Consider the following 56027-nt stretch of genomic DNA (forward strand, 5'->3'; position numbering starts at 1 on the left):
GTCGGAGCTGGCCTTGCCGAGCTGGGTGGCGCGGCTGTTCATGTCGAGGCTGGCGTTCTGGAACAGCAGATCGATCTGCAGGTCGGTCAGCGGCTGCCAGCCCGGGAAAAACTCGTAGGTGGCCTGTTGCAGCGGCACCGCCACCTGGAAGACGCCCTTGCCGTTGTCGTAGGGGAAGTCACGGAATTCGCCGTACCAGAGCAAGTCTGCACCCTTGGCCTTGCCCCCCTTGATGGCGCCGCTCAGGTAGCTCACCAGCCCCTCATCCATCACCGCCAGGGGGTAGTAGCGATCCGCATGGGCCGCGTTCTTGACGTCGATGCGCCCGGTCAGGGCGAGGAAGGGGTGCTCGAACAGCTCGAGGCGAAACCGGCTGGCGAGGCGCAAATCCGGGTTGTCCAGGGCAATGTCCTGGCCATAGAGCACCCAGCCTTGGGGCACCCGCCACCAGTCGAGGGCCGCACTCAGGCTGTCCACCGGGATGGGTTCCTTGAAGTGGCGGGCCGGATCCACCTTGCCTTTGCCCAGGGTCAGGCGGGCACGCCCCCCGTTCGGGGTCAGCCAGAAGTCACCGTCCAGCTTTTGCAGACCGGGCACATCGTGCCAGGCCCGGGTCCCGAAGCCGCGTAGTTGCCCCTGCAAAGAGAGCCCCTGCCAGTCCCCGTCGGCCTGCAGGACCAGCTCCTGCAACTGGCCCCTTGGCCGGGTGCGCTTGAGGGTCTCGGTCAGCTCGGGATAGAGGCCGGAGACCAGCTGGCTCAAGTTGGCAATCTGGTCGAGATCGATGGCGGGCACATAGCCCTGGATGCGCGAGCCGATGCGCTCGAGCTGCAGGCGGCTGTGCAGCCAGGTGGCGCCATCGAGCTTGAAGATGACGTCGTGGCTGGCGAGCTGCCACGCCTCGCCGTCCCGGCGCAGCTGGATCTTGCCCCCCTGCAGGTCGAGGCGGTGCGGCTCCCCCTTGATCTCGTCCTTCCAGATCAGGTGGTTGTTGCCAAAGGCCAGCAGGGAGTTGCCGAGCCTGCCCTTCTCGAACTCGCTCCAGAGCTGGAAGTCGAGCTGGCCGCTCACCGGCGGCGCGCCGGCGTGGATCCGGGCCAGCATGGGGCTGATGTCCAGCTCGCTGGCCCCCAGATAGAGCTGGCCCTTGAGGCGGTCGAGCCGCACCTCGGGGGCATCCACATCGATGATGAGGTCCAGGGTGCTCTCCCCCACCCCGTTGATGAGATAGGCCTTGCCGACCCCCTGATGCCGCTTGCCGCGGTTCTGCCAGCGCAACTGGGCGATGTCGAGGGCGCGCACCTCCCCCAGTGCCGTGGTGAGGCTCAGGCGAGTGTCGTGAATGTCGAAGGTGGAGAGCTGGGTCAGCAGGAAGCGCAGCAGGGCCTCCTGCTGGTTCGCGCTCTTCCCGCTGACGGGGGTGGCGGGCTGGGTCATGTCCAGCGCGATGTTGCCGTCGCTCAGGATCAACTGGCCAAACACCGGTCTGAGTTCGTTGAGGGAGCGCCAGAAGTCGAGGTGGGCCCACACCTTGCCAAGGCGCAGGGAGAAACGCCCCGAATCGGGGGCGATGGCCAGTCCTTCCAGCCCGATGGCCGGGCCGCGAGGAGTCCACTCCAGCCCGACGTGATCCACGCTCACCTCGAGCTGACTCTCCCCGAGCAGGGTCCCTATCACGGCCGCCCGGTGCTGGTTGAGCAAAGGGCCGCCCAGTCGTACCACGCTGACCAGAACGGCCAGCAGCACGAAGAAGACTCCGAGGGCCAACCAGCCCCGACTCAGCCAGCGATAGACCAATTACATCATCACCACATCGAACTGTTCCTGCCCACAGAGCGGCTCGGAGACCACCCTGACCTGCTTGCCGATGAAGACTTCCAGCTCCGCCAGACTGTGGGACTCCTCCCCCCGCAGGTAATCGGCCACCGAGGGGGCCGCATAGACGGTGAACTGATCCGCGTCGTAGGCGCGGTTGACCCGGATGATCTCCCGCAGGATCTCGAAGCAGACCGACTCCACCGTCTTGACCCGGCCGCGCCCCTTGCACTCGGGGCACTCGGCGCAGAGCACGTGCTCCAGGCTCTCCCGGGTGCGCTTGCGGGTCATCTCCACCAGCCCGAGCTGGGAGAAACCGTTGACGTTGGTCTTGGCCCTGTCTTTGGCCAGCGCCAGCTCCAGGCTGTGCAGCACCCGGCGACGGTGATCCTCGGACTGCATGTCGATGAAGTCGATGATGATGATGCCACCGAGGTTGCGCAGGCGCAGGTGACGGGCGATGGCGGCAGTGGCCTCGACGTTGGTGTTGAAGATGGTCTCTTCCAGATTGCGATGGCCGACGAAGGCCCCGGTGTTGATGTCCACCGTGGTCATGGCTTCGGTCTGGTCGATGATGAGGTAGCCGCCGGATTTGAGCTCCACCTTGCGCTCCAGGGCCCGCTGGATCTCGTTCTCCACGTCGTAGAGATCGAAGATCGGCGACTCGCCGGTGTAGTACTCCAGCTTGTTGGCAAGCTCGGGCACGTACTCCTCGGTGAAGCGCTTGAGCTGATCGAAGCTCTGGCGCGAGTCGACCCGGATCTTGTCGAGCTCGGCACCGACGAAGTCACGCACCACCCTAAACGCCAGGCTGGGATCCTCATAGAGGATCTTGCAGGGGGGATACTTCTGCTTGCGCTCGAGGATCTTGCGCCACAGGCGCTTCAAGAAGGCGGCGTCCTGTTCCAGCTCCTGCTCCCCCACCCCTTCGGCGGCGGTGCGGATGATGTAGCCGCCCAGTTCGTCCACATAGCCGGCCACGGTGCGCTTGAGGCGCTCGCGCTCCGCCTCGGATTCGATGCGCTGGGAGACCCCCACGTGGGCACTGCCCGGCATGAAGACCAGATAACGGGATGGCAGGGTGATGTCGGTGGTGAGGCGGGCCCCCTTGGTACCGAGCGGGTCTTTGACCACCTGTACCATGATGTCCTGCCCCTGGCGCACCAGTTCGGCGATGTTGCCGGCCTGGAACTGCTCCTTCTCCTTGATCGCCACGCACTCGGTATGGGGGACGATGTCGGAGGCGTGCAGGAAGGCGGCCTTGTCCATGCCGATGTCGACGAAGGCGGCCTGCATGCCGGGCAGCACGCGGCTGATCTTGCCCTTGTAGATGTTGCCCACGATGCCGCGCTTGGCCTGACGCTCCACATGCACTTCCTGCAGCAGACCGTTCTCGACCAGGGCGACCCGGGTTTCGGAGGGGGTGACGTTTACCAGCAGTTCTACCGACATAAGTTACCTTGCCTTTCTAGTTTTGAATTCTGGCACGACGAACAACGGGTAACTCAGCAGCGCACTGCTGACGAGAGGATTACCGGGTCTGCTCGAGGTGCTGCTTGATCAACAGGTCCGTCTCCAGCAGGGGCAGGCCGACCACGGCACTGTAGCTCCCCTCGAGGCGACTGACGAATTTGCCGGCAATGCCCTGGATAGCATAGGCGCCCGCCTTGTCGCACGGCTCGCCGGTGCGCCAGTAGGCTTCGATCTCGGCCTCGTCCAGCTTGCGAAACGCCACGTTGGTGGTGACCAGCCGCACATCGCACCGCTCCGGGGTGGCCAGGGCCACCGCCGTCATCACCTGGTGTACCCGCCCGGAGAGGGCTTCCAGCATGTCCTTGGCGTCCAGCAGGTCGGAGGGTTTCTCCAGCACCCGCTCCCCCAGCACCACTATGGTGTCGGCCCCCAGCACAGGCAGCGCCGTGGGCGCCGCGGCCACACCGGCCATGGCCTTGTCGCGGGCCAGCCGGCAGACGTAATCCTGGGGCTTCTCACCGTCGTTGCGCAGCTCCGGCACATCCAGCTTGAGGACCTCGAAACGGTAGCCCAGGCGGGTCAGAAGCTCGTGCCGGCGGGGGGAGCCCGAGGCGAGATAGAGTTGCAGTTCGTTGTGCTTGTTCATACTTCACTCAATGAGACGATGCGCAGTTACAATGCGTTGTTTTTATTCACATTCACTTGATATTGAAGCGACGCCGCACCTTGCGCAAGACCATAAAAATCCAGGGCCATATTAACATCGTCGTCAACGTCGACCAAAAGTAGGCGAAGTTGAGGCTGGCCCGGCTGAACAGATGCTCCGCCCAGAACACGGTGATCTTCCCCACCAGGGAGAGCAGACCGATGATCAGCGCCTGCTGCCAGAGGGAGAAGTTGCGGATCTTCTGGAACTGGAAGGCCGCCAGGTAGGTGGTGATGGCCATGGCCATGGCCCGCACGCCGAGGGTGCTGCCGAGCAGCACGTCCAGCAGCAGGCCCGCCACCCAGGCGGTGCCGACGTTGGTCCGGTGGGGCAGCGCCAGCGCCCAGTAGATGAGCACCATGGCGAGCCAGTCCGGACGGAAGGGTTCGAATTGAAAGGGAAGCGGCAGGATGGAGAGGCACAGGGCCAGCAGGATCGAACACCAGATCCAGATCCTGCCGCTGGCGGGTTGCAGCATCAGCGCGTCGCCCCCGCCGCCGAGGTTGCCGTGGCCGCCGAGGCGCTCGCCGCAGGCTCAAGGGCATCCTTGTCGTGTACTTCCGGTTTCTTGTCGGTCCACAGCAGCAGCAGGTAGCGCAGACGGTCCAGCGCCACCAGCGGCTTGGCCTCGATCTGGGCGAAGGGCTTGCCCTCCACGTAGTCGGAGCGGGTCACGGTCGCCACCGGATAACCTTCCGGGAAGCGGCCGCCCAGGCCCGAGGTGACCAGCAGATCGCCGACCTGGACGTCGGTGTTGCGGGGCAGGTTGCGCAGCTCCAGCTTGTCCAGCTCGCCGCTGCCGGAGGCGATGGCGCGCAAGTCGTTGCGCAGCACCCGCACCGGGATGCCGTGGCTGGAGTCGGTGATGAGCAGGACGCGACTGGTGGTGGAGCCCACGTGGAGCACCTGACCGACCACCCCCTGATCGTTGATCACCGGCTGGCCGTTGTAGACGCCATCCAGCGCCCCCTTGTTGATCAGCACCTGATGGCTGAAGGGGTCGGAATCCACCGACAGCAGCTCGGCCACCATCTTGCGGGACTCCTTGTGTACCGGCGACCCCAGCAGCTCGCGCAGCCGCTGGTTCTCGTGCTCCAGCTGATCCATCTTGAGCAGGCGCGAGCGCAGGGTGAACAGTTGCTGCTCCTGCTGCTTGGTCTGCTCGATGAGATCGGCGCGGGTCTGCACCTGGGTCGACATGGTGTCGAGCAGGGTGCCGGGGGCGTTGGCGATGTATTGCAGCGGGCTCACCAGGGAGCTCAGATAAACGCGGACATGGCTGAACACACCGAAGCGGGAATCCGCGACGATGGCAGCGACGGAGATGATGACGGCGAGAAACAACCGTAACTGAAGCGAAGGGCCTCTACCGAAGATGGGTTTCATGAGTCGTCAAAAAAGAGCCGGCGCTCGGCCGGCTTTGGGTCTTATTCGTAGTGGAACAGATCGCCACCGTGCATATCGATCAGCTCCAGCGCCTTGCCACCGCCACGGGCGACACAGGTGAGGGGATCTTCAGCCACGACGACCGGGATGCCGGTCTCTTCCATCAGCAGACGGTCGATGTCCTTGAGCAGGGCACCACCACCGGTCAGCACCATGCCGCGCTCGGAGATGTCGGACGCCAGCTCGGGCGGGGATTGCTCCAGGGCCACCATGACGGCGGAGACGATGCCGGAGAGCGGCTCTTGCAGCGCTTCCAGGATCTCGTTGGAGTTCAGGGTGAAGCTGCGGGGCACACCCTCGGCCAGGTTGCGACCGCGCACTTCGATCTCGCGCACCTCTTCGCCCGGATAGGCGGAGCCGATCTCGTGCTTGATGCGCTCGGCGGTGGCTTCCCCGATCAGGCTGCCGTAGTTGCGACGCACGTAGCTGATGATGGCTTCGTCGAACTTGTCGCCACCGATACGGACGGACTGGGAGTAGACCACGCCGTTCAGGGAGATGATGGCCACTTCGGTGGTACCGCCACCGATGTCCACCACCATGGAACCGGTCGCTTCGGAGACCGGCAAGCCGGCACCGATGGCGGCAGCCATGGGTTCATCGATCAGGTAAACCTCGCGGGCGCCGGCGCCCAGAGCGGATTCCTTGATGGCGCGACGTTCCACCTGGGTGGAGCCGCAGGGTACGCACACCAGCACGCGCGGGCTGGGGCGGAAATAGTTGTTGTCGTGAACCTGTTTGATGAAGTGCTGCAGCATCTTCTCGGTCACGTAGAAATCGGCGATCACGCCGTCTTTCATCGGGCGAATGGCGGAGATGTTACCCGGGGTACGACCCAGCATCTGCTTGGCGGCATGACCGACAGCAGCGACCGATTTGGCGTTCCCGCGCTCTTGGCGAATGGCGACAACTGAGGGTTCGTTAAGGACGATCCCTTGATCTTTTACATAGATCAGGGTGTTGGCAGTTCCCAAGTCGATCGACAGATCGTTGGAAAAGACGCCTCTGAGCTTTTTGAACATGGCTACGGGAAATCCTAAGAATTTGGAGGTGCAGAAAACCGGCTAACTTTACCAATGCCCACCCCAATGGGCAAGCGCTCAAACTGTCGCCAATCAATCAGGCGCGACAAAAATGCGAGTCATCACTCACCCGCTCAGGCCGACAAACACTACGAAACAAGGAGATAAGACGCCACTGTACAGCAATGCGTCTATCTCCCCGTGTCAGCCCGGGTGTCAGGGCATCACTTCGCGGCGATAAATAATTCTGTCATTACCCCGATCCCGACCAAAAATCGCCTCCCCCAGCAGGTGATCCGCCGTGGCCGGATCCGCCAACCAGACGGGTTGGGATGGCTGTTTGTCCAGCAGGATCTCGTAGGGAATGCGCACACTCTGGTTCGGCGCGGCGAAATGGAACCGGGTCTCCCCACCATTGATGCGAACATCGCTGCCGCCAGGGGCAACCGGCCCCAGGCCGAGACGGATCCGGGGGCCATCCTTGAGGCCCAGATCTCCGGTCGCGGCGTCGTAATGCTGCTCGCCATCGGTAAAGCGAATGCCATCGTTCGCGAGGGATATCCGGGTACAGAGATCGTCCTGATTCACCCGCCACTGGCCCCCTTCGAAATATTGCACCTGAAGCGGCAGCGCCAGCGGGGCGCTGGCCGCCCCCTGACGAGTGCTGGCCAGCAGGCGGCCGTAATAGGCGATCATGGTGTCGTTCTTCCCTTGCAAAATAGAGAGCTGCCTGGCGGTGCAGTTCACCCCGCTCTGGCAGTTGCCGCTGACGGCCGGATTCATGTTCCGACCGCTGAGGAAGCTGGTCTCAGGAGTCTCACCGTCCGTCACTCTGAGCCCTAGTCGCAGGAGCGGCAAGGGCTCTTCCGGTGCGGTCAGGCTAGGGGTCAGTTCGCGCAGCCGCATAAAGCGGGTTTGACCTGACTGCTTGCCTGTTCCTTCGGTCCAGCTGGCGGCCAGAGGTGCCAACCGATTGGATCTGTCCACCCCGTCCTGATTGTTGGCGGCCACCAGGGTGAGGGCCCCTCTGGCAAAGGCATCACGGTAGTTCCTCGTGACACTCCCTTCCTTGTTGCGCGCCTCCACCACCGTCTGTATCCCGAATGGCTGGCTCATATAGCTGAAACCGCCGCAGGCCGGGGTGACGGTACCGCTCGTCATGTTGAAGTCCCAGGGTACGAAGCGCCCCAACGGTACGCTGGTGGCGGGAGGGATGGTGTAACCGAAATAGCCCGTTGATACTGTGCTTCCCTCTGGCAACGTAGCCGCTGGTGGCGTCGCCTTGATCCTGAAGACCCCGACCTCGTTGAGGCTGAGGGCGGGTGTATTGAGGCTGGCACTGGCTGCAACGTGGCTGTACCTGGTCGGGGTGACCTGGGCGACCACACCACCCTGAGGAGCCACCAGCTCGCTGGTCAGGGCGATGTCGGACAACACGAAGTTGGGGGTGGTGCCATTGCCGGTGCAGATATCCCCATCGCTGTCGCTCTGCCACGCCATGGCCTGGATATTGAGCGAGAAGCTGTCTCCCGTCCTCTTGAACACAGGGCAGGTGATATCACCTGCCGCGCAGGCCCCCTGGGTGGGCGTGATGCAGAGCCCTACCGGGCGGCTCACGAACAGATCCGAGCCCGTCATCACCAGCCCTGCGGTATCACCGCTGCCATCGTGGCGGGCATTGAGCCGCATCTGGCCCGCATCCGGGTAGCTCACCGTCAGGGTAGTCTCCCCTTTGCTATCGAAGCTCAGGTTGCTGATGGTGGACGCCCCCTGCGACGTAGCGATGGCATTGCCGTTGACCGTCACCTTGCTGCCGAAGGTGTTGCTCGCCGGGCTCACATAGTCGCTCCAGAAACGAACAGGTTTGCTCACACCGGCAAAGCTCGGCACGCACTGCTGGCTGGCATCGTCTTTCTTGACTGCCTTCATCACCACCTGCTGCGGCCTGTTCGCCAGGGTATCCAGCACATCGAACACGAAGCCGCTGTCGGCGAAGCTCAAGGTACAGGCGGCGGCGCTCAGGGCACCACTGCCGGCGCGGCACAGGGTGGTGCTCAGGGGTTTGGTGGACGGCGTCGAGCCGCTCACTCCCACTGTGATGGCCGTCGCCAGATTGTTGCGTAGCTGCAAGGTGGTCGTGCCGCCGCTGAAATTGACGGTGGCGGTGTTGCCGTTGTAGCTCACCTGGCTGCCGGCTATCCAGCCGTTGCTGCCATTCTTGAGGGGGGTCAGGATGGCGCTCACCGGGTCCGTGAACAGTTGGCTGCAACTGGCGTTGGCGCAGGCCCGAATGGTCAGAGTCTCGGGGTTGCAGGTCAGGGCCTGACCGGAGTGATCGAACTCGAAGTGATCGATCTGGGTCCCCACCGGATTGGATTTGAGGGCGCAGATCCGGACGTTATCGAGCTCGTGGTAGTTCGTCACAGAACCGGTGGAGCCGGTGAGCGACAGCAGGAAGTTGGCGGGCACCGCCGCCTGCCCCGTCTGGTTCACCATATTGATGGGCCCCACCAGCATGGTGTAACCCGAGCCCGTGTTCCGCTCAACCGACGCAAGTGAACTGCCGGCAGTGCGCGAGTCAATGGTGATGCGGTAACGATGGGGGCGGTTGCCATTGGTTCCGCTGTCCACTGCCGGGCTCAGGTTGCTCGCCGTTCCCGCCAGATAGCGATAGCCCGAGGTCCCCGAACTGGCACCGGAGCCACGAATGGAAACGGCCTGAGGACGAGACCCGGGATTATAGGAGCCCCCCTCGTTGGCATAGTTGCCATATTCGTCGATACCGACCCCCATCCAGCCGCCGGCAAAACCGCTGATCCCGGTCTTGAAGCCATAACCCAGCGGGCCACCGAAGGCGCCGGGCTGGGGCGTGATCGTCGCATCGGAGAGCACCACCGCCATGCCGTCCGCCCCGCTCGAGCCGGAGGTCTTGTAGGCATACTGATCGAACTCGATAGTCACCAGATTGCTGGCCCCCGGGAAGAGGCGCTGGAAGGTCGCAGAGGTGGCCTGGTTGGTCGTATTCTGGGTCAGCCGCAGGCGACCGTTTTGCAAAGAGGGCAAGGTACTGCCATTGCGTTGAGCCACCACCCAGTCGCTGCCAAGGGTACTGGCGGAGAAGTCATCGCTGAAACAGGTCAGTGGGTCTTCACACATGCCCGGCCAGTCGCCGGTGAAGGGCTCGTGGATCACCTGGCTGTTGTTGGTCATGGAGACGTTCACCGCCGACACGGCGCCGGTCAGCACGGCCTGGCCACTCATGGCCAGATCCCCGGCGTTCACATAGAGAATGGCGTTGAGTTTGGTATTGCCGCTCATGGTGACCTTGCCGAAGTGATACATCATCAGGTCGTTGGCCTTGCCCCCCGCATTGACCTCCATCTGGTCGCTCAGGGCCAGATCGCTCTTGATGTACAACCTCGCGGCACTGCCGCTGTCAAAGATCAGCTTGTCGTTCTGACCGAGCTCCATCTTGTCTATCCAGTGGTTGCCGCCACGAAAGTAGAAATTGATGTTGGAGGTGCTCTGGTGTTTGAACGTCTTGAGGTAGCGGGCCTGCAGATATCCGTTGAGGGTGCCGTTGCCACTCACCTCCAGGGTCTGGTGAAGCTGGAGCGTCAGGTCGCTGCGACTCCCTGCGGCGGAGATCCGGCTCTCGTTTTCCATCTTGAGCCCATAGACGGCGAGGGAGCTCTGCCCCTGGAAGGTCATGGCACTGTTGCTCTTCATCCCCAGGCTTTTGATAAACCAGTCCCCTGCCCCCATGAGCACGCTCTGGCCACTGGCAGAGACCTCCATGGTGACCTTGTCCAGGTAGTGCGGCTGGAAGACGGCAGTCCCGGTATTGCCATTGCCCGAGACCTCAAGGGTGCTGTAGACGGTGACCCTGGCGTCATTGAGCTTGCCCTGACCCGTCACCGTCAGATCGTTCACATGAAGATCTCCCGACCCGGTGACGCCACTGTTGTAACCATTCTTGATGGTCATCTTCTGGGCATAGACGGTCGCCCCGTTGAGGTTGAGCATCGCCCCTTCGCTGATAGACAAGGTATCGAAGCGATAGGTCTGGCCCGATTTCAGGGTCGCCACGCAGCTGTTGCCCCCCCACGAGGCGTTCTTGTAGTCACCGGCAGCAGGAGAGATGGCCCCGTCGCAAGCGAGATCATTTTTCCCGCTGTAGGAGGGGAAGCCCCCCGGGTTGGCCGGAAACGCGTCGGGATCGCTGATGAAGGTCACATCCTTGAGCGGACTGGCGAGGGCGCCGCTGACGTTGCAATTGGAGACCCAGGTGCCGTTGTTCCAGAAACCACCGTTGTTGCAGTTGGCGTTGGGCTGGATGTTTTTGGTCAGGAAGGGGTAACTGGCCCCCACAGCGGTGCTGATGATCTTGCTTTCATTGTTCATGCTCAGCACGCCGGGGGAGGCGTGGCTCTGCACCGGGAAAAGGAAGGCTTCGGTACACTGGCTGGCGGCCTGCACCGAGGTGGATCCCAGCAAGATCCACAACAGGGCGCCGCGAAGAGGCTGGCTCCTTGGCAGGGGGCTCATGGCGTCACTCCATCAAAAGCTTCCGCCACCAGGGTGCGGCTGACGGCAAAATCGGGGTTCGGGCCGCTGCCGGCATCGGGTTGGCCACAGCGCCCTTCACTGCTGAATCGGTATCCGGTTTGGGTCCCGCCGGCCGCACTCACCGGCACCTTGTTGCAGGTGACGATGGCCTGACAGCCCGTCAGTCCCGCATCGGTGAAACTGAGACTGGTGCTGGCGGCGCATTGCTGCCCTTGCCACTGGCCATTGGGATAGAGTCGATAGAGGGCAATTTCCAGCCCGCTCTGGGCCGCCATCAGGGCACGCACACCGCGCACCTCCACCGTGTGCTTCTCACTGCTGTCCACCAGGAAACGCCCCATGGCCGCCGCCAGCAGGGCCATGATGACGATGACGAAGAGGGCGATCAGGATGGCGCTGCCCCGCTGAGACCTCACCATGGAGGGAGTGTCAGGGCGCATTGAGGGTCTCCAGCTTGTGGTGGAAGACGACGCGCTCGTCGCGCTGCTCGAACTCCAGCCGCAGCCCCACCTCGCTCTGGTTGAAGGCGGCGGGTTCCCGATAGAAGTAATAGGCGGCGGGACGAATATGCTCCGCCATCAACTGGGTGGTCTCGCTGCTGCTCAGGGTGTCGTCCAGGGGCATGGCCATGCGCCAGAGGCTGCCCCCTCTCACGCAATAGAGCACCTGCTGGTTCGCAAAATAGATGCGCTGCCCCGGCGAGTCCTTGACGAAACCGTTACTGAGAGTCAAGGGCAGTGCGCCCGATACGTCGCTGCCCACATCGGTGACGCGGGCGGTACAGCTTCCCTGCAGGCAGCCCTGATTCAGGAGGCCCGTGCTCGCGAGGGGATACACGATGGCAAGATCCTCATTTTTCTTGGGGAGCACGGATGGCGTGACTATGCTGAGCCCAGTGCTGGCCACAGAGCCCAGATAGCGACTGGCGGTAGCGATGGGCCAGAACCGCAGACAGGCCCCCTGCTCCTGGGCACCGCCCCCTTCGTCCTCGACCCGCACCGAACCGGGGACGGCGTCACGCACCTCGCGATTGAGCCGCTCCAGGGCGAAACGGGCATCGCTCATCAGTTGCTCGCGGCGGCTGGCATCTCCGTAGATCTGGGTACCGATGCCGATAAACTGGCTGGAGAAGGTCGCCATCACCCCGAGCAGCAGGATCACCATCACTAGCTCCACCAGGGTGAAGCCCCCCTCACGCCCGGGTCGGACGCGGTCACGGGCGAGTCTGGCACATGGGTGTTCCCACGCGGCATCACGGGAATGTGGCTTGCCCATCAGTAGTTCCCCCGATAGAGGCCGAAGACCAGCTCGCTCCCGTCCGGCAGGCGCACGGTCAGGGTGATGCGCTTGCCGATGGACTCGGCCCCCTCCCCCGCGCTGCCAAAGAGGGTATCCGGCACCACCGCGATCTTCACCTGGTAGCGCCGATACTCCTCTTCGCTGCTCGCGGCCGAGGCCTGGGTAAAGTAGCTGGCGTCCACCCAGCGGCCTGCCGTGTCGAAATCGTCCACGTCGTTGAACCCGTAGGGGCGGGTCTCGCCACCATCGGGGCCATAATCGGCGCTCGCCGTGCAGGGGGGATAGGTAAAGGCGGGCACACCGGCCGTCTCGCCGCAGCGAAAACGGCCGCCGTTGCGATCGGAATGCTCGTCGAAAGACTTCTCCAGCATCTCGCCGAGGATGCGCTGGGCGAGCTGGGCGGCGCGTACCTGCTGCACCGGATCCACCGCCTGGGGAGCCTGATTGATAAGCAGCCCCAGGATGCCGGTCAGGGCGACGGCCAGCAGCACGATGCCGACCACGAACTCGACCAGGGTGAAGCCGCGGCGGATCTTAGGGGATCGCATGGATATAGCCTTCCGGCTCGATGCGCAGCCGGGCACTCTCCTGGCCGCTGCTGACAGCCAGTTCGCAGCCGTTGATGCAGCCTAGCCACAGGGGTCTGCCGCTGCGCTTGTCGAAATGGAATGTCCCCTGAGGAGAGAATTGCAGGTTGCCGGACGCCTGAACCAGGCGCCCGCGACGCTGCTCATCCCCACGCCAGCCTGAAATGGGGGCAGGCGCACAGCTCGCCCCGGTCAGATGGCCAAAACGCCCCGCCTCCAGCACCAGCTGGGTGCAGCGCGCGTCCCCTTCCTGCATGTTCATGGTCTGCACCAGCCGCAGCCGGGCCACCAGCTCGTCACGCAGGGTATGGGTTTCAAAGCCGCCTTTGCCCAGCCATTTAGGCACGGCAAAGGCGGCCAGAATCCCGAGCAACAGGATCACGATCACCAGTTCAATCAGGGTGAAACCCTTGGCTATCGACATTCATGCCCTCATCGGGAATAACGAAAAAGCGAGGCCGAAGCCTCGCCTTGTCTGACAATTACTTGCCGCAATCGGTGCTGACAGCGATGGAGGGAACACCACCCGCCGCAGTGATGGCGTTGTTGTAAGTAACCGCACATTTGCTATTGGGTTCGTTGCTTGGCTTGAAGGTCGCAATGGTGCCTGACATGGCGCCACTCCAACCGTCCAGTGCCACTGTTTTGCCTGCATCAGCATTCACCGGATAGCCAAACGAGGTATCCACGGTAGTACCCGCAACAGAGACAGCACCAGAAGAACTCTCAATACCCTGGATCGCAGCCTTGCTGTAGACCAGCTGTGAAGAGCTTTGCAGGGAGGCCTTCACGCCATTGGCGGCGGCCAGACGCGCATCATCCTGCAGATTCAGGAACTTGGGTGCGGCGGTGACCGCCAGAATGCCCAGAATGATGATCACGATGACCAGTTCGATCAGGGTAAAGCCCGATTGCTTTTTCATTACGTCTTTCCTCGGTTTATCAATTGATATGGGTGGTCACCTGGCCGGAGGCCGGGCGATAACTGAAACTCATGAACGCATCCGTGCTCCCTTGCGGGTCCTGATAACGTCCATCACTTCCCTTGCTCAGGCTGTTGACCAGATAGTAACGGCAGACCGAATCCAGTCCATTGTTGCTCACCGTGGCATAGAACTTCAGGTCATTGCCGCTACCGCGCACCTCGTCAAAGCGGGCAGTAGCCTTGGGAGGATTCTGCAACAACCCCTCCCAAATATTGAGGCAGCGGGTCGCCGTCAGGCTGGCCGGATCCACATCGGGCGTGCCGCTTGCTGCCGTGTCCATGGGATACCCGGGAGAGAGCTCGCCATTGCTGACCTGGCTGTCGGTCGGCGTGGTCAGATAGAAACGCGAGCCGTCATAGAGCACGGTGTTGAGCCCATCCTGCCTGGCACGCCCTTCGGCCTCCCACTGGGCACGCACCAGGGACACCCCGGTGGCGAAACCGCCGGACACCCCTTCCACGCTCGCCTTCTTCGCCTCGTCGGTCACATCGAGAAAACGGGGCAAGGCGGTGACGGCCAGGATCCCCAGGATCACGATGACGATCACCAGCTCAATCAAGGAAAAACCGGCCATCCGGCCAAGCGCCCGAACGGGTCTCACTCTCTTTGCTGCCATGCTGCCTCCGTAATGGTCCGCATTATTTCATGCGGATAGAAAAAAATCATGTCAATGAAATACTTGAAGCACCCAATCAGGGGCGGGCCACCACCCGGCCATCGGTGAAGCTGTAGTGCAGCCAGTGCCCTTCCTGGCCGAATTCACACCCGCCCCCCCCTTCGCTGGCAAGGGCCTGCCAGGATAAGAGCCCCTCATCGTGCCCCAGCAGGGCGAGCCAGAGCTGACGGCAATCGGCCGATGGCGACTGGCGCGGCAACACCGCCAGAGGCCAGCCCCGCTCATCGAACTGCCAGGCTGTGCCCTCGGCATGGAGCACCGACGGACGCCGCTCGTCGAGCCAACGTCCGTGCAGGCGCTGGGCCCGCTGTGCGAACTGCTCACCGAGCAGGCTGGCGCTGATGGCCAGCGCCTCTTCCCTGTGATTGCGATAGCTCATGACCAGGGTCGTGACGATGACCGCCAGCAGGATAAAGACGACGACCCGCCGATATCCCCCCAGCCAGTGCTCATCCTGCTCGGCCTCTCTGCTCATGCTCTTTCATACCTTGTTCTCTGTGCCCGGCACGGGCAGCATCCGGATGACCGTGAAGATACTGCCTACTGGCCGCGCACCGCTCTCATCATGTCCCACCATCAGAGGAGTGAAGATGCTGAATCCAGTCACTGACCGCGAACAGCTCTCATCATGTCCCATCATCAAGGGAGTAAAGATGCTGAACCCTGTCACTGACCGCGAACAGCTCTCATCATGTCCCACATGGGAGTGAAGATACCCAGGGCCAGCACCAGTACCATGACCGCCACTATGCCGATGAGGATGGGTTCGATGCGGGCGGTGAGGCTCTTGAGGTCATAATCCACCTCACGCTCGTAATACTCGGCCGCTTCGTGCAGCAGCTCGTCCACCTGGCCGGTCTCCTCCCCCACCGCGATCATCTGCATCACCAATGGAGTGAACAGGCCGCTGGCGCCGGCGGTGCGCAGCAGGCTCTCGCCGCGCTCGATGCCGCCCCGCATGTCGCGGATCTGTCCCGCCATCCAGGCGTTGTCCACCGCGTCGGCCACCAGGGTCAGCGCCGTGTTGAGCGGCACCCCGGCCTTGAGCATCATGGAGAAGCTGCGGGCAAAACGGGCAAGCAGGGAGCGCTCTATGATGGAGCCGACGATGGGCAGCCGCAGCTGCCATCTGTGCCAGGCCAGCCTGCCTTTGGTGGTGGCGACCCAGCGTCGCCAGCCGACGACAGCTCCCACCAGGATGGCGAGCAGCAGCCACCAGTAGTGAACGAAGAAGTGGGAGGTGGCCAGCAGGATACGGGTCGCCAGCGGCAGCTCCACCCCGAACTTGGCAAACATCCCGGCAAAGACGGGGATCACCATGATGTTGAGAATCACCATGGCGACGGCGATGGCAATCAGCACGAAGGTGGGGTAACGCATGGCGGTCTTGATCCGCTTGCGGGTCTCCAGCTCCAGATCGAAATAGTTGGCGAGCTGCAGGAAGGCCTCCTCCAGCTGACCCGTGTTCTCCCCCACGTGGATGATGGCCACGAAGAGGCTGCTGAACACCTTCGGGTGCGACTGCATCGCGCTCGACAGCGGCCGGCCGTTGGCCAGATCCTCCCCCAGAGCGTGAAGCGCCCGCTTGAGGGGCTTGCTGTGGGCGCTCTCCTCCAGCCCCGCGATGGCGCGCAGGATAGGGATGCCTGCACGGGTCAGGGCATACATCTGGCGGCTGAAGACCACCAGCTCCTCCAGCTTGACGCTCCCTTCCAGCAGCAGCGACCAGTCGATGCTGGCAGACCTGGCCTTGCCGGCCTTCAGCTCGGTGGGCATCACCCCGCGGCGCATCAGCTGCTCGGCGGCGGCCAGCTCGCTGACCGCTTCCACCACGCCGCTGACGGCCTGGCCCTGGCTGTCACGCCCCTTGTAGGCAAAACGGTTCATGGGCGACCCCGGAAGAGTGATTCAGTACGATCCAGATGCCTCATGCGTTACCCCAGGTCCTCGGCCAGCCGAAGCACCTCGTCCACCGAGGTGATCCCCTCCCGGGCATAGTCGAGCGCCGTCAGGGCCAGGGGGCGGTAGTGCTCATGCGCCCGTGCCGCCCGGGCAAACCCCTCGGCATCGTTGCGGCGCAGGGCATCCATCATGGATTGATCCAGCTCCAGCAGCTCGTAGACCCCGATCCGGCCCGCATAGCCGGTGAAGTTGCAGCTCTGGCAGCCTCGTCCCTTGCGATAGCGATGCTGCCCCGGCGCTTCACCGGAGAGCACAGAGAGCCAGGTGGCCTGTCCCTCGTCCGGCGCCGTCTCGCAGGCGCAGTGTTCACACACCCGCCGCACCAGGCGCTGGGCCACCACGGCCCGCAGGGCGCTCGCCACCAGATAGCCGGGCGCCCCCATGTCGATGAGACGCAGGGCGCTGGTCACGGCGTCGTTGGTGTGCAAGGTGGTCAGCACCAGGTGACCCGTGATGGCGCCGCGCAGGCCGATCTCCACCGTCTCGTTGTCCCGCATCTCCCCCACCAGCAGGATGTCCGGATCCTGGCGCAGGGTGGAGCGCAGCACCTGGGAGAAGGTGAGCCCTATCTTGGGATTGACCTGCACCTGGCTGATGCGGGGCAGACGGTACTCCACCGGGTCTTCCACCGTGATGATCTTGTGGCTGGCCTGGTTGAGTTCGGAGAGGGCGCCGTAGAGCGTCGTGGTCTTGCCGCTACCGGTCGGCCCCGTCACCAGGATCATGCCGTGAGGGCGTTTGAGCTGACGACGGAAGCGGGTCAGGATGGCGGGTGGCATCCCGGTCTCGGCGAGCGACAAGATGCCGGAAGATTGATCCAGCAGCCGCATCACCACGGATTCCCCGTACTGCACCGGCATGGTGGACATCCGCACATCCACGTCGCGGCCGCGCACCTTCATATTGAAGCGGCCATCCTGGGGCAGACGCTTCTCCGAGATGTCGAGCCCGGCCACCAGCTTGAGGCGCAGCACCAGCGCCTGGGCAATGCGCACCTCGTTGAGGATGTTCTCATGCAGCACGCCGTCGATACGCTGGCGAATGCGCAGCACCTTCTCGTCCGGTTCGATATGGATGTCGGAGGCCCCCACCTGTACCGCGTCCTCGAACAGGGAGCGCAGCAGCTTGGCCACCGTCGCCTCCCCCTCGTCGGCTGCGGCATTGAGGCTGCCGGCCCCCAGCTCGAAGCCGGTCTCCTGGTGCTCTTCGTGCAGTTGCACCGCGAAGTTCTCTATCTCCCGGGTGCGGCGATAGAGGCGGTCGAAATACTCCAGCAGCTGGCCTTCACGGGCCACGGCCAGCACCAGCTCCCGCGGGCTGAGCAGGGCAGCGATGGCGTCGAGGGCGCTCAGATCCGCCGGATCCGACATCACCACGGTGACCTTGTCGTCGCTCAGGTTGACGGCCAGCGCCCGGTAGCGACGCGCCTGCACCTCGGGCAACAGCGCCACGGCCGAGACGTCGATGGTGAGGTTGTTGAGATCGAAGAAGGGCACATCCAGCTGACGGGCAAGGAAGGTCAGCAGTTGCACCTCGCTGATGAAGCCGAGATCGATGAGGGTGGTCCCCAGCTTGCGGCCGGTCTGGCGCTGCTGCTGCAGGGCGAGCTGCAGCTGATCATCCGAGATGATCTGTTCCTGTACCAGCAGGTCGCCTAGGCGCATTTTCAGTCTGGGTTGTGCCATTGTTGCTCCGATCTCTGTTGCTTCACGCCCGCTGCCCGGTCCGATGGCATGGGCTCATCGAACTGCCGCTTTAATCAATGGGTCAGTTGGCCAATTCGTTGTTCGAGCCATTGGGTGGAGGCCTCCCCCAGATTGCCGTGCAACTGGGCATTGCGATAGGCATCCAGTGCCCGCTGACGGTGTCCCTGACCATCCTCCGCCACCCCCAGTCCCAGCCACCAGCGCCCCTGATCCGGCTGCTGGCGCAGCAGCCTGACGTACATCTCGGACGCCTGGACAGGCTGCCCCAGCTCCTGGGCAAGACCGGCCCAGGTGGCGTAATAATCCAGATTGCTGGCAATATCGGGCTGATAGCCGGTGAGCCACTCCAACGCCTTCTGCCGATCCCCGCCGCTGATGGCCACACGGGCCAGTAGCAGACGCAGGTCCGCCTGCGCGGGATCCAGCCTCAGCCCCTCTTCCAGCACCTGGGCGGCCTCGGTCAGCCGTCCGGCGCCATAGAGCAGGCCCGCCAGCTGTTCCCGTGCCCCCTGGTTGTGGGGATCGTGGGCCAGCACCTCGTAGTAGCCATCCTGCGCCTCCTGCATCCGTCCCTTGGCCATGGCCGTGGTCGCCTTGCGCTCGGCCAGGGTGGCCAGCTCGGCGTCGGAGAGTTCCACCGTCTCGATCTTCAGGATCCCGGGTTTGCGCGGCGCGGCGGGTGCAGGCGCCTCTTCGGCGCTCTGCTCCGCGGCCAGCTCGGCATAGAGGTCCGGCTGCAGCTCCTCGTCGCTCGGGATCGTCTCGTCCCCCAGCGCTTCCTCCGGATTGCCCTCATCGGCGAGCACGGCCTCATCGGCCGGAGCCTGCTCGGCTGCGGAGGGGGCCACTCTCGCGGCGGTCGACTCGGCACTGGCGGCGGGCACCTTTGCCACTGGCGCAGCAGAGGAGACCGCCTGCGTGGTGGCCACCACCGCCAGGGGCGCGGATGGCGCCGCCGCAGGGACAGTGCGGAGGGCCTCGACCTGCGCCGCTGGCAGGGAGGCTCGCTGGCTCTGCTGCCAGAAGATCCAGGTGCGCCAGCCGAGGATCCCCAAGGCCAGGGTACACAGCAGGGTCAGCACCAGCATCCACCAGCCTTGCTGGTGCACCGGCGCCACATAGACGGCGGCTCCCTCGGCCTCTTGCTGACGCCTATCCAGATCTTTCAGCATCTGATTGATCACGCTCATGACCAGACTCCATACGCCAGGGCAGTGCCCAGCAACAACAACAGGGGCCACCAGAGGGTGAGACGGCCACGGCGGGCATCATCGGTATCCCGGATGGCGAGCCGGACCAGGGCGCTGTCGATCCGCCGCACACCGCGGCCATAGGCCAGCATCAGGCACTTCTGGGCCAGTATGTTGATGAGGCGGGGAATGCCGCGGGATGCGCGCCACAGCCTGCGCAGGGCGCGGCCATCGAACAGGGCGGCCCCGCGATAGCCGGACACCTGCAGCCGGTACTCCAGATAGGCCCGGGTCTCGTCGAGCCGCAGCGGCCGCAGGCGGTAGGAAAAACCGATGCGCTGGCGCAACTGGCGAAGACGGGGCTGCCCGAGCCTGGCATCCAGCTCGGGCTGGCCGAACAGCACGATTTGCAGCAGCTTGCTGGATTCGGTTTCCAGGTTGCCAAACAGCCGGATTGCCTCCAGGGTCTCGTCCGGCAGGGCTTGCGCCTCGTCGATCAGCACCACCACCCGGCTCCCCTGCCGATGCAGGGAGATCAGATGGCGGTGAATACGATCCGTGAGATCCAGCTCGCTCTCCCCCGCCAGCGTCAACCCCAGCTCCAGGGCCAGGGCCGTGCGCAGCTCCCCCGGAGTGAGATGGGGGTTGGGCAGCCAGGCCAGGCGCACCGGGCAGGCCTCGGAGCCGAGCTCGCTCAGCAGTTTGCGACAGAGCAGGGTCTTGCCGGTGCCGACCTCGCCGGTCACCTTGATGAACCCCTCCCCCTGGGAAAGCGCCCAGTTGAGCACCTGCATGGCCTCCTCGTGGGGGGGCAGGCCGTAATAGAAACCAGTGTTCGGGGTCAGGCCGAAGGGGGCCTCCCGCAGTCCGAAGTGGCTCAGATACATGCCCCCTCCCGGCCAGAGTCCCGGGTGCGCAGCCGCAGACAGCCCCGGATCAGCGACATGGCGCCACCGCCGTCGGGCAGGGCAGAGTGGCGGCAGCCGGGAGGCGCCGCCACATGGGAGAAGGAGTGCTCAACAGGCGCGTCATCCCGGATCAGCCCTTGGGGGGATACCATTTATCGAGCAGCTCGGAGGAGCGTTGCAGCTCTTTCTGCCAGGTGTCCTTTTCCACCACGGTGGGCTTGAGCAGGATCACCAGCTCCACCTTGCGGTTGCTCTCCCGGCGGTTGGTGAAGGCCTCGCCGACCCAGGGGATGTCACCCAGCAGGGGCACCTTGCTGACAATCTCCTGCCTGTCGGTCTTCATCAGACCACCGATGACGATGATGTCCCCATTGTTGGCCTGCACCACGGTATCGGACTCGCGGATGGAGCTCTTGGCCAGCGGCAACACCAGGGGATCGGCGGTGCCGACGCTGATGGTCTTGCTCTGCTCCTCGGTGTCGATGACGGAGGGGTGGATATGCAGCAATACCTTGCCCTGCTCGTCGATCTGGGGCGTCACGTCCAGGGCTATCCCCGAGAAGAAGGGGGTCAGCTCCACGTTCGGGGTGACGATGGGGGCCGAAGTCCCCGAGGTGGTGGTGGTGGTCGAGGCGTTGGTGACGAAGTATTCGTCCGTCCCCACCTTGATCACCGCTTTCTGGTTGTTGGTGGCCGTCACGCGCGGGCTGGAGAGGGTGTTCACGTCCCCCTGGGTCTTGAGCAGGCTGACCGCGACGTTGAAGTTGCCATCGGAGATGGTGAAACCGGCGCCCCCCCCCAGAGCCCGGAAGATCTGGTTGGGGGTCGAAGCGATGGGGCTGTCCATGAGGGAGCCGCCCCCCGTGATGCCCTTGCCGCCGTCCCAACTCGCGGAGAGGCCGCTCCAGTCCACCCCCTGCTCATAACCCTCGTTGAGGGACACTTCCAGGATCCGCGCCTCCAGCACCACCTGGCGCTTGAGGTGTTCGCCGGACTGGTCCAGGAACTCGCGCACCGCCTTGAGCTCCTTGGGATAGGCACGCACTGTGACCAGGCCCGCCTGGGGACTGGTGATGACGGCCCGCCCTTCCCCTGTGCCGATCAGGGTCTGCAGGGCATCCCGCAGATCGGTCCAGTAGTCGTTGTTGCTGTCCGTCTCGATGCGGGTGCCGTTGCTGTTGGTGTTGTTGTCACCGTTGGCGGTGTTGCCCTGGTTGTTGTTGTTGCCGCTGTTGTTCAGGCCGTTGTCGAAGTTGTTGTTATTGCCATTGTTGTTGTCGTTGGCCGTCACCCCGCCTGTGCTCACCGAGGTACGGGAGAGACCGCGCCGGGCCATCATCAGGTAGTTGACCGGAATGGTCTCGGTACGCAGACCGGCGGGATAGACGTGGAACACGTTGCCCTTGCGCTGTACGTCGAAGCCGTACATGTCGCCGACGGTCGCCAGCGCCTCCTGCAGGGTCACATCCTTGAGCTCTACCGAAATGACGCCCGCCACACCGGGATGGACCGCCACGCTGTAGCGGGAGCCCTTGAACAGGGAGCCGAAGAACTCCACCGCGTCCACGTCATGGGCCGCGATGCGCATCCGCTTCTCGGGAATGGTCATCGGCTGCTGGGGACGATTGAGCTGCAACAGCTCGCTCTGCACCGAGGGCGGCAGGGAAGTCAGGGGGGCGGTCGGGCTCTGCTCGCTCATCGCCTGCTTGAGTGCATCTTTGGCCTGTACCGGCTCGGGGTGACGATAGGTAGTGCAACCCGCCACCGCCAGCGCGAGGGGAAGCAGACAAAAATGGTGTTTTTTCATGTTATTCGTGCACCTGACTCGCTATGAAACTCGACAAACCTGGCCCGCACCATCCCGTGCGACACCCACTTCACATCCGGATCTTGCTGCCAAACAGGGTCAGTGTCTGGCGTTTGCCCGCTTTTTCCAGCACCACGCTGTCGGCGCTGATCCCCACCAGCCGGAATCCGTTGACCTGCTGGCCGACCCGGTAGCTTTGACCGTCGAGCACCGCCAGGGCGGGCCCGCTCCCCAGGATGACGCTCTGCAACCTGGGCAGACCGGCCTCCTTGGCGACACTCGCCGCCGAACCGGATCCCGCCAGGGGCATGGTGGGATCCTGCAGCACCTCGGCCTGGGCCTGCAGCGCGAGCAGGCTCCCCCACAGGGCCAGCCAGCGCCAGGATGAGAAGGCAAAAATGCGGGATCCCGTCCCGCCGACATGCCGCTTAACCACGGATGAACTCCTTGCTGGTGCTGAGGGTGTAGATCTCCATCGCTACCGCCGCCTTGGGATGCTCGACCACCCGGTAGTCAAAGCCCTTCCAGTAGAAGTGCCGAGGCAGGGCTTCGAGCGCTTTCAGGTACTGGTAGACATCGAAATAGCCGCCCTCCAGCTGAAGCCGGATGCCGTGCCTGAACAGGTTCACCTTCTGCTCCCCGGCCATCAGCGGCTCGGGCTTGAGGGAGGTGAGCGCCAGCATATGCAGGTTGGCTGAGCGGGACAACAGGGCCTCCAGCACCGCGGGCATTTCGTGGGCGGGGATCAGATCCACCGTCTGAGCCAGCAGCTCGGCATCCATCTGGCGCAGGGACGTCTCGACGCCGGCGAGCTGATCGCGCACCTGGGCATCGGGATCCCGCCCCAGCCTGGCCTGCTTGCCCTGGTTTTCCAGGGTCAGGATCTCCAGATCCCGCTGCGCCGCAGCCAGGGCCAGCCGATCCTGGCCCAGCCGGGTGTCGGCGTCATCCAGCCAGCCATAGATGCCCATGGCCCCGAGCAGCACGACCCCGGTCAACAGAATGAGGATCCGCTCGCGCAGGCTGAGGGCTGCGATCTGCTGCGCCCATCCCTGCCATTGTGCCTTCATGTCCATCAGGGAGTCTCCCGCGCTATGCCACTGAGCTGGAAGGCAAGCTGGCCCTCCTTGTCCCGACTCAGGGTGAGCTCGCCAAACTGCTTGCCCGCCAGGGAGGGGGTCTGCTTGAAGCGGTTCACCCAGGCGGGCACGTCCTGACTGCGTTCGGCCACGCCCGCGAGGTTGATGCGCCCGTCGCTAATTTCGATCCGTTGCAGGGAGAGGCGGGGATCCCGCAGGCGGGCAAGGTCCGCCATCACGCCCGCATAGCCCTGGGATTTTTGCAGGGAGAGGTGGCCAAGCTGCTGCATCAGCGCCTGTTTGGCCCCCAGCTCTTCCCGCTTGTCGGCCAGTTGCCGCTGCAAGTCTGCATTCGCCAGATGGCGCGCCAGCTCCGCATCGAGACGCCTGGCCTCGCCGCGCTGCACGTCGAGCTGTGCCCGCACGCCAGCCAATTCACGATCGAGGCCCTGCTGTTGCCAGCCATAGAGGAGGGTGGCCCCCAGCAGCAGCACCAGGACGCCGCCCCAGACCAACGCCATCTGGGGCAGGCTGGCCCACAGGCGTCTTGGCCGGAATTCGGCGCCATAGAGGTTGATATGGTGTTTCATCAGTCGCTCCTGCCCAGGGCCGCGCCATAGGCACTGAGGTATTCGACTCCTGCCAGTACCGCCTTGTTTGCCATGGCCGACACCGGGAAACCGAATGTCTGTTCCAGGTGACGCACCAGTACCCCCATGGCGGAGGAGGCGATGGCCAGTTGCAACTGGCCGGGCTCGGGCAGCTTGAGATGGCCAGCCAGATAATCGATGGATCGCTGGATCTCCAGCGCCAGCGCATCGAGCTGGTCGGCATCTGGCTCATGGCTGCCGGTGAGGCTCGCAAATCCGCGCAACTGGCGGGAGAAACAGAGTCCGCCCCGATGGAAGACCAGCAGTTGCAGCTCCTGCCCCCGGGGTTGCCAGAGCAGCATGCGCACCATCTGGTCCGCCTCGTAGAGGGCCGTCATGGCCAGCTCGTCACTGACGATGGCCTCCAGGGTTGCCGCGCCGTTGACCGCATCCGCCACCTGCTGCACCCGGCTCTTGGGCATGCAGACAACGTTGATGCGCGGACGCCCGGCAGGGGGCGTCGGCAGGTCCACATAATCCATGGCGAGCTGCAACACCGGCTCGTTGACGAAATCCTTGATGGCCCAGGGCAGAGCCCCCGCCATCTCGGCATCGGGGACGGCGGGCTTGTCGATCTGGATCTGCTGATAAAGGCTGGCCGCGAGGGCCACCCGCACCTTAGACTTGGCCAGACCGTGCCGGGAAAACAGCTCGGCCAGGGCCTTGGACCAGTCGTGGGGGCCGTTGACAGGCTGGCTGGCAAACACGGGAACGGGGTCCACGCAGGCCAGCAGAATGCGATCGCTGGCCAGCAGGATCCCGACCTGATGGCTGGAGGGAGAACGCCTGAACAGTGACTTCATCTGGATCTTCACCTGGCCGCGTAAAACGGACTAAACCTTAACATAAACAGGCTATTAGCCTCCAACTTTATGACAAACGACGCATCGACGGCCACGCTGGCACCCACGGGAGACGATCCCATGGCGCCCCTTCAGCTCCCCTCCCCCCTGCACCGGATCCGACATCCTCTGCTGGCAGCCCATGACGTCACGCTCTGGTGCAAGCGGGACGATCTGATCCACCCGACCCTCTCCGGCAACAAGTGGCGAAAGCTCAAATACCATCTGCAACAGGCACAGATGCTGGGCAAGGGCCACATCCTCTCCTTTGGCGGCGCCTACTCCAATCACATTCACGCCCTGGCCGCAGCAGGACTCAGACTGGGACTGCGCACCACGGGCATCATACGCGGTGAAGGGGATACCGTCAGCAATCCCACCCTGAAAGCGGCGAAAGGCTGGGGCATGGATCTCGTTTTTGTCGACCGGCAGGACTATCGCCGGCGCCAGGATCCCGAATGGCTTGCCCGGTTCGAGGATGACGACACCCTGCTGGTACCGGAAGGAGGCAGCAGCCCGCTGGCCGTCCCCGGAGTGGCCGAGCTGGTCGACGAGGTGCCCTTCTCGCCGGATCTCTGGGTGCTGCCCTGCGCCAGCGGCGGCACCCTGGCGGGGCTCATCGCGGGCAAGCGGGCGCAGGAGCAGATCCTGGCCATCGCGGTGCTCAAGGGGGCCGACTTCATCACCGGCGAGGTATGCCGGTTGCATCCGGCAGCGGCCACTACTCCGGGCTGGCGCATTGCGCTGGATCACCACGACGGCGGCTATGCCAGGTTCAGTCCGGCACTCTGGCAATGGGTGCAGGCATTCAGTGCCGAAACCGGCTTGCCGCTGGAACCCATCTACAGTGGCAAGGCGATGTGGGGGCTGTTTCGCGAACTGGCGGCAGGCCGCATTGCGCGCGGCAGCAAGATCATCTTCATCCACACCGGTGGCTTGCAGGGGCTGGCGGGCCTGCAGGAGCAGGGCCGCCTGTCACCCCGGCCGGGGCGCTAGTCAGGCAGGTTGAGGGGCTCGGGGTCGGCAAACCAGGGACCTTGACCGGCATGCACGCCTAGGTGTCGCAGCATCTTCCACTCGTCGCCACTCTCCACCCCCACCGCGATGACCCGGGTCTGGGTATTGGCACAGCCCCCCACCAGACTGCGTACCGCCATCTGGTTGACCTGGCGCAGGTGGATCTCCCGCACCAGGCTGGGGTGCAGCTTGAGGAAGTGGATCTCGAACTCCTTGATGTACTGGGTGCTCACCACGTCCTGGCCCGCATGATCGATGGCCAGCCTGCACCCCAGCATGCGCATCGCCCGAAGCGGCCGCTTGAGGGCCTCGTAGTGGCGGGTCACCTGAGACTCCGACAACTGCAGGATCAACCCCTCGTTGGTACTGCGCGGCAACTGGAACAGCTCGAAGAAGAGCTCGCGCTGGAACTCGCGGGTGAGCAGGTTCTGGGCGCACAGAGAGAGGCTGATGGGGCAGCTCGATGCCGGTCGCTGGCGCAGCAGTCGCAAGGCTCGGGCCACCACCAGCCTGTCCAGCGGCAGCAGCAGACCGGCCTTCTCCGCCATGGGCATGAAGACCCCCGCCTGCAGCTCCCGGCCCTGCTCGTCGTGAAGGCGGATGAGCAGCTCCTGCTGCAACACCACCTGATCCCGCTCCTGCTGCACTGGCTGGACGTAGAAGTCGATGCCCTGCTCCTCGATGCGACGGCTGATCAGGGTGCGCCAGCGCACCGTTCCCTTGCTGCTCGCCTCCTCGTTGAGGGATTTCTCGAACAAGAACCAGCCGCTGTGTCCTTGCAGGCGTGCGCTCTTGAGCGCCAGCTCTGCCTCTTCCTGCACCTTGAGCAGGGAATCCTGTGCCTGATAGCAGACCGCACCGAGATAGACGGCGGTGTCGGCATTGACCGCTTCGGGCCAGTGCAGCCGCTGCAGACTCTTGAGCAACTGGCTGGCACCGTCCACCATCTCGCTCTCTGACATGTTTGGCAGCAGCACGGCAAAGACCTGACCGGCATAGCGCGCCTGCAGGGCTCCGCTGTGCTTGCGCACGAAGGCGGCGATGGTGGCGCTCGCCTCCATCAGGAGTTCCTGGCTCGGGCGCCCGCTCAGCTCGGGATCCAGCTCCTCCAGACCGGCCAACTCGATCAGCAGCACACCGCCGCTGATCACGCTTGCCTCCATGATGGCGCTCTCCAGCCGGTTGTCGAAGAAGAGGCGGTTGCCGATGCCCGTCGTCTTGTCGACGAAGGCGTTGCTGCGGATGAAGTTGTCGAAGCGGCTACGCTCCTTGCGGGCGTCGGCCAGCTCGGTCAGCAGATGGGTGAGGGCCTGACTGGCCGAGACAGGCCACTCTTCGGCAGGATCATGGGCCAGCTTGGTCAGCTTGCCATCCAGGATCAGCTGGGCACGCTCCGCCAGCAGCTCGGCACCGCGCAACTGCTGACGCAGCCAGCGGATGGAGTACCAGAGCCCGAACACCACGATGAAGATACCCAGAGAGATGCCGAACATCGCCTTCATGGAGTACTCGAACTCCTTGAACGGCCTGTCCAGTTTGAAGTCGGCCCGCATCCCGGCCTGATTGGGGATCGCCTCGCTGTAGGCGATCAGCAGGCTCTCGTCCGTCTGCTGCTGCACATCGCGAAACCAGTAGACCCGCTGCTTGTCCTGACGGATCTCCAGCTCCACCACATGGGAGGCCCGCAACAGGGAGGGCAGCCACCGGGCAAGGGCTTGCTGGTCATCGGTCACCCCCAGTTGCTTGTCGATGATCTCCACCAGGGAGTCTACCCGGTTCTGCTGCAGCTCCATTCCCATCTGGCGGAAACTGAAGACCCCGCCAAGCATCACCATGGCCATGGCCGAGATCACGCACAGCGTAATAAAAGAGACGAGTTGAGTGGTCAGTTTCATGTGCCTTTCCGTAGCCGACAGCATCCATAGGGCATCATGGTATCAGCCCAGACCAAACGCCGCCTATGGATGAAGATCCCGCTTCTGCAAATAAGCGGGCGGCTGCGTCATGCGGCGCCGTTGTGCGGGCCACAAAAGAGGCATCAAGGGAGAGAGCGAGGGGACACAGGCTGAGGAGCGGACAGAAAAATGGTCCCACAACGGGGACCAAAAGAAACACTCATATCAAAACTAACACTCTGTGCTACTGACAAAAATAGATACAGGAGTATTGAACACACGGTGAGTCAAACCGCACCGCTACTTTAGCCACTTCAGATAAGCTGGACAATTGTCATTTATGACAGGTCAGCGATTGAATCTTGTTCAGGTGTGTAGCCATATCCTTTATTTATCAATTAATTATCGTTTTTGTTCCAAGTGTGACCAACTTGGCTCAAATCGATGCAGCTAATGCTATGATGCTTGAGTCTCAATCGGGTTGTTTCATTTCATGGAAGAAGGATGCTCACCATGTCAGCACGATCTCCGCTATGGATTCCTCTGGCCCTCTTCTGTGTGCCCCCGCTGCTGATGCTGTTGCTCACTCCCCTGTTGAGCGACAAGCTGGCTCACCACCTGCTGCAGACAAAGGAAAGGGCTCTGCTCGACTACCAGCAGGAGCGCAACCTGCTCCTGGATCACGATGTCCCCGCCCAACTCGCCCACTTTGCCTTCGATTGCGGCCCCACAGACATGGCGCTGCTGCGCTCACCCCAGTATTACAACCGCCATATTCGCCTGGCCGGCCTGCAGCTTGCCAACGGGAGCGGCTGCTCCACCCTGGGCCCCGCGCTGCCCCAGCTTGCCGACGCCGGCATGCCGGTCTCCCCTGATTTTCACCTCTCCAGCACGGCCCCCATGTTCGATACCGAACGCGAAACCCTGGTCTATGCGAGACGCAACGGCAATCTGGCCTATTGGGTGCTCGACAGCAGCTGGAGCCATGAGCTGCTGCGCACCCCCTGCAACGACTGTTTCTATCTGGAGTTCAACCACAAGCACCCGGCCCAGTTCGGGCTCTTTTTCCCCCGTGGCAACAAGCACATTCGAGAAGAAGCACACCCGATGCGGCTGCTCAGTTTCGACCCCCAGCATCAGGTGGAGCAGACCCTCTGGGCTGGCGAGGCACTGAAACGCTACGCCCGCTCACAGATACACCGCTATGGCCTCTGGTCGGCCGGGGCGCTGGGGGCGCTGCTGGCTGCCCTCTACTGGAGCCTTAGAAACTACCGGCGCTCCCTCAAAGGATTGCTGCAAAGAGGGCTGGCTCGGCGGGAGTTCATCCCCTTCTATCAGCCCATAGTGGACAGCAGAAACCGAAGGGTGGTGGGATTCGAGGCCTTGCTGCGCTGGCAGCGAGGACGGGATCTGGTGTCGCCAGGCACCTTCATCGCCTATGCGGAGGAGCAGGGGCTGATCCTGCCGATGACGGATCAACTGCTGGAGCGCATCCTGGCGGATCTCCCCGTCCTGGCCCCGCACCAGTGGGTCAGCGTCAATCTGGTGGCGGGCCATATCGAGCAGCCTCGTCTGCGCACCCAGTTGCAGCGCCATGGCTGGCCCTCGCCGGCCCGCCTCACCTTCGAACTCACCGAGCGGGATCCCATCAAGCACATCCAGGGGGCCATGGCGGAGATCGCAGCCCTGCAGGAGAGGGGCTATCACTTCAAGCTGGATGACTTCGGTACCGGCTATGGCGGCTTTGCCTACCTGCAACGGCTCGGCATTCGCCAGATCAAGATCGACAAGATGTTCGTGGATACCATAGGCACGGACGACCTCAAGCGCAGCGTGCTGGATGCCACCATCGCCTTCGGCCTCAAATCGGGCATGGAGATGATCGCCGAAGGGGTCGAAACCCAGGAGCAGGTGGATTATCTGTATCGCCACGGAGTCCATCTGATCCAGGGCTACGTCTATGCCAAGCCCATGCCCCTGAGCAAACTGAAGATCTGGCTGATGGCATGGCAAGAGGGCGAGACAACCAGCCCCTCCAACCCGCACTGAGGCGGTATCTGCCCCGCCTCTCACCCTTTGCAACAAAATGATGCTCCGCATGAGGAGCATCTCCCCTTATCATGGGTCTGTGCACCTTGGGTGCACCAAGTCGCTCCATACCCCGTCGGCCGAGGCCGCCCCGAGATGAGAACCACTGCCTATGAAGTCTTTTATCCGACAAGAGATTGCTCTGCCTGCCGGTCTGCTGACCCTGCTCTTCTTCAAAACCCTGGGGAGCGACCTGCTGGCAGAGACAACCCCCCTTGCGGTCTACCTGCCGGTGTCGCTGGCCCTGCTTGCCATCGTGACCTGGGCCATCTTCTCCGTCGTGCGTCACTCTGACGCCCTCGCCATCAAGCTCGGGGAACCCTTCGGAACCCTGATCCTGACCCTCTCGGTCATCTCCCTGGAAGTGGTGATGATCTCCTCCGTCATGCTGACCGGCGATCCCAATCCCACCATGGCACGGGACACCATGTTCGCGGTGGTGATGCTGGTCACCAACGGTCTGGTGGGCTTCACCCTGCTGTTTGGCGGCTGGCGCTATCACACCCAGAACTTCAATCTGGACGGGGTCAAATCCTATCTGGTGGCCATCATTCCCCTGGCACTGCTCTGTCTGGTTCTGCCGAACTTCACCCAGGGCGGCACTCTGGGCAGCCTCTCCAAGGCCATGTCATGGATGCTGATCATCATCTCCATCCTGCTCTATGGTGTCTTCCTGCTGATCCAGACCCGCAGCCACAGCCACTTCTTCGTCGACAGCGATCACGAGGATCTCGAGGATCACCACGGCCCGCTGCAGAGCAACGTCTATCACACCCTCTTGCTGCTCGCCTACCTGGTGGTGGTGATCCTGCTGGCCAAGACCCTGGCCATCCCCATCAACTACGGGGTACACGTGATGGAAGCCCCGATGGCACTGGGTGGCTTCATCGTCGCCTGTATCGTGCTCGCCCCCGAAGCGGTCGGCGCCATCAAGGCGGCCTTCAACAACCAGTTGCAGCGGGCCATGAATCTCTACTTCGGCTCCGTGCTGGCCACCATCGCCCTCACGGTACCCTCCGTGCTCTTCATCGGCTCCCTGATGGGGCAGGAAGTGCGCCTGGGCCTCTCCCCTGCCGACATGGTGCTGCTCATCACCACCCTCATGGTATGTAAAGTGACCTTCAGCAGCGGCCGCACCCACGCCCTGCACGGCGCCACCCATCTTGTGCTGTTTGTCGTTTACCTGTTCCTGATGTTTGAACACGGATAAGGCTGCCAGCACTCACCCCAGTGCTGTTCGTGGTTTATCTGTTCCGGATGTTTGAACACGGATAAAGCCGCCGCCTCTGTCTGCTGCCACTCTGCGCAGCGCACTTCCGATGGCCCCGACGCGAGGCGCGGGAGACGAAAATGAAAAGACCGCCCCATGGGCGGTCTTTTTTATGGTTGCTCAGGCTCCAATTCAGAGGCTGGGCAGGGTCCCTGCCGGGATCAGGTCGTTGTAGCTGGCACGGCCCAGCAGGGCGGCGGCCGCCTCGATGTCCGGTGCAAAGTACCTGTCCTTGTCATAGAAGCTGACCTCTTCCCGCAGACGGCCCTTGGCCAGCTCGATGAGCTCGGTGGAGCGCAGGGGAGCGCGGAAGTCGAGCCCCTGGGCCGCTGCCAGCAGTTCCACCGCCAGGATGCCGCGGGTGTTCTCGGCCATGTCCGCCAGCCGGCGACCGGCGAAGGTGGCCATGGAGACGTGGTCCTCCTGGTTGGCCGAGGTGGGCAGGCTGTCCACCGAGGCCGGATGGGCCAGGGTCTTGTTCTCGGAGGCCAGGGCCGCCGAGGTGACCTGGGCGATCATGAAACCGGAGTTCACCCCGCCGTTGTTCACCAGGAAGGCCGGCAGGCCGGACATGCGTGAGTCGATCAGCAGCGCCATACGCCGCTCGGACAGCGACCCGATCTCGGCGATGGCCAGGGCCAGGTTGTCGGCTGCAAAGGCCACGGGTTCTGCGTGGAAGTTGCCGCCGGAGATGATCTCCTCATCCTCGGCAAACACCAGGGGGTTGTCGGAGACCGCATTCGCCTCGCACACCAGCACCTCGGCGGCCTGGCGGATTTGGGTCAGGCAGGCGCCCATCACCTGGGGCTGACAGCGCAGGGAGTAAGGATCCTGCACCTTCTCGCAGTTGTGGTGGGACATGCCGATCTCGCTGCCGTCCACCAGCAGGTGGCGGTAGCAGGCGGCCGCATCGATCTGGCCGCGCTGACCGCGCACCTCGTGGATGCGGGCATCGAACGGCCGGCGGCTGCCGAGGGCCGCTTCAACGCTCATGGCACCGATGGTGATGGCGCCGGCGTAGAGATCCTCGGCATGGAACAGCCCTTCCAGCGCGAAGGCGGTGCTCGCCTGGGTGCCGTTGAGCAGGGCCAGCCCCTCTTTCGGCGCCAGGGCGATGGGCTCCAATCCTGCAATCTTCAGGGCAGTGGCGGCGTCGATCAGCTCGCCCTTGTGACGGGCCCTGCCTTCACCGATCAGCAGGCAGCTCATGTGGGCCAGGGGCGCCAGATCGCCGGAAGCGCCGACGGAGCCCTTCTTCGGCACCACGGGGTAGACCTCGGCGTTGATAAGGGTCATCAGGGCCTCGAGCACCGTCAGCCGGATGCCGGAGAAGCCACGGGCGAGCGAGTTGACCTTGAGCACCATCATCAACCGCACGGTGGCGTCATCCATGTACTCGCCAATCCCTGCCGCATGAGAGAGCACGATGGAGCGTTGCAGCTCGTCCAGCTGCTCCACCGGAATGCGGGTGTTGGCCAGCAGGCCAAAGCCGGTGTTGATGCCGTAGACCACCCGGTTTTGCTCGATCACTTTGGTGACCACGGCGGCGGAGGCGTGGATCCCCGCCAGGGCAGCCGGATCCAGGCTGACGTGTACCGGCTCGCGGCTGACACGACGCAGGGTGGCGAGGCAGAGTTTGCCCGGTTGCAGATTGAGTTCGAACATCTTATTTCACCCCTTTGCCGGTGGCGTCGATCATCGGCAGATCCAGTTTCGCATCAACGGCACAGTTGATGGCAATCTCGTAGCCGGCGTCGGCGTGACGCATCACCCCGGTGGCCGGGTCGTTGCGCAGCACGCGGCCGACCCGCTTGGCGGCATCGTCGGTGCCGTCACAGACGATCACCACGCCGGAGTGCTGGGAGAAGCCCATGCCGACCCCGCCACCGTGGTGCAGGGAGACCCAGGTCGCACCGCCGGCGGTGTTGAGCAGGGCATTGAGCAGCGGCCAGTCGGAAACGGCGTCGGAGCCATCCATCATGGATTCGGTCTCGCGGTTCGGGCTCGCCACCGAGCCGGAGTCCAGGTGGTCACGGCCGATGACGACCGGAGCCTTCAGCTCGCCATTCTTCACCATCTCGTTGAAGGCCAGGCCCAGACGCACCCGATCCTTGACGCCAACCCAGCAGATCCGCGCCGGCAGGCCCTGGAAGGCGATGCGCTCGCGGGCCATGTCGAGCCAGTTGTGCAGGTGGGGATCGTCCGGGATCAGCTCTTTTACCTTCTGGTCGGTCTTGTAGATGTCTTCCGGGTCGCCGGAGAGCGCTACCCAGCGGAACGGGCCAATGCCCTCGCAGAACAGCGGGCGGATGTAGGCCGGCACGAAGCCCGGGAAGTCGAAGGCATTCTTGACCCCCTCTTCCAGCGCCATCTGGCGGATGTTGTTGCCGTAATCGAGCGTGGCGGCGCCGCGGGATTGCAGGGTCAGCATGGCTTCGACCTGACGGGCCATGGAGCGGCGAGCCGCCACGTTGACCTCGTCCGGTGCGCTCTTTTGCAGATCGCGCCATTGGGCCACGCTCCAGCCCTGGGGCAGGTAGCCGTGTACCGGGTCATGGGCGGAGGTCTGGTCGGTCACCACGTCCGGCGTGATGCCGCGAGCCACCAGCTCGGCGAAGACGTCGGCGGCGTTGCCGAGCAGGCCGACGGAGACGGCGGTACCGCTGCGTTTGGCCTCCTCGACCATGGCCAGCGCCTCATCCAGGCTGTGGGCCTTCTTGTCGACGTAGCGGGTACGCAGACGGAAATCGATACGGGTCTCGTCGCACTCCACGGCGATCATGGAGAAACCGGCCATGGTGGCGGCAAGGGGCTGGGCACCGCCCATGCCACCCAGGCCCCCGGTCAGGATCCAGCGGCCTTTGGGTTCACCGTTGAAGTGCTGGTTGGCCACCGCGAAGAAGGTCTCGTAGGTGCCCTGCACGATGCCCTGGGTGCCGATGTAGATCCAGGAGCCGGCGGTCATCTGGCCATACATCATCAAACCCTTCTTGTCGAGCTCGTTGAAGTGCTCCCAATTGGCCCAGTGGGGCACTAGGTTGGAGTTGGCGATGAGCACCCGCGGCGCATCCTTGTGGGTCTGGAACACCCCGACCGGCTTGCCGGATTGCACCAGCAGGGTCTGATCGTCCTCGAGCCGGGTCAGCACCTCGACGATCTTGTCATAGCAGGCCCAGTTGCGGGCGGCGCGGCCGATGCCGCCGTACACCACCAGGGACTGGGGATGCTCGGCAACATCCGGATCCAGATTGTTCATCAGCATCCGCAGTGGCGCTTCGGTGAGCCAGCTCTTGGCTGTCAGCTGGGTGCCGTGGGGAGCACGGATCACGCGGCTCGGATCGTGGCGGGGATCCTCGTGTTGTACAGACATAGACACTCCTTGTTTAGCGATGCAGTCAGGCGGCGCGGTGCGCCACTACTTGGTCAACTGGTGAACCAGGCGCGCAGCCACGCGGGCACTGCGGTTGTCCTGATCCAGGTTCGGGTTGTACTCGGCCAGATCGGCGAGCCTGAGCTTGCCGCTGGCCCGGATATGGGCGATGAGCGGTTCGATGACCGCCAGCTCCACGCCGCGAGCAGCGGGAGCGCTCACTCCCGGCATCACCGCCGCCGGCAGCACGTCGAGATCGATGGTGAGATAGAGGTGGTCGCAACGGGCGATGAAGGCATCCAGCCCGCCTAGCAAGGCTGGCAGCTCGGTCTGCGTCATCGCCTCGTCCAGCACGTGCCAAACTCCCAGCGCCTCGGCGCGGGCAAAGAGCGCCGCGGTATTAGCGGTTTCGGCCACCCCGAGACAGGCATAGTGAAAGGGGGTGCCCTGGGCGGCGCACTGCTCGGCAATCTGGAAGAAGGGGGTGCCCGAGCTCGCCTGCTCCTGTTTCATGCGCAGATCGAAGTGGGCGTCGAAATTGATGATCCCGACCCGCCCTTCGCCGCCAAGATGACGGTTCAGGCCGCTCCAGCTGCCGAACGCCACCTCGTGGCCGCCTCCCAGCACCAGGGGGAAGTGCCCCTGATCCAGCGCACTCGCGACCCGCTCGGCCAAGCGCCCGTGGGCGGCATCGAGATCGCCGTCCTCACAGGCCAGATCCCCGCCGTCATAGACGGGGGCGCCCAGATGCCAGGCCGTGTTGGCCAGCAGCTTGCGCACCGCCAGCGGTGCACCGGCCGCGCCTACTCGTCCCTTGTTGCGGCGGACCCCTTCGTCACAGGCAAAGCCGAGCAGCACCACGCCGGGTTCGCGATTCTCCTGCCAGGGTTGCACCCTATCGTGCCAGCGCAGAGCCAGCTCGCCGTCTTCGGGATCCTGACGCCCCTGCCAGACCGACATGTCGATCCCGTTGAACTTATCCATGAAGGGTCTCCTCCCCGTTGACCACACGGCTCACCAGCTGATCGACGCCGATGAGGTAGCTGAGCTCGGCCGGATGGCCGCAGTTCCAGACAAGGAAATCCGCCAGCATGCCGATCTTGAGCTGCCCCAGCCGTTCCTGCTCGCCAAGCGCCCTAGCGGCGTGGCGGGTCACCCCGGCCATGGCCTCCACCGGAGTCAGGCCAAACAGGGTGCAAGCCATGTTCATAGCCATGCGCAGGGAGACGATGGGGGCCGTGCCTGGGTTGATGTCGGAAGAGACAGCCATGGGTACCCCCGCCTTGCGCAAGGCGGCGATCGGGGGCAGCTTGGTCTCCTTGAGGAAATAGAAAGCGGTCGGCAGCAGGGTGGCGACCACGCCACGGTGGGCCAGCGCCTGGATCCCGTCCTGATCCAGATATTCCAGATGATCCACCGAGAGGGCACCGAAGTGGGCGGCGAGCGTGCTGCCCCCCAGGTTGGAGAGCTGATCCATGTGTCCTTTCACCGCGAGGTTGTACTGATCCGCTGCCAGATAGACCTGCTCGGTCTGGGCAAGGGAGAAGCCGATGTGCTCGCAGAAGACATCCACCGCATCCGCCAGACCTGCCTCGGCCGCCGCCGGGATGATCTCCTGGCAGATGGTCTCGACCCAGGAGTCGGGATCGTCGCGATACTCCGGCGGCACCGCATGGGCCGCCAGCAGCGTGGTCTTGACCCGGATGGGCTGCGTCTCTCCCAGACGACGGGCCACCCGCAACATCTTGAGCTCGTCTTCCAGGGTGAGGCCGTAGCCGGACTTGATTTCGACTGTGGTGACCCCTTCCCGGATCAGGGACTTGATCCGCGGCAACGCCAGCTCATAGAGCCGCTCCTCGCTGGCTGCCCGGGTGGCGCGCACCGTGCTGATGATACCGCCCCCCTTGCGGGCAATCTCCGCATAGGGGACTCCCTTCTGGCGAAGTTCGAACTCTTCGGCGCGGCTGCCGGCGAAGATGAGGTGGGTGTGACAATCGATAAGACCGGGGGTGACCAGCTTCCCCTTCATGTCCTGCCAGGAGGCGGCATAGGGGCCCTTGAGATCCTGCATGGGGACCAGAGCGTGGATCTTGCCATCCCGCACGCCAAGGGCATGGGGCTCCAGCAGGCCGTAGTCCGCCAGATCGGGGCGCAGGGTGGCGGGTGTCACGTTGAGCCAGACCCGCTCGCAGTTCAACAGTTCCTTGTTCATACCGACCTCTAAATGTATATACAATAATTTATAGCCGATCTCTGAAAAGAAAGGAAGGATCAAGTTCACATCTTGATAACAGCGGCTTTATTAGAGTGTAAGCACAAAAAAGCCCACCGAGAGGTGGGCTTTTAAATGCTTAATTTGTATATACAATTATGCGAGGCGCGTCTTGGAGCTCAGCTTGTAGCGGGAACCCGGCGACAACAATCTGGCATAGGAGACCAGACAACCGTCTGACCAGGTGCGCCGGTGCAGCAGCAGGCAGGGGGTGTCGACCCTCACTTGCAGCAGTCCAGCTTCACCAGCACTCGGCAACACGGCTTCTACCACGTGCTCCATCTCGGAGAGGGGGCAGATCTCCATCAGATAGCTGTTTGGCGTCTGCTGGGTGAAATCCTGCTCGCCATAGCCGGGCAGTCGCTCGGCATCGACGAAGCGCTCCTCCAGTTGCAGCGGCTCCCCATCGGCCTGATGGACGATGAGGCTGTGAAAGGTGGGCGCCCCGACCCGCAGGCCCAGACGCACCGCCACTTTCTCGTCGGCGGCCTGACGTTGCAGCCGGATCACCCGCGCGCTGTACTCGCTGCCCCGCTCGGCGATCTCGTCTGCAATATTGCGAATCGCCAGGAGCGGCGACTCGGTACGCCTGTCGGCCACGAAACTGCCGGATCCGGCGGTGCGCACCAGCCAGCCTTCGGCCACCAGCTCACGCAGCGCCTTGTTCACCGTCATGCGGCTCACGGCAAACTGCTCGCACAGGGCGGCCTCGGTCGGGATCCGGTCGCCCGCCTGATAGTGGCGTTCGCGGATCCCGTCCAGGATGTGCTGCTTTATCTGAAGGTAGAGCGCAGGAGCCACCGGATGGTCCTCAGCGGCGACGATGGGGCGGACGCATGTCCGGCCAGGCGCGATAGACGTCCGGGATCTGGTCAGGGCCGCTGATGCAGAGATCGAGATCGTGCAGCAGGCCATCCTTGATGCCGTAGATCCAGCCGTGCACCGCCAGCTCCTGCCCCTTGCGCCAGGCATTCTGGATGATGGTGGTGTGACAGACGTTGGCGACCTGCTCGGCCACGTTCAGCTCGCACAGGTAGTCGAAGCGCTCGTGCTCATCCTCGATGGCTTCGAGCTGTTCGCCGTATTTGAAGTAGACGTCCTTGATGTTGCGCAGCCAGTTGTCGATGAGACCCAGCTCCTGGTTCTGCATCGCAGCCTTGACCCCACCGCAGCCATAGTGGCCGCAGACGATGATGTGCTTCACCTTGAGCACCTCCACCGCGTATTGCAGCACCGAGAGGCAGTTGAAGTCGGTGTGCACCACCAGGTTGGCGACGTTGCGGTGGACAAAGACGTCCCCCGGCAAGAGCCCCATCAGCTGGTTGGCGGGAACCCGGCTGTCGGAACAGCCGATCCAGAGGTACTCGGGTGCCTGCTGGGCGGACAGGGTAGCGAAGAAATTGGGATCCTCGGCCTTGATCCGTTCCGCCCACTCGCGGTTGTTGGTAAACAAGTCGTTCAACAGTTTCACTTCTGCTCTCCCTACTGTGGCAATGGCGGCAACATACCATACACAAGGGTAACCAAGGCAAGGCCGACCAGATCCCCGCAAAACAAAAACAGGGCCATCAGGCCCTGCTTCTTACCGGAGGAGGCCGTCAGGCATCCATGGCATCTTTCAGCTTCTTGAGCGCGTTTTTCTCAAGCTGGCGCACCCGCTCGGCCGAGACGCCGTAAGTATCGGCCAGCTCCTGCAGGGTGGTCTTGCTCTCGTCATCGAGCCAGCGGGCACGGATGATGTGCTGGCTGCGCTCGTCCAGGGTCGCCATGGCCGCACTCAGACGACGGGTGGCATGGCTGTCCCAGTTGTCGTTCTCGATGTTCGCGGCGAGATCGGAAGATTTGTCTTCCAGATAGTGCACCGGCGCGAAGCCACCCTCGTCTTCATCGTCACCGACCAGATCGAAAGCCTGATCGTAATTGCTCATGCGCGCTTCCATCTCGGTGACGTCGGCAGCGGATACCCCGAGGTCGGCAGCCACGGCCTGCACCTCTTCGTGGTTCAGCCAGCCCAGACGCTTTTTTGACTTGCGCAGGTTGAAGAACAGCTTGCGCTGGGCCTTGGTGGTCGCCACCTTGACCATGCGCCAGTTGCGCAACACATATTCGTGGATTTCGGCCTTGATCCAGTGTACGGCGAAGGAGACCAGACGCACGCCCACGCTCGGGTCGAAGCGTTTGACGGCTTTCATCAGGCCGATGTTGCCTTCCTGCACCAGATCGGCCTGAGGCAGGCCATAGCCGGAGTAGCTCTTGGCCACGTGAACGACAAAACGCAGGTGCGACATAACGAGCTGGCGTGCAGCTTCGAGATCGCCATCCTGCTGCAGACGCATCGCCAGTTCGCGCTCTTCCTCTGCGCTCAGCACAGGGATCGAGTTGACGGCCTGGATATAGCCTTCCAGACTACCTTGCGGAATCAGAGCCATAGTGCGTTGCAATGAAGTTCCCATGTTCTACCTCTTACTTTTCAATCGAATCAGTCTAACACCCTGAGAAGACGTGTCTACCGACCAGGTATCATTCTGCGTGCTGCATCATACATCACCCCAGCATGAACCCGGCCTATCTTAGGCTGACGGCATGAATCATAAATGAACAGTCAAAAAAAAGGGGTCACAGTAAAGGACCCCTGAAAAGTAGCATGCTAAGTCCATTGTTGCGGAGCTCGCAACCTTCACATGCTTGCCAAGTCAGACGAGCAAGGCATAGGGGCCATACCCGTATTCATTCTGCTGCAGTCAATAGACCATTGATAAATCAAAAGGTTCAGAGGATCCACATATGATCCTCGGCGCAGACACCATTCAGATTACTCTGAGAAAGTGGCCCGTGCCAGAAACGGGCCACTCTTTTACTTGATCCAGTTCGCAAAATCCAGCGCTTTAAAATGCTGACAAATTAATCAGGACGGTTCTATGTCGCGAATGTGTCTGTGTACCGAGAACCAGGAGGCGATCAACCCCAGCAGGGCGCCCAGCAGTATGAGATTGAAGCCGTCGAACGCCCCCATCCCCACCAGACGGAAGTTGCTGTTGTAGAGCCCCGCCAGCTCCTTCACCACCCCCTCGCTCCAGATCACCATCACCTCGGTCAGCCACCAGGCCAGCATGCCGCCAATGACCCCGAACCAGATGCCCGTATAGAGGAAGGGACGGTGGATGAAGGCATCGGTCGCTCCCACCAGCTTGAGCACTTCAATCTCGGAACGCTGGTTCAGGATATTCAGGCGCAGGGTGTTGCCCACGATCAGCAACACGGCGGAGAGCAGCAACACCGCGATACCTGTAATGGTGTGGCGCAGCAGGTTCATGATCCCCTGCAACCGGGTCAACCACTGCAGATCCAGCTTGCCCTGCTCGATACCGGGCTCGTTCTCTAGCTTGGCGAGCAGCTCGGCGGCCCCTTCGGGATTCTGCCAGCGCGGATCCGGGATCACGCTCAGCACCGGCGGCAGCGGGTTGCTGTCCAGATAATCCAGGGCATCACCGAAACCGGAGATCTCCCGAAATTCCCTGAGCGCCTCGTCACGGTTCATATAAGTGACGGACTCCACTTCCGGATAGAGCAGGATCCGCTGCTTCATGTCGAGGATGCTCTGCTCCGGCAGATCCTTGCGCAGATAGAGGGAGATCTGGGAGCTGGTCTGCCAGCTCCCCTCTACCACTTCGGCATTCTTCAGCAATACGTGGAAACAGGAAGGCAGCGCCAGACTCACGCCAAGCACTGCCAGGGTCATCAGGGAGGCGAGCGGGTTGCGCCACAGCTCACCCAGGCTGGCAAAGGCCTGACGCACATGATCCACCCCATACATCATCAAACGACGCAACGGCGGCTGTTTATGACGAACAATAGCCATCAGCGATCCTCCCCGGACGAATACATGCGACCCGCCTTGAGGGTCAGGGTGCGGTAGCGCATCCGGGCGATCAGCCCCAGATCGTGAGTGGCAATCAGCACGGAGACGCCGAAGCGGTTGAACTCCTCGAACAGGCGCATGATGTCCATGGAAAGCTGGGGATCCAGATTGCCGGTCGGCTCATCAGCCAACAGCAGGGGCGGCTTGTTGACGATGGCGCGGGCGATGCCGACCCGCTGCTGCTCACCGCCGGAGAGCATGCGCGGCTGGTAGCGCTCCTTGCCGAGCAGCCCGACCTTGTCCAGCGCCGCCGCCACCCGCTTGTTGATGTCCCCATGGCTGTAGCCATCGATCACCAGGGGCAGGGCGACGTTGTCGAACACGGTACGATCCATCAACAGACGGTGATCCTGGAAGATCATGCCGATCTGGCGGCGCACGTAGGGGATCTGACTGCGCTGGATGTGGCTGACGTCATCACCGTGGAAGAAAACGCGGCCGTCGGTCGGTCGTTCCATCACGCTGATGAGCTTGAGGAGGGTACTCTTGCCCGCCCCCGAATGGCCGGTCAGGAAGGCCATCTCCCCCTTGCGCAGGTGAAAACTGACCTTTTGCAGCGCTTGATGACCGCCACTGTAGACCTTGCTGACCTTGTCAAAACGAATCATAACGGTTCCCTGAGATTGACAAACCCCGACCGGGATAAAGCATGGGGCGCTCACTCGCCCGTACCGGCACAACACCTGGATGACAACACCGCTCACAACCATGCCGCGTGTCATCCTTGCCCGGATGAGCCATGCCTGCGCCCTCATAGTGACATACCCCGACCGGAGTCGGGGTATGGAACACGTGCTCGTCACGGCCGGGCCGACTCATGTCAGCCGGATTTATTCTTCGCGGCTGAAGAGTGCCTCGATGAAGTCGTTGGCGACGAACGGGCGCAGATCGTCGATCCCCTCGCCCACCCCGATGTAGCGGATCGGGATCTGGAACTTGTCGGCAACCGCGAAGATGACACCACCCTTGGCAGTGCCGTCCAGCTTGGTGAGGGTGATGCCGGTCAGGCCCACCGCCTCGCTGAACAGCTTGGCCTGGCTCAATGCGTTCTGGCCGGTGCCTGCGTCCAGAGTCAGCATGATCTCGTGGGGTGCCGCATCGTCCAGCTTCTTCATCACCCGCACCACCTTCTTGAGCTCCTCCATCAGGTTGCTCTTGTTCTGCAGGCGGCCGGCGGTATCGGCGATCAGCACGTCAGCCCCGCGGGAGCGGGCAGCCTCGATGGCGTCATAGATGACGGAGGCGGAGTCGGCACCGGTGTGTTGGGCAATCACCGGAATGTTGTTGCGCTGACCCCACACCTGCAGCTGCTCGACCGCAGCGGCACGGAAGGTATCGCCAGCGGCCAGCATCACGCTCTTGCCCTCGGCCTGGAACTGTTTGGCCAGCTTGCCGATGGTGGTGGTCTTGCCGACGCCGTTCACGCCGACCATCAGGATGACGTAAGGCTTCTTGCTGGTGTCGATCACCAGGGGCTGCTCGACCTTGGTCAGCATCTCGCCCATGTCCTGTTTGAGCAGACCGTAGAGCGCCTCGGCGTCCTTGAGCTGCTTGCGGTCCGCGTGCTGTACCAGCCCCTCGATGATGCGGGTGGTGGTGTCGACGCCAAGATCGGCGGTCAGCAGCTGGGTCTCCAGCTCTTCGAACAGATCGTCATCGATCTTCTTGCCGCTGAACAGGCCGAAGAAACCGGAACCGATATTCTCCCTGGTACGCACCAGGCTGCGCTTGAGGCGGGCAAAGAAGCCCTCCCGCTGCGGCTTCTCCTGAGTGTCGTCGTCCACCTTGGCGGCAAGTGGCAGAGCGGCCAGCGCGGCGGCCTCAGCTTCCATCGCGGCGACCAGACGCAAATCTTCCGCTCGCTGGGCCTCTTTGGCGACACGGGCTTCCTCGGCAGCCTGAGCTTCGGCGGCAATACGGGCTTCTTCTGCGGCTCGAGCCTCGGCGGCAATACGGGCTTCTTCCGCGGCAAGGGCTTCGGCAGCGATGCGAGCCTCTTCCGCAGCGCGTGCCTCGGCAGCAATACGAGCTTCTTCCGCGACGCGAGCCTCGGCAGCAATACGAGCTTCTTCCGCGACGCGGGCCTCGGCGGCAATACGGGTCTCTTCTGCGGCGCGAGCCTCGGCGGCAATACGGGCTTCTTCTGCGGCGCGAGCCTCGGCGGCAACACGGGCCTCTTCTGCGGCGCGGGCCTCGGCAGCAATACGGGCCTCTTCTGCGGCGCGGGCTTCGGCAACGATGCGAGCCTCTTCCGCGGCGCGGGCTTCGGCAACGATGCGAGCCTCTTCCGCGGCGCGGGCCTCGGCGGCAATACGGGCTTCTTCTGCGGCGCGAGCTTCGGCGGCGACAATGGCTTCGTCTGAGACCTGAGCTTCGGTGGCGATCAAGGCCTCATTGACGATGACGGGCTCAAGCTCGCCCTCCGGCTCTTCCACAACCAGGGGGCCTTCGTCAGGGCCGCTCAGCAGCGCTTCGGGCTTGGCGGCGGGGGCATCAGCCGGGGCAACATCGGCGACAGGCGCGGGAACAGCGGCGGCCTCCGACTCGACTACCGCCGGGGTAGCGTCGGGCGCCTGCGATGGAACGGCCTCAGCCTCTTCTTTCTTGCGGCCGAAACCCAGCCAGGAAAACAAACCTTTTGCCATCTAAAAATACTCACATCAAAGGCTGACTGCTAAGATAGCCGTCCCTCGGCGGGTCGGCATAAAAATGAACCGCCTTATACTATCACTTTATTTTCTGACGACGAAACGCGATGCCCAGAGTGAAATCCAGCCGTAACAGCCCGAGCAAGAGCCCGGCCCCCCAGGGGCGAGCGGGCGTGGTACGAATCATCAGCGGCCAATGGAAGGGGCGCAAACTCCCCGTCAGGGATGTGGAAGGGCTCAGACCCACCACGGATCGCGTCAAGGAGACCATCTTCAACTGGCTGGCTCCCCACGTGCGCGGTACCCGCTGCCTGGATCTGTTCGCCGGCAGCGGCGGGCTGGGGCTGGAAGCCTTGTCCCGCTATGCCGAACAGGTCACCCTGATCGAGATGGACAGAGGCGCCGCCGACCAGCTCAAGAAGAACCTGACGACCCTGGGCAGCAGCCAGGGGCAGGTGATCCAGGCCGATGCCGTGAGCTGGCTGCAAGGCCCGGCCACCCCCTTCGACCTGGTCTTTCTGGACCCCCCGTTTCGTCGCGAGCTGCTGCCCCAGGTGTGCGAGCTGCTCGAGCAGCGCGGCTGGCTGGCATCCGATGCCCTCATCTATCTGGAGCGGGAAAAAGAGATGGCCGATCTGGCTCTGCCCGCCAACTGGAAACTACTCAAGGACAAGCAGGCTGGTCAGGTCTGCTATCAGCTCTATCTGCGGGACACCAAGCATGACGCTGCTGTTTAAAGGGGAGATGGGTACAGTCCCCTTCTCCGTCAATTTGGACAACGGCTCAAGGACAAGCAGGTCGATCACATCAGGTCTGCTATCAACTCTATGTACGGGAGGTAAACGATGAAGCGGGTGTTTAATCTGTTGGCGATGGGGGTGCTGCTGTTCTTCTGGTTCGGTGTGGCACTCGCCCTGCTGGGCACCCTGCCGGGCAAACTGAACGGCTTTCTGCCTGTGTGCGGCGTCATCGTGATATTGATGCACTGGGTACAGGCCAGCATGATCAAGGCGGCTTGCAAACCCTACTTCGCGGTCACTCGTCTCGAATTCACCCAGGTGCTGATCTTCGGGGTGTTCGGCATGATGGATATCCGCACCAAGCTGCAGGCCATCATAGACGCTAGGAAGAAGGGAGAGACCCCCCCCAGGGCCGACTAGGCCACCCCCGGCCCGACCAGAAGGAGTGATTCGTCACTCCTTCTGCGTTTTTCCGAGGCTGATTCCCAGCTTGATGGAGAGGGCGGCGAGCAGCAGCAGCATGGCAATGAGGGAGAAGAAGTTGCTGCCAAGCTCGGGGTACTGCACCTTGACCAGGGCAGAATGGCCGAACACGCCGATAAAGAAGCAGAGCAGGATGCAGCTGGGTGTGTTGCCCACCATGGGCTCATGGCGATAGTGCTGATAGAGCTGGCTGGCCGCCAGCAACAGGGCGATGAGGGGGTAGAAGGAGAAGGGGACGACCGACTCCATCAAGGCCGACAGGAAGGCATCGCCACAGATACCGATCAGCAGGGCCAGCACCAGGGGCTTCTTCGGAATCGCGTTCGGTTCATGCATGAGGCTGTCCATCCTTGCGTTATGTGAGAGATTCGTGGCGCTTGCGGTTCTGCACCTCGGCGCCCATGGCGATCATCCGCAGCTGGCTGATGGTCCGCTCCGACAGTGCCTTGCACTCTTCCGGGGTCATGTCGAGGGCGTCTGCACCGGCGCTGAAGACGATGGTCACCATGGCCTCCGCCTGGATATAGGCCTCTTCCCGTGGCGCCTGCGTGGTGGCTTCCAGATAATCGGTCAGCTCGGCGATGAAGTGCTGGATCTCCCGAGCCACCGCCTGACGGAATGCAGCCGAGGTGCCGGAGCGCTCGCGCAGCAGTAGCCGGAAGATGTTCGGGTTGTTTTCGACGAATTCCATGAAGGTCTGCACCGAGGTGCTGATGACGCTGCCACCACCGGCAATGCGCTGGCGCGCCTGGCGCATCAGTTGGCGCAGGGTCAGCCCTCCCTCGTCCACCAGCGTCAGCCCCAGCTCTTCCATGTCCCGAAAGTGGCGATAGAAGGAGGTCGGCGCTATGCCCGCCTCTCTGGCCACTTCCCGCAGGCTGAGGTTGGAGAAACTGCGGTTGGCGCAGAGTTGACTGAACGCCGCCTCGATCAGCGTACGCCGGGTTTTTTCTTTTTGTTGCGCGCGAATACCCACGAAAACAGTCACCTTGAGATTAGCGAGGCCAGATGATAACCCGAAGGCGGGGCCGGGATCAGGTTTGTCTCCGACTTTTTTACCATTGACCCGCATTCCGGCTCAATGGAGAATAGTGAACAGCTGTTCGCTGAAAGGAGCCGAGTGAAATGGACCGCCCCCCGATCATCATGACCAACACCCTGCTGTTCGCCCTCTCCGGGCTGACGGCACTGATAGCGGTCCCCTGGTATGGACTGAGCCAGGGCTACGACCTCTGGCAGTGGCTCTGCTTCCTGCTGCTGTTCTGCTATTGCGGCATCTCCATCACCGCCGGCTACCACAGGCTCTGGTCCCACAAGGCCTACAAGGCGCACCCGGCCCTGCAATGGCTCTTCGCCATCGGAGGCGCGCTCGCCCTGCAGAACTCGGCGCTGCACTGGTCCTCGGATCATCGCCGCCACCACCGCCACGTGGATGACAACCAGAAGGATCCCTACAGTGCGGGTCGCGGCTTCTGGTACTCCCACATCGGCTGGATGCTGCGGGAATACCAGCGCGACACCTACCACGACTACAGCAATGTGCGCGACCTGCAAAACAACCCCGTGGTCGCCTTCCAGCACAGGCACTATCTCGCCCTGGCTCTGGTCACCAACATCGGCATTCCGCTGCTGCTCGGCCTCCTGCACGGGGATTTGCTCGGCATGATGCTGCTGGCCGGGGTGCTGCGCATGGTGATGACCCATCACACCACCTTCTTCATCAACTCCCTGGCCCACATCTGGGGCAGCCAGCCGTTCACGGATCGCAACAGCGCCCGGGACAACGGCATCCTGGCCTTCTTCACCTTTGGCGAGGGCTATCACAACTTCCATCACCTGTTCGAGAACGACTACCGCAACGGCATTCAGTGGTGGCAGTTCGATCCCACCAAGTGGCTGATCCGCACCGCCGCCTGGTGCGGGCTCGCCAAAGACCTGAGATCCTGCCCGGAGGAACGCATCGAGCAGGCCAGGCTGGAGATGCAACTCAAGCGCGCCCAGGCCAGAGTGCACCAGCAGGACGACAGGGAACGCTGGCAGGCACTGCTGCAGGAGGAGTACGACAAGCTGAGCCTGCAGATCCAGCACTACTATGCCAGCCGCAAGTCACTGCTGGAGCAGCGCAAGCGCACAGCCCTCGCACGCTACGACAGGCTCAGGCTGCAACTGGAGTACCGCACAGTGCGAGACGGTTTCCTCGTTGCCAAGCGCAACTGGAGTCGTCTGCTGGCGGGCCTCGCCTGATCGCCGAGACATCACGCAAAAGACCGCCAGCAGGCGGTCTTTTTGATTGGGCAAGCAGACGGCGGGCATAAAAAATGGGGCAACATTCGCATGTCACCCCCTCGCAAATAGCATGTTCCATATTGGGCTCCCGCAACCACGGGGGTCTGTCTGGCATCACGGGTTTCCGCTCCCGATCCGCCTCGCCTGCCGGAGCAATCCGGTTGGCCCATTTCCCCTGTTGCCGTCACCCACACGGCAGACCAGCCGCCGTGTTTGTCCTTGCACTCGAGATACTACGCAGTTAAATAAAATAAAAAACCGTTCTACACGCACCTCTATGCAGTCGAGGAGCCTGGATTGTTACGGCGCCCTTAATATAAATCGATTAAAAACAATACGATGCAATCCAGTCCCGTTTTTGGATGGCAAACGTTATCCTCGAAGGCGCACAAGGCTTTGCGAGATCTCGCACAAGGCGGATCCCACTCACAACCAACGATGCAAAGGTAACCAATCGCTCAATTGCGCCAGCAGGCGCCGCCATGCAGAGGGGGACGCCGCCACCGGGTGCACGGCCTGCTGCAACCAGCCATCAATGAGTTGCTGCAACTCGTCGCACAACCTCGGGCTATGGAGGTGCAGCATCAACTCGGTGTTGAGCATCAGGGAGCGGGGATCCAGGTTGAAACTGCCGAGCAGCGCCTCCTCCTTCCCCATCAGGATCAGCTTGGCATGCAGACTGAACGCCTCCGTCGTCAGCTCGAACAGGGTGACCCCCTGACGCTCGAGCCAGGGGCGGTGACGTCGATAGGCGCCATAGACCAGGGGCACGTCCGTGCTGGCCAGGGAGTTGGTCAGGATCTCGATGTCGACCCCCTGCCGTCGCTGCCCCTTGAGCCGGCGACGCAGCCCCCGTGTCAGGATCAGGTAAGGGCTCACCAACCTCAGGGCCCCCTGATTGCTCGCCAGCATGCGTCCCAGCAGGGGCGCCGTGGTCGGCCGGGCGACCAGCCCCTTGCCGGGGCGATCGAACCAGCACTGCCCTCGCCCGGGATGCCAGCAAAGGGGAACGGGGCACTCATCAAACAGAGTGGCCGGCAGATCATAGGCGGCCGCCATGGCGGGGTCGGTCAGGGTCAGCAGGAAATCGTTCAGGGCCCGGGTTTCGGCTGGCAGCAAGGGGCGTCTCAACAGGCGACGGACCGGGTGGCTCCAGCGACTGTGCCAGAACAGCGCGAACCCCTGCTCGGCCTGCTGACAGAGGGGGCCGCGGCAGAGCAGATCCAGGTCGATGAAGTGAGGCGGCATCCCCAGCCCGAAGTAACGATCACCAATATTGCGCCCGCCGATCACCGCCTGGCTGCCATCCACCAGCAGCAGCTTGTTGTGCATCCGGTGATTGATGCGGCGAAAGCTCAGCACCCCTTCCAGCAGCAAGGTAAGGGGACGCCAGCCCCGCAGCCAGAAGGGGTTGAACAGGCGCACCTCGATGCCCGGTTCCGCCGCCACCGCCTCCAGAAAGCGGTTCTCCCCGCCGTAGAGATCATCGATGAGCAGTTGCACCACCACTCCGCGCCGGGCCGCCCGCACCAGCTCCGCCAGCAGCAGCTTGCCGCTGCCGTCCTCTTCCCAGCTGTAATACTGGGCGAGGATCCGGTGGCGAGCCTGGCGGATCAACTGGCATCGGGCCTTGAGGGCTGCACCGGGATCGGCGAGCAAGGCAAACTCGGCGGGGATCAAGGGTCATCTCTCTGTCATCTGGTGGTGGCATAACCCAGACAACCGCCCCGATAGCCCAGTGTCAAGGAGCCGATGATGGAACTGCGCGACCACCCCTCCCTCAGTCAGAGACCCCATGCCAGCCAACCGGATCCCACCCCGGCCAGGCTGTTGATGCCCTGGTACCAGCAGCACCGGGATCTGGGCTGGGAGCCCCTTGCGCAGCATCACGAGGATCCCCCCCCCGGCCAGCATTGACAGGCTCAGGGCTGCACCGCCTCGATGGCCTCTGACTTGCCCTCCAGCTGGGGCAGGCTGAAACGGTAGGCCACGTAGTATTTGTAGATGGTGCCAACGTAGTTGATGGGCCCCTGGCCCACGTCGTTGGCCACCAGCTGCTCCACGTTGCCGAACCAGACGTTCGGATCCAGCCCCTTGTCAGCCGCCTTGGCCTGCAATGCCTGGACCCGGTTCGGACCCGCATTGTAGGCGGCCAGGGCGAACAGATGGCGATTGAGCCTGTCCATCCCGGGATCATTGAAGTAGGTGTCCAGGATGAGCCGCATGTAGCGACAGGCCGCCTCCACATTGCCCTCCAGACTGGTGAGTCTGGCGCCGCGGATCCCCACCTCCTTGCCGGTGCTCGGCAGCAATTGCATGATGCCGACGGCCCCCCGGTGAGAGCCGACATTGGGATTGAGCCCCGACTCCTTGTAAGCCAGCGCGGCCAGCATCAGCCAGTCCAGCTGATACTTGTCCGCCTGGGCCTCCAGTACCTTGCGAATGGTCGACAGTCGCCCCAGCGGGTCCGGCGCCAGTATGTTGCTCATGCGGTCGCTCTGCGCCAGCAGGCGGCGCAATGTCATGTCACTGTAGAGGGTCCGCTTGCTCGACTCCGAGATGTAGGCGTTCACCGCCTTGAGCAGCTCCGGGCTGTTGTTGCGCAGGGCCCAGGCGCTGCGCCCCTTGTCCCGCAGCGGAATCAGCCTGTGGGCCTTGAGGCCGCCAATCATGTCGAGCCAGATCCGCCCCTTGAAGCTGTCGGTGACCGTCAGCGGAATGATCCCGGCTGACACCATCTCCAGCAGGTCCCCGTCCTGCAGGTATTCGGGAACCGTCTCGATGTAGACCGGGGGCAACCCCAGCTCCCGAAACAGCCAGTTGAGCTGGTGCAGGCTCTCGAAATAACTGGAGCTGGCTCGCACCCAGATCCGCCGGCCGGACAGCTGGGTGATGCGATTGAAGGCAGGGAGCTCCCGCTGGCTCACCACCCACTCCTCGATGGGGGTGATCAGCGGCTGGGAGAAGGTCACCTGCTCGCGCCGGGTGGGGGTGACCGTCAGGTTGGCGGCCACCAGATCCCCGCGCCCCTCGGCCAGATAGTCCAGCAGCTTGTCCTGGCGCACCGGGATATAAATGATCTTGAGCTTGAGCTTCTCCTTGGCCAGGTAGGTCTGGTTCAACCAGCGCTCGAATCCCTGAAGCTGATTGACCAGGATGCCGTACTGGGCTCCCTTGTCGAAAAAGAAAAACCCCCGCTCATAGACCACCAGGGCCCTGAGCTCTTTTTTTTGCAGGATGTGTTCGAGATCACCGGCCTGGGGCAGCAACTGCGGCTTGAGATCCGCCGCCAGCAGAGGGAGAGAGCAGAGAGCCAGCAGGGCCCAGATCCATCGCCGCATCATGATTTAACCACCTCGCTGTGGGCCGGTGCGCACCGTCGGGTCTGTCAGAGAAGGCGCCTGCGCCAAGTCATGGGGCGTCGCGGGATCTTCTGCCGATCGGCGCATGCCGGACGGAAAACGGATCGTCCGTGGGATAACTCACTATACAACGCAAAGGGAGGGAAAAAGCGAGGGGCAGAGCAAGACGGCAGGCAAGCCTGCCGTGTCATCACGATCTCAGAGGGAGCGGGCGCGCATCTCGAAGATCAGCTTCTCGGCGGTGCAGGTGAATTGCAGGCGGGCCTTCAGGATCACGCCATCCGGGCCCCGGCTCAGCTCGCTGCTGCTTTTGGCTTCGGCAGTAACCTGCTTGGCCAGCGCCTCGTAAGCTGCAAATTTCTCGCGGGCGTCGGCTTCTGCTGCGGCCTCGATCACCAGCTCCATGACGTCGTCACCTTCGCCGATGATGGTGCCAATTTCGGCGAAACAGCCGCAACTGTCACAGGTCTCGTTCAGTTCCACTTTCTCGTCTACAGACATACGTTCACTCCTACTTATTCCGGATATTGTCATCGTCGCGCAAGGCGTTGCGAAAATCCCTGATGGCAGTGCCCAGATCCTCACCGGCGCCAGCCAGGCGTTTGCTGCCAAACACCACGACGGCGACCACGAGCAGGATCAGCAGATGCCAGATATGAATGCCACCCAGTCCCATAGGGAGACTCCTGACTGTTAGATACCTGGAGGTTGTATCAAAAGAAAGCGTATCGATTGTTGGGCAAAATCAAGGCAGGTGCAAGTTGGCGAAAAAATCGCGCAAAAAAACCGCGACGAGGCGCAAAAAAATACGGCGACCATGGGCCGCCGTATGAGTCGGTGCTACTTGTCCCCTCAACCGCTACATCCTGTACCAGCCGCCACCAGGGCGAGAGACCCGTCGAGCATAGGATCGCCAAGATATGAAAACAAATGGTATATATTCATCTAGGAATTGAAGAGGATTCATATCATGTTGCTGGAACAGCTTGCACGCATAGACCTTAATTTGTTGATAATCCTGCAAGTCTTGCTGGAAGAGCGCAACGGCAGCCGGGCTGCACGCCGTTTGCACCTGAGCCAGTCCGCCGTCAGCAAGGCCCTCGGGCGGTTGCGGGAGACCTTTGACGATCCCCTGTTCGTGCGCTCGGCCTACGGGATGGATCCCACTCCCCGCGCCCTGGATCTCCAGCAGCAACTGCAGCCCATACTGCTCTCCCTGGACAACCTGATCCAGCCGCCGGACTTCGATCCCGCCAGCACGGAGCGGGAGTTCGTCATCGCCAGCATGGACAGCGCCTTCACCCTGTTTGCCCCCCTCTACCTGAGCGAACTGAAGCGTCAGGCCCCTGGCATCCGCCTGCGCTACGAGGAGTGGACCGAACACAGCCTGACCGAGATGAGCCAGGGCCAGGTGGATATCGCCTTCACGGTGCGGGAGAACTGCATCAATTCGGATTTTCGCCTCGACACCCTGCCCAACGCCATCTGCCAGCGGTTGCTCACCATCGACGATCTCACCTGCCTGGTGCAGCGGGATCACCCTGCCTTGCAGGAGCCCGAGTGGGATCTCGCCCGTTACCTCGCCTACCCCCATGTGCAGACCTACTGCGAGGGGCGGGATCGCTGGATGCTGGATCACAAGCTGGCGGAGCAGGATCTCTATCGCCGGATCGAGGCGACCGTGCCCTCCTTCGAGGCGGCCCTGCGCATGGGCATGCACTCGGACATGATAGTGACCCTCTCCCGGCTCTATGCCCGCCACGCGACCCAGGTCTATCCCCTGGTGCCGCTGCCGCTGCCCATCGCCCTGGACAGCATCTCCCACCTGCTCATCTGGCATCAGCGCCACGAGGAGGATCCGGGCCACCGCTGGCTGCGGGAGACCCTACTCGCCCTCATCATGGGCAAGCTGGAAACCTCGGCGGACGGCCCGGCCGCTGCCGCCTGACGCGCAAAAAAAACGGGGCTCAAGAAGCCCCGTTTCACGTTGACATCAGCATTCGCCCCGTCAGTTCTGACCCGTCACCGCCAGATAGTGGTGCACCCCGTCCAGCAGCATCTGCACCGAGATCATCACCAGCAGCATGCCCATCAGCCGCTCCACCGCGGTGAGTCCTCGCTCACCCAGCAGCTTGTTGAACAGCTCGTAGAACATCAGGATCACGGCGCTGGCCCCCCAGGCCATCAGCAGGGCCAATGACCAGTCCACCATCCGGGTCGGCTCCTGGTTGGCCAGAAGCAGCAGGGAAGCCAGGATGGAGGGGCCCGCAATCATGGGGATGGCCATGGGCACCAGGAAGGGCTCCTCCCCCGCCGCCAGCCCGGTCACACCACCGGGGCTCGGGAAGATCATCTTGATGGCGATGAGGAAGAGGATGATGCCCCCCGCGATGCTGACCGCCTCCTGACGCAGGTTGAGGAAGCTCAGGATCTGCTGACCGGCGAACAGGAAGCCCATCATGATCACCAGTGAAAACAACAGCTCCCGCAGCATCACCTTGCGTCGACGCTTGGGGTCGACATGGCGCAGGATGGAGAGGAAGACCGGCAGGTTGCCCAGCGGATCCATGATCAGAAACAGCATGACGGCAGCGGAGAATGTGTCCATAGAGCGCCCGGGCAGAACCTTTCAACAAGAGGGGAAGGAGGGCGAAATATAACAAAGGTGGCGGGATTCGGCGAGCGCCCCACCGCGCTCGCCGCTGGCGATCATCCGTGGTTGCAGATCTTGTCGGCGCGGGTCTGGAACCCTGACTCCGAGTCGATGAACTTGCCGCGCCTGGCCAGGAAGTCGATCAGGGCGTCAGCGTCCATCTCGCTGGCGCTGCAGGTGTGGAACCGGGCCTCGGCACCGAAGCGCGAGGCGATCGCCGCCCTGAGGCTGGCCCGGGTAAACGGACTCTCCTGCTCCAGCATCATCTCCATCACTTCGTGACCGTGTATCGATTGGGGCATCTCGAACCTCTTTAATCATCATGTCAGATGACAATTAAAGCCCGAAGCCCGGAGAGGGTTCTTGATATAGGCCAACAAAACGCCTTTTTTAACGCCAGCGGGCTGGTCGTGAGCGCCGCTTTGTCGATAATGTGGCAACCTGACGGGGGGATGGCTACACTGTCGCCCCTTTTTGCCACCGCAGACAGAAATAAGGACATTGGCGTCATGCTGTTCCATGGATTGGTCTTCAAACCCTGGCGGATCTGGACCCGTCGCCCGCTCTGGTTGAAGACTCTGCTCGGCATGCTGACCGGGATAGGTCTGGGACTCTGCTTCAGCGAGCAGGCCCTGCTGCTCAAGCCCATCGGCGTCCTGTTCGTCAACACCATCCAGATGCTGATGGTGCCCCTCATCTTCTGTTCCGTCCTGGCAGGCCTCACCGCCCTGCTCAAGGGCAAGCGGCTCGACCGCATCGCCGGCAAGGCCATCGGCTTCTATCTCTGCTCCACCGCCGTCGCCATCTGCATCGGCCTGATGATGGGCTGGCTGCTGGAACCGGGCATGGGCGCCAACATGGGTCCTTATGAACGGGGCGCCATGGCGCAGCAACCTACTCTGGCCAGCGTGCTGAGCCACCTGGTGCCGCGCAACCCGGTGCAGGCCATGGGCGATGGCAAGATATTGCAGGTGATCGTGTTCGCCGTGGCCCTCGCTCTCGCCCTCAACGCCACCGGACGACGCGGCCGCCCCGCCATACTGTTCTTTACCTCCCTGGCAGAGGGAATGTTCAAGCTGACCCAGATGGTGATGGCGCTGGCCCCCTATGGCGTCTGCGCCCTGATGGCCTGGATGACCGGCAAGTACGGCGTCAGCCTGCTGTTGCCGCTGCTCAAGGTGATCGGCGCCGTCTACCTCGGCTGCCTGCTCCACGTGCTCGGCGTCTACAGCAGCCTGCTGCTCCTGATGGCGCGCCTCAACCCGTTGCACTACTTCAAGAGCATCGTCGATGCCCAGGCGGTGGCCTTCACCAGCAGTTCAAGCAGCAGCACCCTGCCCATCAGCCTGGCCTGCGCCGAACGCAGGCTCGGGGTCTCCCCCGCCATCACCGCCAAGGTGCTGCCCATCGGCGCCACCATCAACATGGATGGCACCGCCCTCTATCAGGGAGTCACCGCCCTGTTCGTGGCCCAGGCCTTCGGGGTGGATCTGCATCTGGTGGACTACCTGACCATCATCAGCATCGTCACGCTGGCCAGCATCGGCACGGCGGGCACACCCGGTACCGGGCTGATGCTGCTGACCCTGACCCTCACTGCCGTGGGACTGCCGCTGGAAGGGGTGGCACTCATCGCAGGCATAGACCGGATCCTCGACATGGCGCGCACCACGGTCAACGTCTCCGGCGACATCCTGGTCTCCGTGCTCATCGCCCGCAGCGAGAAGGAGCTGGATCTCGCCACCTACCACGATGCCCATGCGGGGGATGACATCGACTTCACCCTGAGCTGAGGGCGCGAGGGGCGTTCAATGATCCTGGGGATCGTGATGGCAGCGCCAGCAGATATCGAAGTTGGCGCCGTTCTCCTCCCCGCACTGGCCGCACAGCCAGCCGTTGCCCTGGCGCTGCTGGTAGCGCTCGATGATCCGGCCCGCCCGCTGACGATCCCGCTCGTTCACCATCAGGGTCACTTGCAGCAGATCCACCGGCAGCTCCCCGAGCGCGCCGGAGAGTCCTTCGCCGCTGAGGCGCACCCTGACTCCCTCTACTTCCAAGGCCCCTTTCAGGGCATGCGCCTCCAGGGAGTGAGAGGCGCGATACAAGTTAATCCACTGATCCATACGTTGTCCTCGAAACCCTTGCCAGTGCCGTCATCACCAGCACTACCATCATTCCAGGGCGAGCATCTTCCGGGAGCGAGATGCCCGATACAGATTCATCCACCGCTCCATACGTTGTCCTCGAAACCCTTACAGCAGCTTGTCGATACCGTAAGCCGGGCCGTTGGCAACCAGAAAATCGATGAATGCCCTCAGCTTGCGCGGCATCAGGCGCCGCTCGGGAAACAGCAGGTAGATGGGTACCCTGGGTTGCTGCCACTCCGGCAGCAAGGAGACCAGCGTCCCGTTCGCCAGCTCATCATGGCACAGCATGGCGGGCAGGGAAGCCAGCCCCAGCCCCGCCTTCGCCGCCTCCCTGGCACAGGTGATGTTGTTGACCTGGAAGCGGGACGGGGGATCCACCAGCACTTCGCGATCATCCAGCTCGAAACACCAGTGCGAGGCGAGGAACCCCGTGCTGACCGCGATCCGCTCGTGATGCACCAGATCGGCGGGCCTCTGGATCACCGGGTGGCGCGCCAGATAGTCCGGGCTGGCGCACAGCAGCCGCTCGGTGCTCCAGAGACGCCGCGCCGCCAGGTTGGAGTCGCTCATGTCGCCGACCCGCACGATGGCATCCAGCCCTTCGCTGATGGGATCCACGATGCGGTTGGTCAGCTCCAGCTCCACCTTCATGCCCGGATAGGCTTGCAGGAAGTTCGCCACCAGCCTGCCCACCACCAGCTGTCCCGTCTCGATGGGCACCGCCAGCTTGAGGGTCCCCGTCACCTCCTGCTGGCTGGCACTGAGCATCAGCTCGGCCTGGGCCAGCTCCTCCACCGCCTTGCTGCAGCGTAGATAATATTGTTCACCGGCTTCCGTCAGGGTGAGCTGCCGGGTGGAGCGATAGAGCAACCGCGCGCCGAGACGCTGCTCCAGCTCGGCAATGCGGCGGCTCACCGTCGCCTTGGTCATGCCCAGCTCCTGGGCAGCGGCGGTAAAGGAGCCCTTGTCGACGATACGAACGAGGATTAAGGCAGCATTCAGGTCCATTGTTTCACCAGTGAAACTGTATATCTCATGAATGGATACTAATCGAAACAGTTGCACGATGTTAGCCTGCCCGCCACAGTTCAGGAAAACCAATATCATGAGTCAACACAAGAAGATCCCCCTGCTGGCCGCCCTGGTGCTGGCCC

55 protein-coding genes (2 of these 55 running past the window's edge) are annotated in these 56027 nt (G+C 63.0%); 10 read left to right on the forward strand and 45 right to left on the reverse strand.

Features of this window, described 5'->3' with window-relative positions:
• The 24 genes from AB5Y59_RS10730 to AB5Y59_RS10845 all read right to left on the reverse strand — a co-directional run.
• A protein-coding gene (locus AB5Y59_RS10730) for a YhdP family protein (protein WP_368211964.1) crosses the window boundary here: on the reverse strand, positions 1–1797 show its start. Its footprint begins 2103 nt before the window's first position; the window shows 1797 of its 3900 coding nt (coding positions 1–1797); the start codon lies at positions 1795–1797; the stop codon falls past the left edge of the window.
• The gene (gene rng / locus AB5Y59_RS10735) at positions 1798–3267 is read right to left on the reverse strand and encodes a ribonuclease G (RefSeq protein WP_010672637.1); all 1470 of its coding nucleotides are present in this window, start codon (positions 3265–3267) and stop codon (positions 1798–1800) included.
• A 79-nt stretch (positions 3268–3346) separates the two neighbouring features.
• Positions 3347–3934: a nucleoside triphosphate pyrophosphatase gene (locus AB5Y59_RS10740; protein ID WP_010672636.1), complete on the reverse strand. Its 588-nt coding sequence runs from the start codon at positions 3932–3934 to the stop codon at positions 3347–3349.
• Positions 3935–3986: 52 nt separating this feature from the next.
• Entirely contained in the window at positions 3987–4472 is a 486-nt protein-coding gene (gene mreD / locus AB5Y59_RS10745; protein WP_010672635.1) for a rod shape-determining protein MreD, read from the reverse strand.
• Positions 4472–5380 (reverse strand): rod shape-determining protein MreC, encoded by a 909-nt coding sequence (mreC, locus tag AB5Y59_RS10750; protein WP_029313545.1) that lies wholly within the window; start codon positions 5378–5380, stop codon positions 4472–4474. The genes mreD and mreC overlap by 1 nt, the downstream gene beginning before the upstream one ends.
• A 41-nt stretch (positions 5381–5421) precedes the next feature.
• A complete protein-coding gene (locus AB5Y59_RS10755; protein ID WP_005308111.1) occupies positions 5422–6462 on the reverse strand; it encodes a rod shape-determining protein in 1041 nt (346 codons plus the stop codon).
• A 216-nt stretch (positions 6463–6678) separates the two neighbouring features.
• Entirely contained in the window at positions 6679–11010 is a 4332-nt protein-coding gene (locus tag AB5Y59_RS10760) for a DUF6701 domain-containing protein (protein ID WP_368211965.1), read from the reverse strand.
• Positions 11007–11471 (reverse strand): MSHA biogenesis protein MshP, encoded by a 465-nt coding sequence (locus AB5Y59_RS10765; RefSeq protein ID WP_069652312.1) that lies wholly within the window; start codon positions 11469–11471, stop codon positions 11007–11009. Before AB5Y59_RS10765 ends, AB5Y59_RS10760 begins: the two co-directional genes overlap by 4 nt.
• Positions 11461–12306 carry a PilW family protein gene (locus AB5Y59_RS10770; protein WP_368211966.1) on the reverse strand — a complete coding sequence of 282 codons (846 nt, stop codon included), beginning with the start codon at positions 12304–12306 and terminating at the stop codon, positions 11461–11463. Before AB5Y59_RS10770 ends, AB5Y59_RS10765 begins: the two co-directional genes overlap by 11 nt.
• Positions 12306–12878, reverse strand: coding sequence for a prepilin-type N-terminal cleavage/methylation domain-containing protein (locus AB5Y59_RS10775; RefSeq protein WP_216944783.1), 573 nt, complete (start codon positions 12876–12878; stop codon positions 12306–12308). Before AB5Y59_RS10775 ends, AB5Y59_RS10770 begins: the two co-directional genes overlap by 1 nt.
• Positions 12865–13341, reverse strand: coding sequence for a Tfp pilus assembly protein FimT/FimU (locus tag AB5Y59_RS10780; RefSeq protein WP_302056394.1), 477 nt, complete (start codon positions 13339–13341; stop codon positions 12865–12867). Before AB5Y59_RS10780 ends, AB5Y59_RS10775 begins: the two co-directional genes overlap by 14 nt.
• Before the next feature lie 58 nt (positions 13342–13399).
• Entirely contained in the window at positions 13400–13840 is a 441-nt protein-coding gene (locus AB5Y59_RS10785) for a prepilin-type N-terminal cleavage/methylation domain-containing protein (RefSeq protein ID WP_049637306.1), read from the reverse strand.
• A gap of 19 nt (positions 13841–13859) precedes the next feature.
• Positions 13860–14519: a type II secretion system protein gene (locus AB5Y59_RS10790; protein ID WP_216944784.1), complete on the reverse strand. Its 660-nt coding sequence runs from the start codon at positions 14517–14519 to the stop codon at positions 13860–13862.
• A 76-nt stretch (positions 14520–14595) separates the two neighbouring features.
• Positions 14596–15054 (reverse strand): hypothetical protein, encoded by a 459-nt coding sequence (locus AB5Y59_RS10795; RefSeq protein ID WP_216944785.1) that lies wholly within the window; start codon positions 15052–15054, stop codon positions 14596–14598.
• A 191-nt stretch (positions 15055–15245) separates the two neighbouring features.
• Complete coding sequence (locus AB5Y59_RS10800; protein ID WP_048208884.1) at positions 15246–16466, reverse strand: type II secretion system F family protein; 1221 nt, start codon at positions 16464–16466, stop codon at positions 15246–15248.
• Between the two features lie 47 nt (positions 16467–16513).
• Positions 16514–18226 (reverse strand): MSHA fimbrial ATPase MshE, encoded by a 1713-nt coding sequence (gene mshE / locus AB5Y59_RS10805; protein ID WP_029313535.1) that lies wholly within the window; start codon positions 18224–18226, stop codon positions 16514–16516.
• Between the two features lie 74 nt (positions 18227–18300).
• Entirely contained in the window at positions 18301–19437 is a 1137-nt protein-coding gene (locus AB5Y59_RS10810) for a tetratricopeptide repeat protein (RefSeq protein ID WP_368211967.1), read from the reverse strand.
• Positions 19434–20324 carry an ExeA family protein gene (locus AB5Y59_RS10815; protein WP_010672622.1) on the reverse strand — a complete coding sequence of 297 codons (891 nt, stop codon included), beginning with the start codon at positions 20322–20324 and terminating at the stop codon, positions 19434–19436. Before AB5Y59_RS10815 ends, AB5Y59_RS10810 begins: the two co-directional genes overlap by 4 nt.
• Positions 20315–20497, reverse strand: a complete 183-nt coding sequence (locus tag AB5Y59_RS10820; RefSeq protein ID WP_319860150.1) for a hypothetical protein — start codon at positions 20495–20497, stop codon at positions 20315–20317. The genes AB5Y59_RS10815 and AB5Y59_RS10820 overlap by 10 nt, the downstream gene beginning before the upstream one ends.
• Positions 20476–22152: a pilus (MSHA type) biogenesis protein MshL gene (mshL, locus tag AB5Y59_RS10825; RefSeq protein WP_263309439.1), complete on the reverse strand. Its 1677-nt coding sequence runs from the start codon at positions 22150–22152 to the stop codon at positions 20476–20478. The genes AB5Y59_RS10820 and mshL overlap by 22 nt, the downstream gene beginning before the upstream one ends.
• A gap of 70 nt (positions 22153–22222) precedes the next feature.
• On the reverse strand, positions 22223–22552 hold the full coding sequence (locus AB5Y59_RS10830) for an MSHA biogenesis protein MshK (protein ID WP_045522999.1): 330 nt from the start codon (positions 22550–22552) through the stop codon (positions 22223–22225).
• Positions 22553–22580: 28 nt separating this feature from the next.
• The gene (locus AB5Y59_RS10835) at positions 22581–23228 is read right to left on the reverse strand and encodes an MSHA biogenesis protein MshJ (RefSeq protein ID WP_109421903.1); all 648 of its coding nucleotides are present in this window, start codon (positions 23226–23228) and stop codon (positions 22581–22583) included.
• The gene (locus tag AB5Y59_RS10840; protein WP_216944789.1) at positions 23228–23821 is read right to left on the reverse strand and encodes a PilN domain-containing protein; all 594 of its coding nucleotides are present in this window, start codon (positions 23819–23821) and stop codon (positions 23228–23230) included. The genes AB5Y59_RS10835 and AB5Y59_RS10840 overlap by 1 nt, the downstream gene beginning before the upstream one ends.
• On the reverse strand, positions 23821–24684 hold the full coding sequence (locus AB5Y59_RS10845) for a hypothetical protein (RefSeq protein ID WP_041214302.1): 864 nt from the start codon (positions 24682–24684) through the stop codon (positions 23821–23823). Before AB5Y59_RS10845 ends, AB5Y59_RS10840 begins: the two co-directional genes overlap by 1 nt.
• A 120-nt stretch (positions 24685–24804) precedes the next feature.
• Between AB5Y59_RS10845 and AB5Y59_RS10850 the strand changes: the two genes are divergently transcribed.
• Entirely contained in the window at positions 24805–25719 is a 915-nt protein-coding gene (locus tag AB5Y59_RS10850) for a 1-aminocyclopropane-1-carboxylate deaminase/D-cysteine desulfhydrase (protein WP_368211968.1), read from the forward strand.
• On the opposite strand, the gene AB5Y59_RS10855 is transcribed toward AB5Y59_RS10850, so the two are convergent.
• Positions 25716–27635: an EAL domain-containing protein gene (locus AB5Y59_RS10855; protein WP_069652323.1), complete on the reverse strand. Its 1920-nt coding sequence runs from the start codon at positions 27633–27635 to the stop codon at positions 25716–25718. The genes AB5Y59_RS10850 and AB5Y59_RS10855 overlap by 4 nt on opposite strands.
• Before the next feature lie 513 nt (positions 27636–28148).
• On the opposite strand from AB5Y59_RS10855, the gene AB5Y59_RS10860 reads away from it, so the two are divergent.
• Together AB5Y59_RS10860 and AB5Y59_RS10865 are read left to right on the forward strand one after the other, a co-directional pair.
• Positions 28149–29684 carry an EAL domain-containing protein gene (locus tag AB5Y59_RS10860; RefSeq protein WP_368211969.1) on the forward strand — a complete coding sequence of 512 codons (1536 nt, stop codon included), beginning with the start codon at positions 28149–28151 and terminating at the stop codon, positions 29682–29684.
• A gap of 151 nt (positions 29685–29835) precedes the next feature.
• Complete coding sequence (locus tag AB5Y59_RS10865; RefSeq protein ID WP_010672612.1) at positions 29836–30933, forward strand: calcium:proton antiporter; 1098 nt, start codon at positions 29836–29838, stop codon at positions 30931–30933.
• A gap of 192 nt (positions 30934–31125) precedes the next feature.
• On the opposite strand, the gene hutH is transcribed toward AB5Y59_RS10865, so the two are convergent.
• The 10 genes from hutH to ftsY form a co-directional block, all read right to left on the reverse strand.
• The gene (gene hutH, locus AB5Y59_RS10870) at positions 31126–32658 is read right to left on the reverse strand and encodes a histidine ammonia-lyase (RefSeq protein ID WP_368211970.1); all 1533 of its coding nucleotides are present in this window, start codon (positions 32656–32658) and stop codon (positions 31126–31128) included.
• Between the two features lies 1 nt (position 32659).
• Complete coding sequence (hutU, locus tag AB5Y59_RS10875; RefSeq protein ID WP_368211971.1) at positions 32660–34363, reverse strand: urocanate hydratase; 1704 nt, start codon at positions 34361–34363, stop codon at positions 32660–32662.
• Positions 34364–34408: 45 nt separating this feature from the next.
• A complete protein-coding gene (gene hutG / locus AB5Y59_RS10880; protein ID WP_113069482.1) occupies positions 34409–35347 on the reverse strand; it encodes a formimidoylglutamase in 939 nt (312 codons plus the stop codon).
• A complete protein-coding gene (gene hutI, locus AB5Y59_RS10885; protein WP_368211972.1) occupies positions 35340–36575 on the reverse strand; it encodes an imidazolonepropionase in 1236 nt (411 codons plus the stop codon). The genes hutG and hutI overlap by 8 nt, the downstream gene beginning before the upstream one ends.
• A gap of 156 nt (positions 36576–36731) precedes the next feature.
• Positions 36732–37436: a histidine utilization repressor gene (hutC, locus tag AB5Y59_RS10890; protein WP_041212197.1), complete on the reverse strand. Its 705-nt coding sequence runs from the start codon at positions 37434–37436 to the stop codon at positions 36732–36734.
• Positions 37437–37446: 10 nt separating this feature from the next.
• Complete coding sequence (gene can, locus AB5Y59_RS10895) at positions 37447–38106, reverse strand: carbonate dehydratase (protein WP_010672606.1); 660 nt, start codon at positions 38104–38106, stop codon at positions 37447–37449.
• A gap of 127 nt (positions 38107–38233) precedes the next feature.
• Positions 38234–39088 carry an RNA polymerase sigma factor RpoH gene (gene rpoH, locus AB5Y59_RS10900; protein WP_029313526.1) on the reverse strand — a complete coding sequence of 285 codons (855 nt, stop codon included), beginning with the start codon at positions 39086–39088 and terminating at the stop codon, positions 38234–38236.
• A gap of 452 nt (positions 39089–39540) precedes the next feature.
• Complete coding sequence (gene ftsX, locus AB5Y59_RS10905) at positions 39541–40494, reverse strand: permease-like cell division protein FtsX (protein WP_029313524.1); 954 nt, start codon at positions 40492–40494, stop codon at positions 39541–39543.
• Positions 40494–41162 carry a cell division ATP-binding protein FtsE gene (ftsE, locus tag AB5Y59_RS10910; RefSeq protein ID WP_010672603.1) on the reverse strand — a complete coding sequence of 223 codons (669 nt, stop codon included), beginning with the start codon at positions 41160–41162 and terminating at the stop codon, positions 40494–40496. Before ftsE ends, ftsX begins: the two co-directional genes overlap by 1 nt.
• A gap of 222 nt (positions 41163–41384) precedes the next feature.
• Entirely contained in the window at positions 41385–43199 is a 1815-nt protein-coding gene (ftsY, locus tag AB5Y59_RS10915; RefSeq protein ID WP_368211973.1) for a signal recognition particle-docking protein FtsY, read from the reverse strand.
• 110 nt (positions 43200–43309) lie between these two features.
• Here ftsY and rsmD point away from each other — a divergent pair, with 110 nt between their 5' ends.
• Together rsmD and AB5Y59_RS10925 are read left to right on the forward strand one after the other, a co-directional pair.
• Positions 43310–43939 carry a 16S rRNA (guanine(966)-N(2))-methyltransferase RsmD gene (rsmD, locus tag AB5Y59_RS10920; protein WP_368211974.1) on the forward strand — a complete coding sequence of 210 codons (630 nt, stop codon included), beginning with the start codon at positions 43310–43312 and terminating at the stop codon, positions 43937–43939.
• 108 nt (positions 43940–44047) lie between these two features.
• Positions 44048–44362: a DUF1145 domain-containing protein gene (locus AB5Y59_RS10925; protein ID WP_010672600.1), complete on the forward strand. Its 315-nt coding sequence runs from the start codon at positions 44048–44050 to the stop codon at positions 44360–44362.
• Positions 44363–44395: 33 nt separating this feature from the next.
• Here the strand turns inward: AB5Y59_RS10925 and AB5Y59_RS10930 are convergent, their stop codons facing one another.
• Together AB5Y59_RS10930 and fabR are read right to left on the reverse strand one after the other, a co-directional pair.
• Positions 44396–44761, reverse strand: a complete 366-nt coding sequence (locus AB5Y59_RS10930; RefSeq protein ID WP_041212194.1) for a YijD family membrane protein — start codon at positions 44759–44761, stop codon at positions 44396–44398.
• Positions 44762–44780: 19 nt separating this feature from the next.
• Positions 44781–45401, reverse strand: coding sequence for an HTH-type transcriptional repressor FabR (fabR, locus tag AB5Y59_RS10935; protein WP_010672598.1), 621 nt, complete (start codon positions 45399–45401; stop codon positions 44781–44783).
• Between the two features lie 149 nt (positions 45402–45550).
• Between fabR and AB5Y59_RS10940 the strand changes: the two genes are divergently transcribed.
• Complete coding sequence (locus AB5Y59_RS10940) at positions 45551–46669, forward strand: fatty acid desaturase (protein ID WP_368211975.1); 1119 nt, start codon at positions 45551–45553, stop codon at positions 46667–46669.
• 468 nt (positions 46670–47137) lie between these two features.
• Here AB5Y59_RS10940 and AB5Y59_RS10945 read toward each other — a convergent pair whose 3' ends face one another.
• A complete protein-coding gene (locus AB5Y59_RS10945) occupies positions 47138–48391 on the reverse strand; it encodes a phosphatidylserine/phosphatidylglycerophosphate/cardiolipin synthase family protein (RefSeq protein ID WP_236275859.1) in 1254 nt (417 codons plus the stop codon).
• 75 nt (positions 48392–48466) lie between these two features.
• On the opposite strand from AB5Y59_RS10945, the gene AB5Y59_RS10950 reads away from it, so the two are divergent.
• A complete protein-coding gene (locus AB5Y59_RS10950) occupies positions 48467–48628 on the forward strand; it encodes a hypothetical protein (RefSeq protein ID WP_368211976.1) in 162 nt (53 codons plus the stop codon).
• A 5-nt stretch (positions 48629–48633) separates the two neighbouring features.
• On the opposite strand, the gene AB5Y59_RS10955 is transcribed toward AB5Y59_RS10950, so the two are convergent.
• From AB5Y59_RS10955 to tatA, 3 genes are all read right to left on the reverse strand, one after another.
• Positions 48634–50055, reverse strand: a complete 1422-nt coding sequence (locus AB5Y59_RS10955) for a lytic transglycosylase F (RefSeq protein WP_103244097.1) — start codon at positions 50053–50055, stop codon at positions 48634–48636.
• A 216-nt stretch (positions 50056–50271) separates the two neighbouring features.
• Positions 50272–50574 carry a YfcZ/YiiS family protein gene (locus tag AB5Y59_RS10960; RefSeq protein WP_010672593.1) on the reverse strand — a complete coding sequence of 101 codons (303 nt, stop codon included), beginning with the start codon at positions 50572–50574 and terminating at the stop codon, positions 50272–50274.
• A 10-nt stretch (positions 50575–50584) separates the two neighbouring features.
• Positions 50585–50749: a twin-arginine translocase TatA/TatE family subunit gene (tatA, locus tag AB5Y59_RS10965; protein WP_368211977.1), complete on the reverse strand. Its 165-nt coding sequence runs from the start codon at positions 50747–50749 to the stop codon at positions 50585–50587.
• Positions 50750–51043: 294 nt separating this feature from the next.
• On the opposite strand from tatA, the gene AB5Y59_RS10970 reads away from it, so the two are divergent.
• The gene (locus AB5Y59_RS10970) at positions 51044–52021 is read left to right on the forward strand and encodes a LysR substrate-binding domain-containing protein (protein ID WP_010672591.1); all 978 of its coding nucleotides are present in this window, start codon (positions 51044–51046) and stop codon (positions 52019–52021) included.
• Positions 52022–52081: 60 nt separating this feature from the next.
• Here AB5Y59_RS10970 and AB5Y59_RS10975 read toward each other — a convergent pair whose 3' ends face one another.
• Complete coding sequence (locus AB5Y59_RS10975; RefSeq protein WP_010672590.1) at positions 52082–52681, reverse strand: YhgN family NAAT transporter; 600 nt, start codon at positions 52679–52681, stop codon at positions 52082–52084.
• A 101-nt stretch (positions 52682–52782) separates the two neighbouring features.
• Entirely contained in the window at positions 52783–53028 is a 246-nt protein-coding gene (locus tag AB5Y59_RS10980; protein WP_045522984.1) for a YecH family metal-binding protein, read from the reverse strand.
• A gap of 207 nt (positions 53029–53235) precedes the next feature.
• Between AB5Y59_RS10980 and AB5Y59_RS10985 the strand changes: the two genes are divergently transcribed.
• The gene (locus AB5Y59_RS10985; protein WP_368211978.1) at positions 53236–54519 is read left to right on the forward strand and encodes a dicarboxylate/amino acid:cation symporter; all 1284 of its coding nucleotides are present in this window, start codon (positions 53236–53238) and stop codon (positions 54517–54519) included.
• Positions 54520–54534: 15 nt separating this feature from the next.
• On the opposite strand, the gene AB5Y59_RS10990 is transcribed toward AB5Y59_RS10985, so the two are convergent.
• Both AB5Y59_RS10990 and AB5Y59_RS10995 read right to left on the reverse strand, forming a co-directional pair.
• Entirely contained in the window at positions 54535–54849 is a 315-nt protein-coding gene (locus tag AB5Y59_RS10990; RefSeq protein WP_010672587.1) for a DUF2007 domain-containing protein, read from the reverse strand.
• Between the two features lie 129 nt (positions 54850–54978).
• Positions 54979–55881, reverse strand: a complete 903-nt coding sequence (locus AB5Y59_RS10995) for a LysR family transcriptional regulator (RefSeq protein WP_010672586.1) — start codon at positions 55879–55881, stop codon at positions 54979–54981.
• A gap of 97 nt (positions 55882–55978) precedes the next feature.
• Between AB5Y59_RS10995 and AB5Y59_RS11000 the strand changes: the two genes are divergently transcribed.
• On the forward strand, positions 55979–56027 hold the 5' end (the start) of the coding sequence (locus tag AB5Y59_RS11000) for an HlyD family secretion protein (protein WP_167825698.1). The gene runs 1004 nt beyond the window's last position; 49 of the gene's 1053 nt are visible here — the first part of the coding sequence; its start codon is at positions 55979–55981; its stop codon lies beyond the right edge, outside the window.

This window comes from Aeromonas sp. s10 (assembly GCF_040907975.1).
Classification (GTDB): Bacteria; Pseudomonadota; Gammaproteobacteria; order Enterobacterales; family Aeromonadaceae; genus Aeromonas; species Aeromonas caviae.

Coding starts and splice junctions, on each gene's coding strand:
- ftsE (WP_010672603.1), bottom strand. CDS start 41,162: ATGATTCGTTTTGACAAGGTCAGCAAGGTCTACAGTGGCGGTCATCAA.
- AB5Y59_RS10780 (WP_302056394.1), bottom strand. CDS start 13,341: ATGTCGATAGCCAAGGGTTTCACCCTGATTGAACTGGTGATCGTGATC.
- AB5Y59_RS10775 (WP_216944783.1), bottom strand. CDS start 12,878: ATGCGATCCCCTAAGATCCGCCGCGGCTTCACCCTGGTCGAGTTCGTG.
- AB5Y59_RS10995 (WP_010672586.1), bottom strand. CDS start 55,881: ATGGACCTGAATGCTGCCTTAATCCTCGTTCGTATCGTCGACAAGGGC.
- AB5Y59_RS10930 (WP_041212194.1), bottom strand. CDS start 44,761: ATGCATGAACCGAACGCGATTCCGAAGAAGCCCCTGGTGCTGGCCCTG.
- mreC (WP_029313545.1), bottom strand. CDS start 5,380: ATGAAACCCATCTTCGGTAGAGGCCCTTCGCTTCAGTTACGGTTGTTT.
- AB5Y59_RS10850 (WP_368211968.1), top strand. CDS start 24,805: ATGGCGCCCCTTCAGCTCCCCTCCCCCCTGCACCGGATCCGACATCCT.
- hutI (WP_368211972.1), bottom strand. CDS start 36,575: ATGAACAAGGAACTGTTGAACTGCGAGCGGGTCTGGCTCAACGTGACA.
- AB5Y59_RS10925 (WP_010672600.1), top strand. CDS start 44,048: ATGAAGCGGGTGTTTAATCTGTTGGCGATGGGGGTGCTGCTGTTCTTC.
- AB5Y59_RS10800 (WP_048208884.1), bottom strand. CDS start 16,466: ATGAACCGTTTTGCCTACAAGGGGCGTGACAGCCAGGGCCAGGCCGTC.
- AB5Y59_RS10840 (WP_216944789.1), bottom strand. CDS start 23,821: ATGAAACACCATATCAACCTCTATGGCGCCGAATTCCGGCCAAGACGC.
- AB5Y59_RS10820 (WP_319860150.1), bottom strand. CDS start 20,497: ATGGTATCCCCCCAAGGGCTGATCCGGGATGACGCGCCTGTTGAGCAC.
- AB5Y59_RS10980 (WP_045522984.1), bottom strand. CDS start 53,028: ATGCCCCAATCGATACACGGTCACGAAGTGATGGAGATGATGCTGGAG.
- AB5Y59_RS10950 (WP_368211976.1), top strand. CDS start 48,467: ATGGAACTGCGCGACCACCCCTCCCTCAGTCAGAGACCCCATGCCAGC.
- AB5Y59_RS10790 (WP_216944784.1), bottom strand. CDS start 14,519: ATGGCAGCAAAGAGAGTGAGACCCGTTCGGGCGCTTGGCCGGATGGCC.
- mshE (WP_029313535.1), bottom strand. CDS start 18,226: ATGGCACAACCCAGACTGAAAATGCGCCTAGGCGACCTGCTGGTACAG.
- hutG (WP_113069482.1), bottom strand. CDS start 35,347: ATGGATAAGTTCAACGGGATCGACATGTCGGTCTGGCAGGGGCGTCAG.
- AB5Y59_RS10865 (WP_010672612.1), top strand. CDS start 29,836: ATGAAGTCTTTTATCCGACAAGAGATTGCTCTGCCTGCCGGTCTGCTG.
- rpoH (WP_029313526.1), bottom strand. CDS start 39,088: ATGGGAACTTCATTGCAACGCACTATGGCTCTGATTCCGCAAGGTAGT.
- ftsY (WP_368211973.1), bottom strand. CDS start 43,199: ATGGCAAAAGGTTTGTTTTCCTGGCTGGGTTTCGGCCGCAAGAAAGAA.
- AB5Y59_RS10960 (WP_010672593.1), bottom strand. CDS start 50,574: ATGTCTGTAGACGAGAAAGTGGAACTGAACGAGACCTGTGACAGTTGC.
- AB5Y59_RS10795 (WP_216944785.1), bottom strand. CDS start 15,054: ATGAGCAGAGAGGCCGAGCAGGATGAGCACTGGCTGGGGGGATATCGG.
- AB5Y59_RS10955 (WP_103244097.1), bottom strand. CDS start 50,055: ATGATGCGGCGATGGATCTGGGCCCTGCTGGCTCTCTGCTCTCTCCCT.
- hutU (WP_368211971.1), bottom strand. CDS start 34,363: ATGTCTGTACAACACGAGGATCCCCGCCACGATCCGAGCCGCGTGATC.
- AB5Y59_RS10815 (WP_010672622.1), bottom strand. CDS start 20,324: ATGTATCTGAGCCACTTCGGACTGCGGGAGGCCCCCTTCGGCCTGACC.
- rsmD (WP_368211974.1), top strand. CDS start 43,310: ATGCCCAGAGTGAAATCCAGCCGTAACAGCCCGAGCAAGAGCCCGGCC.
- ftsX (WP_029313524.1), bottom strand. CDS start 40,494: ATGGCTATTGTTCGTCATAAACAGCCGCCGTTGCGTCGTTTGATGATG.
- AB5Y59_RS10985 (WP_368211978.1), top strand. CDS start 53,236: ATGCTGTTCCATGGATTGGTCTTCAAACCCTGGCGGATCTGGACCCGT.
- AB5Y59_RS10855 (WP_069652323.1), bottom strand. CDS start 27,635: ATGAAACTGACCACTCAACTCGTCTCTTTTATTACGCTGTGCGTGATC.
- mshL (WP_263309439.1), bottom strand. CDS start 22,152: ATGAAAAAACACCATTTTTGTCTGCTTCCCCTCGCGCTGGCGGTGGCG.
- AB5Y59_RS10755 (WP_005308111.1), bottom strand. CDS start 6,462: ATGTTCAAAAAGCTCAGAGGCGTCTTTTCCAACGATCTGTCGATCGAC.
- AB5Y59_RS10860 (WP_368211969.1), top strand. CDS start 28,149: ATGTCAGCACGATCTCCGCTATGGATTCCTCTGGCCCTCTTCTGTGTG.
- AB5Y59_RS10785 (WP_049637306.1), bottom strand. CDS start 13,840: ATGAAAAAGCAATCGGGCTTTACCCTGATCGAACTGGTCATCGTGATC.
- AB5Y59_RS10835 (WP_109421903.1), bottom strand. CDS start 23,228: ATGGACATGAAGGCACAATGGCAGGGATGGGCGCAGCAGATCGCAGCC.
- AB5Y59_RS10845 (WP_041214302.1), bottom strand. CDS start 24,684: ATGAAGTCACTGTTCAGGCGTTCTCCCTCCAGCCATCAGGTCGGGATC.
- AB5Y59_RS10990 (WP_010672587.1), bottom strand. CDS start 54,849: ATGGATCAGTGGATTAACTTGTATCGCGCCTCTCACTCCCTGGAGGCG.
- AB5Y59_RS10975 (WP_010672590.1), bottom strand. CDS start 52,681: ATGGACACATTCTCCGCTGCCGTCATGCTGTTTCTGATCATGGATCCG.
- AB5Y59_RS10810 (WP_368211967.1), bottom strand. CDS start 19,437: ATGAGCGTGATCAATCAGATGCTGAAAGATCTGGATAGGCGTCAGCAA.
- tatA (WP_368211977.1), bottom strand. CDS start 50,749: ATGGGACTGGGTGGCATTCATATCTGGCATCTGCTGATCCTGCTCGTG.
- AB5Y59_RS10940 (WP_368211975.1), top strand. CDS start 45,551: ATGGACCGCCCCCCGATCATCATGACCAACACCCTGCTGTTCGCCCTC.
- AB5Y59_RS10760 (WP_368211965.1), bottom strand. CDS start 11,010: ATGAGCCCCCTGCCAAGGAGCCAGCCTCTTCGCGGCGCCCTGTTGTGG.
- AB5Y59_RS10770 (WP_368211966.1), bottom strand. CDS start 12,306: ATGGGCAAGCCACATTCCCGTGATGCCGCGTGGGAACACCCATGTGCC.
- hutH (WP_368211970.1), bottom strand. CDS start 32,658: ATGTTCGAACTCAATCTGCAACCGGGCAAACTCTGCCTCGCCACCCTG.
- mreD (WP_010672635.1), bottom strand. CDS start 4,472: ATGCTGCAACCCGCCAGCGGCAGGATCTGGATCTGGTGTTCGATCCTG.
- AB5Y59_RS10765 (WP_069652312.1), bottom strand. CDS start 11,471: ATGCGCCCTGACACTCCCTCCATGGTGAGGTCTCAGCGGGGCAGCGCC.
- AB5Y59_RS10740 (WP_010672636.1), bottom strand. CDS start 3,934: ATGAACAAGCACAACGAACTGCAACTCTATCTCGCCTCGGGCTCCCCC.
- rng (WP_010672637.1), bottom strand. CDS start 3,267: ATGTCGGTAGAACTGCTGGTAAACGTCACCCCCTCCGAAACCCGGGTC.
- AB5Y59_RS10970 (WP_010672591.1), top strand. CDS start 51,044: ATGTTGCTGGAACAGCTTGCACGCATAGACCTTAATTTGTTGATAATC.